The organism is Candidatus Solirubrobacter pratensis (assembly GCF_000425945.1).
Classification (GTDB): Bacteria; Actinomycetota; Thermoleophilia; order Solirubrobacterales; family Solirubrobacteraceae; genus Solirubrobacter; species Solirubrobacter pratensis.
Genome location: NZ_AUEK01000006.1, coordinates 625,248 through 669,056 on the forward strand (window position 1 = coordinate 625,248; position 43,809 = coordinate 669,056).

General features: G+C 74.0%; 40 protein-coding genes (1 of these 40 cut by a window edge). 24 read left to right on the plus strand and 16 right to left on the minus strand.

The window, feature by feature from the left end; translation table 11 throughout:
* The 7 genes from H958_RS44885 to H958_RS0106755 form a co-directional block, all read left to right on the plus strand.
* On the plus strand, positions 1-234 hold the end of the coding sequence (locus H958_RS44885) for a GAF domain-containing protein (RefSeq protein WP_081685664.1). The gene continues 4,134 nt to the left of window position 1, outside the view; the window shows 234 of its 4,368 coding nt (coding positions 4,135-4,368); its start codon lies off the left edge, out of view; its stop codon occupies positions 232-234.
* A gap of 50 nt (positions 235-284) precedes the next feature.
* Positions 285-1,013 carry a hypothetical protein gene (locus H958_RS35540; protein WP_156027749.1) on the plus strand — a complete coding sequence of 243 codons (729 nt, stop codon included), beginning with the start codon at positions 285-287 and terminating at the stop codon, positions 1,011-1,013.
* Positions 1,014-1,241: 228 nt separating this feature from the next.
* Complete coding sequence (locus tag H958_RS0106735; RefSeq protein WP_028058095.1) at positions 1,242-2,018, plus strand: SDR family oxidoreductase; 777 nt, start codon at positions 1,242-1,244, stop codon at positions 2,016-2,018.
* Positions 2,019-2,043: 25 nt separating this feature from the next.
* Entirely contained in the window at positions 2,044-3,864 is a 1,821-nt protein-coding gene (locus tag H958_RS0106740; RefSeq protein ID WP_028058096.1) for a PI-PLC domain-containing protein, read from the plus strand.
* Between the two features lie 171 nt (positions 3,865-4,035).
* Positions 4,036-4,323, plus strand: coding sequence for a hypothetical protein (locus H958_RS0106745; RefSeq protein WP_028058097.1), 288 nt, complete (start codon positions 4,036-4,038; stop codon positions 4,321-4,323).
* 133 nt (positions 4,324-4,456) lie between these two features.
* Positions 4,457-4,978: a TetR/AcrR family transcriptional regulator gene (locus H958_RS0106750; protein WP_028058098.1), complete on the plus strand. Its 522-nt coding sequence runs from the start codon at positions 4,457-4,459 to the stop codon at positions 4,976-4,978.
* On the plus strand, positions 4,975-5,622 hold the full coding sequence (locus H958_RS0106755) for an N-acetylmuramoyl-L-alanine amidase (RefSeq protein WP_028058099.1): 648 nt from the start codon (positions 4,975-4,977) through the stop codon (positions 5,620-5,622). Before H958_RS0106750 ends, H958_RS0106755 begins: the two co-directional genes overlap by 4 nt.
* 309 nt (positions 5,623-5,931) lie before the next feature.
* Here the strand turns inward: H958_RS0106755 and H958_RS0106765 are convergent, their stop codons facing one another.
* The 3 genes from H958_RS0106765 to H958_RS35545 are packed head-to-tail and all read right to left on the minus strand — an operon-like array spanning position 5,932 to position 9,007.
* On the minus strand, positions 5,932-7,077 hold the full coding sequence (locus H958_RS0106765) for a ribonuclease D (protein ID WP_037409336.1): 1,146 nt from the start codon (positions 7,075-7,077) through the stop codon (positions 5,932-5,934).
* Positions 7,078-7,132: 55 nt separating this feature from the next.
* On the minus strand, positions 7,133-8,128 hold the full coding sequence (locus H958_RS42915) for a L,D-transpeptidase family protein (RefSeq protein ID WP_051323921.1): 996 nt from the start codon (positions 8,126-8,128) through the stop codon (positions 7,133-7,135).
* Between the two features lie 60 nt (positions 8,129-8,188).
* Positions 8,189-9,007 carry an alpha/beta fold hydrolase gene (locus tag H958_RS35545; RefSeq protein WP_196807251.1) on the minus strand — a complete coding sequence of 273 codons (819 nt, stop codon included), beginning with the start codon at positions 9,005-9,007 and terminating at the stop codon, positions 8,189-8,191.
* Between the two features lie 73 nt (positions 9,008-9,080).
* Between H958_RS35545 and H958_RS35550 the strand changes: the two genes are divergently transcribed.
* Both H958_RS35550 and H958_RS35555 read left to right on the plus strand, forming a co-directional pair.
* Positions 9,081-9,728 (plus strand): EcsC family protein, encoded by a 648-nt coding sequence (locus H958_RS35550; RefSeq protein WP_051323923.1) that lies wholly within the window; start codon positions 9,081-9,083, stop codon positions 9,726-9,728.
* A 31-nt stretch (positions 9,729-9,759) separates the two neighbouring features.
* Positions 9,760-10,671 (plus strand): 3'-5' exoribonuclease YhaM family protein, encoded by a 912-nt coding sequence (locus tag H958_RS35555; protein ID WP_051323924.1) that lies wholly within the window; start codon positions 9,760-9,762, stop codon positions 10,669-10,671.
* Positions 10,672-10,676: 5 nt separating this feature from the next.
* Here the strand turns inward: H958_RS35555 and H958_RS35560 are convergent, their stop codons facing one another.
* The 3 genes from H958_RS35560 to H958_RS35565 form a co-directional block, all read right to left on the minus strand.
* Positions 10,677-12,791: a sensor histidine kinase gene (locus H958_RS35560; protein WP_051323925.1), complete on the minus strand. Its 2,115-nt coding sequence runs from the start codon at positions 12,789-12,791 to the stop codon at positions 10,677-10,679.
* Between the two features lie 21 nt (positions 12,792-12,812).
* Complete coding sequence (locus tag H958_RS0106795) at positions 12,813-13,889, minus strand: glucose-1-phosphate thymidylyltransferase (protein WP_028058102.1); 1,077 nt, start codon at positions 13,887-13,889, stop codon at positions 12,813-12,815.
* A gap of 70 nt (positions 13,890-13,959) precedes the next feature.
* Positions 13,960-15,123, minus strand: a complete 1,164-nt coding sequence (locus tag H958_RS35565) for an MFS transporter (protein WP_037409337.1) — start codon at positions 15,121-15,123, stop codon at positions 13,960-13,962.
* Positions 15,124-15,238: 115 nt separating this feature from the next.
* On the opposite strand from H958_RS35565, the gene H958_RS0106805 reads away from it, so the two are divergent.
* Positions 15,239-15,871: a GntR family transcriptional regulator gene (locus H958_RS0106805; RefSeq protein WP_028058103.1), complete on the plus strand. Its 633-nt coding sequence runs from the start codon at positions 15,239-15,241 to the stop codon at positions 15,869-15,871.
* Positions 15,872-15,875: 4 nt separating this feature from the next.
* Here H958_RS0106805 and H958_RS0106810 read toward each other — a convergent pair whose 3' ends face one another.
* Both H958_RS0106810 and H958_RS35570 read right to left on the minus strand, forming a co-directional pair.
* Positions 15,876-16,307, minus strand: a complete 432-nt coding sequence (locus tag H958_RS0106810; RefSeq protein WP_028058104.1) for a pyridoxamine 5'-phosphate oxidase family protein — start codon at positions 16,305-16,307, stop codon at positions 15,876-15,878.
* 43 nt (positions 16,308-16,350) lie between these two features.
* On the minus strand, positions 16,351-18,414 hold the full coding sequence (locus H958_RS35570) for a helix-turn-helix transcriptional regulator (RefSeq protein WP_051323926.1): 2,064 nt from the start codon (positions 18,412-18,414) through the stop codon (positions 16,351-16,353).
* 88 nt (positions 18,415-18,502) lie between these two features.
* On the opposite strand from H958_RS35570, the gene H958_RS0106820 reads away from it, so the two are divergent.
* Positions 18,503-19,165, plus strand: coding sequence for a LuxR C-terminal-related transcriptional regulator (locus H958_RS0106820; protein WP_028058105.1), 663 nt, complete (start codon positions 18,503-18,505; stop codon positions 19,163-19,165).
* Entirely contained in the window at positions 19,162-19,368 is a 207-nt protein-coding gene (locus H958_RS0106825) for a histidine kinase dimerization/phospho-acceptor domain-containing protein (protein WP_028058106.1), read from the plus strand. Before H958_RS0106820 ends, H958_RS0106825 begins: the two co-directional genes overlap by 4 nt.
* Positions 19,369-19,393: 25 nt before the next feature.
* Here the strand turns inward: H958_RS0106825 and H958_RS0106830 are convergent, their stop codons facing one another.
* Positions 19,394-20,350, minus strand: a complete 957-nt coding sequence (locus H958_RS0106830; RefSeq protein WP_028058107.1) for a helix-turn-helix transcriptional regulator — start codon at positions 20,348-20,350, stop codon at positions 19,394-19,396.
* 64 nt (positions 20,351-20,414) lie between these two features.
* On the opposite strand from H958_RS0106830, the gene H958_RS35575 reads away from it, so the two are divergent.
* Positions 20,415-21,278 (plus strand): VOC family protein, encoded by an 864-nt coding sequence (locus H958_RS35575; RefSeq protein WP_051323928.1) that lies wholly within the window; start codon positions 20,415-20,417, stop codon positions 21,276-21,278.
* A gap of 45 nt (positions 21,279-21,323) precedes the next feature.
* Here H958_RS35575 and H958_RS35580 read toward each other — a convergent pair whose 3' ends face one another.
* From H958_RS35580 to H958_RS35585, 3 genes are all read right to left on the minus strand, one after another.
* Complete coding sequence (locus H958_RS35580; protein WP_037409338.1) at positions 21,324-22,451, minus strand: MFS transporter; 1,128 nt, start codon at positions 22,449-22,451, stop codon at positions 21,324-21,326.
* 67 nt (positions 22,452-22,518) lie between these two features.
* Positions 22,519-23,268 carry a DeoR/GlpR family DNA-binding transcription regulator gene (locus tag H958_RS0106845; protein WP_028058108.1) on the minus strand — a complete coding sequence of 250 codons (750 nt, stop codon included), beginning with the start codon at positions 23,266-23,268 and terminating at the stop codon, positions 22,519-22,521.
* Between the two features lie 49 nt (positions 23,269-23,317).
* Complete coding sequence (locus H958_RS35585) at positions 23,318-24,196, minus strand: acyl-CoA desaturase (RefSeq protein ID WP_037409339.1); 879 nt, start codon at positions 24,194-24,196, stop codon at positions 23,318-23,320.
* A 90-nt stretch (positions 24,197-24,286) separates the two neighbouring features.
* On the opposite strand from H958_RS35585, the gene H958_RS35590 reads away from it, so the two are divergent.
* Genes H958_RS35590 through rfbB form a run of 3 tightly spaced genes read left to right on the plus strand, consistent with a single transcriptional unit; the run spans position 24,287 to position 27,343 of the window.
* On the plus strand, positions 24,287-25,513 hold the full coding sequence (locus tag H958_RS35590; protein ID WP_156027750.1) for a PucR family transcriptional regulator: 1,227 nt from the start codon (positions 24,287-24,289) through the stop codon (positions 25,511-25,513).
* Positions 25,514-25,517: 4 nt separating this feature from the next.
* Complete coding sequence (gene rfbD, locus H958_RS35595) at positions 25,518-26,360, plus strand: dTDP-4-dehydrorhamnose reductase (RefSeq protein WP_037409341.1); 843 nt, start codon at positions 25,518-25,520, stop codon at positions 26,358-26,360.
* Positions 26,357-27,343 (plus strand): dTDP-glucose 4,6-dehydratase, encoded by a 987-nt coding sequence (gene rfbB / locus H958_RS0106865; protein WP_028058109.1) that lies wholly within the window; start codon positions 26,357-26,359, stop codon positions 27,341-27,343. Before rfbD ends, rfbB begins: the two co-directional genes overlap by 4 nt.
* Before the next feature lie 8 nt (positions 27,344-27,351).
* On the opposite strand, the gene H958_RS0106870 is transcribed toward rfbB, so the two are convergent.
* Entirely contained in the window at positions 27,352-27,762 is a 411-nt protein-coding gene (locus tag H958_RS0106870) for a hypothetical protein (RefSeq protein WP_028058110.1), read from the minus strand.
* Between the two features lie 16 nt (positions 27,763-27,778).
* Positions 27,779-28,720 (minus strand): putative metal-binding motif-containing protein, encoded by a 942-nt coding sequence (locus tag H958_RS0106875; RefSeq protein ID WP_196807252.1) that lies wholly within the window; start codon positions 28,718-28,720, stop codon positions 27,779-27,781.
* Positions 28,721-28,786: 66 nt separating this feature from the next.
* Between H958_RS0106875 and H958_RS0106880 the strand changes: the two genes are divergently transcribed.
* From H958_RS0106880 to H958_RS0106890, 3 genes are read left to right on the plus strand one after another with little or no spacing between them, the layout of a single operon-like run.
* On the plus strand, positions 28,787-29,467 hold the full coding sequence (locus H958_RS0106880; RefSeq protein WP_028058112.1) for a uracil-DNA glycosylase: 681 nt from the start codon (positions 28,787-28,789) through the stop codon (positions 29,465-29,467).
* Positions 29,464-30,666 (plus strand): MFS transporter, encoded by a 1,203-nt coding sequence (locus H958_RS35600; RefSeq protein ID WP_051323929.1) that lies wholly within the window; start codon positions 29,464-29,466, stop codon positions 30,664-30,666. Before H958_RS0106880 ends, H958_RS35600 begins: the two co-directional genes overlap by 4 nt.
* Positions 30,667-30,669: 3 nt before the next feature.
* A complete protein-coding gene (locus H958_RS0106890) occupies positions 30,670-35,010 on the plus strand; it encodes a DEAD/DEAH box helicase (protein ID WP_028058113.1) in 4,341 nt (1,446 codons plus the stop codon).
* 159 nt (positions 35,011-35,169) lie between these two features.
* On the opposite strand, the gene H958_RS42920 is transcribed toward H958_RS0106890, so the two are convergent.
* Positions 35,170-37,494, minus strand: a complete 2,325-nt coding sequence (locus tag H958_RS42920; protein ID WP_051323930.1) for a PAS domain S-box protein — start codon at positions 37,492-37,494, stop codon at positions 35,170-35,172.
* Between the two features lie 75 nt (positions 37,495-37,569).
* Between H958_RS42920 and H958_RS0106900 the strand changes: the two genes are divergently transcribed.
* Together H958_RS0106900 and H958_RS35610 are read left to right on the plus strand one after the other, a co-directional pair.
* Complete coding sequence (locus H958_RS0106900) at positions 37,570-38,562, plus strand: substrate-binding domain-containing protein (protein WP_028058114.1); 993 nt, start codon at positions 37,570-37,572, stop codon at positions 38,560-38,562.
* A 4-nt stretch (positions 38,563-38,566) separates the two neighbouring features.
* Positions 38,567-38,857 carry a response regulator gene (locus H958_RS35610; RefSeq protein WP_051323931.1) on the plus strand — a complete coding sequence of 97 codons (291 nt, stop codon included), beginning with the start codon at positions 38,567-38,569 and terminating at the stop codon, positions 38,855-38,857.
* A gap of 324 nt (positions 38,858-39,181) precedes the next feature.
* On the opposite strand, the gene H958_RS0106915 is transcribed toward H958_RS35610, so the two are convergent.
* Positions 39,182-40,210: a glycoside hydrolase family 26 protein gene (locus H958_RS0106915; RefSeq protein ID WP_028058115.1), complete on the minus strand. Its 1,029-nt coding sequence runs from the start codon at positions 40,208-40,210 to the stop codon at positions 39,182-39,184.
* Positions 40,211-40,322: 112 nt separating this feature from the next.
* Between H958_RS0106915 and H958_RS0106920 the strand changes: the two genes are divergently transcribed.
* The 3 genes from H958_RS0106920 to H958_RS35615 form a co-directional block, all read left to right on the plus strand.
* Positions 40,323-41,561: a CaiB/BaiF CoA transferase family protein gene (locus H958_RS0106920; RefSeq protein WP_051323932.1), complete on the plus strand. Its 1,239-nt coding sequence runs from the start codon at positions 40,323-40,325 to the stop codon at positions 41,559-41,561.
* Positions 41,558-42,436 carry a hydroxymethylglutaryl-CoA lyase gene (locus tag H958_RS0106925; RefSeq protein WP_028058117.1) on the plus strand — a complete coding sequence of 293 codons (879 nt, stop codon included), beginning with the start codon at positions 41,558-41,560 and terminating at the stop codon, positions 42,434-42,436. Before H958_RS0106920 ends, H958_RS0106925 begins: the two co-directional genes overlap by 4 nt.
* The coding region (locus H958_RS35615) for an MFS transporter (RefSeq protein ID WP_196807254.1) at positions 42,433-43,809 on the plus strand (1,377 nt) is incomplete at its 3' end. The genes H958_RS0106925 and H958_RS35615, both read left to right, overlap by 4 nt.

Sequence of the window (43,809 nt, forward strand, 5' to 3'; positions counted from 1 at the left end):
ACCAACGTCGTCAAGCACGCGCACGCGAGCCGCGCCGAGGTCGTCGCATCCGTACACGATGGGATGCTCGAGCTCGAGGTTCGCGACGACGGGACCGGCGGCGCTGATCCCGGCGGTCACGGAGTGGTGGGGATGAGCGACAGAGCGGCCGCGCTCGGGGGCCGGCTGAAGATCGACAGTCCGCCCGGCGCCGGCACGCTCCTGACCGCCACGCTGCCGCTCTCAGGCCGCTAGCGGCCCAACGTTCCGCGGAGCCGTCCCGCGGGTGCGACGATCCAGGGAGCGTGATCGGCGAGATCGTCAGCGTGAACCCGTTCGGCGAGCGATTCGAGCCCGGGTCCGGCACGGCCTTCGTCGTGCTGATCTCGTTCCTGGTCGCCTTCCTCGCGATCCGCACGAGCGCGCGGCTGACGCGCAGCGTCTCGTGGTGGCCGGGCGGCGTCCAGACGGGCGGCGTCCACCTGCATCACCTCGTGTGGGGCATCTGCCTGCTGCTCCTGTGCGGCTTCCTCGGCTTCGCCGCGCCGCTGCAGGCGCCGCTGTGGCACATCGTCGCGATCGGCTTCGGCGTGGGCGCGGGCTTCACGCTGGACGAGTTCGCGCTCTGGGTCCGGCTCCAGGACGTGTACTGGAGCGAGGAAGGCCGGACGTCGTTCGACGCCGTCGTCTGCACGTGCACGTTCGCCGCGCTCGTCGTGATCGGGACGCGCCCCTTCGGGCTCGACGAGGCCTCCTCGATCCTCGGCACCGCCGCCGTGGTGGCCGGCGTCACGGGCCTCGCCGTCGCCTGCTTCGCCAAGGGCCGCCTCATGCTCGGCGTGATCGGCCTGTTCGTGCCGGCCGTCGCGCTCGCCGGCGCGATCCGGCTCGGGCGCCCCGACTCGCTGTGGGCCCGCCGGCGGTACGACCCCGAGCGGCGGCGGCGCTCCGAGGAGCGCTTCGCCTCCACGCGGCCGATGCAGCGCGCGTGGCAGCGCATGGGCGACCTGATCGCCGGCAAGCCGAGCGAGTAGCGCCCACCCGATCGGGTCCGCCGCCGCTCCGTCGCTCGCCACCGCCGAGACCCTCGCCTACGGTCATACGCGCCCATGCCCTTACCTCGCAGGGCATCCCGCGTGCCGGCCGGGGTCAGCGTGGCTGCCGCGCTCGCCCCGGCCGCCGCGGTGGGCGAACAGCCCGTGGGATTCTTCGCTTCCGTAGCCCGCCGATGAGTCGGCGCGCGCCGTGTCGTTACACCGCGCATGACTGCTCTTCTGACGAACAAGACGGCGATCATCTACGGCGGCGGCGGCTCGCTCGGCGGCGCCGTGGCCCGGACCTTCGCCCGCGAGGGCGCGACGGTTCACCTCGCGGGACGCACGCGCGAGCCGATGGAGGCGGTCGCGGCCGAGATCGCCGCGGCCGGCGGACGCGCCGAGGTCGCCGTGCTGGACGCCACCGACGAGGCGGCCGTGGACGCCCACGCCGCCGCCGTCGGCCGCATCGACATCTCGTTCAACCTGATCAGCCGCGGGGACGACCAGGGCACGCCGCTGGTCGACATGTCGCTCGAGCGCGTGCTCGGCGCGATCAACACCGGCGTGACGACCGCGTTCCTCACCGCCCGCGCCGCGGCGCGGCACATGGACGGCTCAGGCGTGATCCTGCACCTCACGAGCGGGTCCTCGCGGGGCACCCAGCCGGGCATGGGCAACACCGGCCCGACCGACGCGGCGACCGAGGCGCTGCACCGCTACCTCGCCGCCGAGCTCGGGCCGCGCGGCGTGCGCGTCGTCGGCATCCACACCGCGGCCGTGCGCGAGACACTCAAGGCGGAGAAGATCGCCGCCGTCAACGGTGCGGACCCCGCCGCGATCGACGTGGACGCGATCCTCGGCGGCATCGCCCAGATGACGATGCTGCGGCGCCCGCCGGCGCTGCAGCAGATCGCGGAGACCGCCGCGTTCCTCGCGTCCGACGGCGCCGGCGCGATCACCTCGGGCATCGTGAACGCGACCTGCGGCCTGGTCCCGGGATAGCCGCCGCGACGGCATCGGTACGGTTGTGCCCGATGCCGCCCGACGTCCGCCGCAGAGCGGCCGCGGCGCTCACGGTGGCCGCGTCGACGGCGGAACGGTCGCCGGCGCGGCGATCGAGAAGCTGCGGCCCGACCTCGCGGCCAAGCTCGAGCAGGGCGGCCGGGTACGGGTCGCCACGGCGCGCATCGGCAGCGCGGCCGGCGACCTCGCCCGGCTGGCGAACCGCGTCCGCGTGCTGTCCTGGCTGCTCGCCGCGCTCACCCTGGCGGCCGGGGCGGCGGCGATCGCGCTCGCGCTCGACCGCCGCCGCGCGATCGCGCGGCTCGGCGTCGGCGCCGCCACGGCGGGCGTGGCGATCGTCGTGGCCTACACGGCGGCGCGCGCGGTCGTGCTCGCGGGCGTGAGCGACCCCGACGAGCGCGCCGCGGCCGCCGGGGTCTGGACCGCGTTCCTCGGCGACCTGCGCACGCTCGGCTGGGCGCTCGGCGGCGGGGGGATCGTCGTCGCGGCGGCCGCGGACTCGCTGATCCGCCCGGTCGCCATCGAGGGAACGCCGGCGCGCGCATGGAGGACGGTCGCCGCGGAGCCGCGCAGCACGCCGCGCCGCCTCGCCCGCGCGGCCGCACTGATCGCGGCGGGCGCGATCGTGATCGCGCAGCCGCTGACCGTCGTGCAGGTCGCCGCGATCGTCGGCGGCGTCTACCTCGTGTACAAGGGGCTCGAGTCGGCGCTGCGCGGCGTCTACCGCCCGCGCCCGGAGCACGAGCCCGCGCGGCGGCGCCGCGCCCCGCTCGCCGCCGTGATCGTGCCGGCCGCCCTGCTCGTCGCCGGCAGCGCCGGCGCGTTCGTCGCCGCCGGCGGCGCCGCCGCCCCGGGGCCCGCGGTGGACGCGTGCAACGGCGCCGTCGCGCTGTGCGATCGCCCGCTCGACCAGGTGGTGCTGCCCGCGACCCACAACGCGATGTCAGCGCCGCTGCCGGGCTGGGCCTCGGCCGAGCAGGACCGCTCGATCGGCGGCCAGCTCGAGGACGGCATCCGAGGCCTGCTGGTCGACACCCACTACGCCGACCGGCTCCCCGACGGCCGCGTGCGCACGTACTTCGGCACCGACGCCCAGCTGCGGCGCACGGCGCAGCAGGACGGCGTCAGCGAGGCGAGCATCCAGGCGGCGCTGCGGCTGCGCGAGCGGCTCGGATTCCGGGGCGAGGGCGAACGCGGGATGTACCTCTGCCACACGTTCTGCGAGCTCGGCGCGACGCCGCTGGCGGACGCGCTGAAGGACATCCACGACTTCCTCGCGACCCATCCGTCCGACGTCGTCGTGGTGATCAACCAGGACTACGTGACGCCGGCGGACTACGTCAAGGCCGTCGGCGACGCCGGGCTGGTCCCCTACGCGTTCTCCGGCGACCCCGCCACGACGACGCTGGGGCAGATGATCGACTCCGGCCGGCGGCTGATGCTGCTCGCCGAGAACCACGCCGGCGCGGCGCCGTGGTACCGGCTCGCCTACGCGAGCCTGACCGAGGAGACGCCGTACACGTTCAAGAGCGCGCGGCTGCTGACCGACCGGGCGGACCTCCCCGCGAGCTGCAAGGCCAACCGGGGCCCGGCGAAGGCGCCGCTGTTCCTGATCAACCACTGGGTCTCGACCGACCCGATCCCGCGCCCGAGCGACGCGGCCAAGGTCAACGCGTACGCCCCGCTGCTGGCGCGCGCCCAGGAGTGCGAGCGCCTCCGCCATCACCTGCCCAATCTGCTGGCCGTCAACTTCTACAAGCGCGGCGACCTCTTCCGGGTCGTCGACACCCTCAACCGCACGGTCCAGGCCGGCGGACTGAAGTAGCGCCGGCGATCCGCCGGTTCGCCATGTCGCCGCGGCCGGCCGCGATGAGCCCGCCGGCGGAAGCACGAGAACGATCCTGCGAGTTCGCGATGTCATGCGCCCAGACTCCCGGTTCAGTGCGAGCGGACTGAGATCCTCGGAAGAAATCGCTGAGAGCGCTAGGCTCCAAGTATGGAGCCTGATCGCTTCGACGACGTCGAGCTCCGCGTGATCGAGGACCCCGTCGCGCGCGGCCCGCGCCGCTCCACCCGGTGGGTGCTCGCGCTCGTCGCGGGCCTGCTCTCGGCCGCCACGCTCGCCGCCGGAGCCTCGGCGCTCACGGCCTCGGCGGGCCGGCCGGCCAGCCCGTCCGGCCAGCAGCTGCTCAACGAGGTCACGAGCGACGCCGCCTGGTCGGGGCTGCGCCCGTGTCCCGAGCAGAACCTGACGGCGCCGCCGTCGAGCTCCGTGCGCGACTGAAGACGACCTTGCCGCCTGCTTCGCGGCGCTTTGGGGGGCGACGCGTGCGATCTCATACGCCCCAGGCGGGCCATCGCCTGAATGGGCCATTCCCGTCATCGAGACCCGGGTAGCGGTACTAGCCTTGCGGGCGGTGCCCGGTGATCGTAGGCAGGCGATCCTCGACGCTGCGATCACCGTGATCGCGCGGCGGGGCGTGCGCGGGCTGCGCGTGGAGCAGGTCGCGAGCGAGGCGGGCGTCGCGGTGTCGCTGATCTACTACTACTTCGTCAATCGCAACGGCCTCGTGCGGGCGACGCTCGAGCACGCCAACGCGCGCGCGGCGCGGCGCGGCGCGGACGGCGACGCCGAGGCGATGCTGCTGGCCGAGCTCGACGACGCGGCGCACGACACTTCTGTGGTGTGGGGCGAGGTGCTCGCCTCGGCGGTGTTCGAGCCGGCGCTGCGGGAGGGGATGGCCGAGGCCAGCAACACGTGGAGCCGGCTCGTCGCCACCGCGATCGACGGCGGCTCGCCGCAGGCGCTGGAGAAGGCCGAGCGCCTGACGGCGCTCCTGGACGGGCTGAGCGCGCGCCGGCTCGCGGGCCTGATCACAGGCGCGCGGGCGAAGGAGCTGATGCGGGGCGCGATCGCCGCGGAGCTCGCAACCGGATGAGGCGCGCCCTCCCCCTGCTCGCCGCGCTCGCGCTGCTGTGCGCGCCGGCCGCCGACGCCGCCGTGCCCAAGCCGGCCATCGTCTCCAAGCCGATCCCCTTCGGCGCCAAGCGCAAGCTCCAGACCGCCGCCTACGCCAAGCGCCATTACGGCGTTGCGACGTACCGGCTGACCGACCCGCACGTGATCGTCGAGCACTACACCGTCACCAGCTCGTTCCAGCAGACCTGGAACACGTTCGCGCCCGACACGCCGGATGCCGAGCTGCATGAGCTGCCCGGCACGTGCTCGCACTTCGTGATCGACCGCGACGGCACGATCTACCAGCTCGTCCCGCTCTCGATCATGTGCCGCCACACGGTCGGGCTCAACTACACGGCGATCGGGATCGAGCACGTCGGCTCCAGCGACGCGCAGATTCTCTCGGACTCCCGCCAGATGGCCGCGTCGCTGCGGCTCACGCGCTGGCTGCGCTGCCGTTACGGGATCGGCGTGCGCAACGTGATCGGGCACGCCGAGAGCCTCTCCTCGCCATACCACCGCGAGAACGTCGCGCGCCTGCGCACGCAGACGCACGGGGACATGACGCACGCCGCGATGACGAAGTACCGGCGTCAGCTCTCCGCGCGCGGGACCTGCTCGTAGACCTCGGCTGCGAGCGTAGAGCGGCGCGCCGCAAGTCTTAAGGCAGCTTGATGAGGCCATTAGCCCCGACTTGAGATTCCGGTGCAGGATGCTCTTCGTGCTCGCCGCCGTGACCGCATCCCTCCCGACCCTCCTGGCCATGGCGGCGGCCGTGCTCTTCGCCTTGATGGCGTGGGCCGGCTCCAGTACGCACTGAAGGCGCGCGATATCAGGCTGCGAGTGTCCCGCTCGCCGCCCCGCCGCCGACTCACGTCGCCGCGGCGCCTGGGACCCCCTCTCCCCTGGGCGCCGCGGCGGCTGTTTGCTCCCTCAGGCCTCGTCGACCTGAACGCGACCGCCGGGGCCGACGCCGAGGCGGCGCCGGCCGGCCAGCAGCTCGATCAGCTCGGCGCCGACGAGCTCGCGCCTCCAGCCGCGCAGCGTGCGCACGTCGGGCTCGGTGTGGCCGCGCCGCGCCGCCACGACGACCGGAGCGAGGTCGGCGCGCGCCGCGATCAGCTCGTAGGCCAGGCCCGCCTCCTGCGCGCGCGTGCGCACGAGCGACTCCGCGAGCGCGATCGTCGGGCCGTCGACGGCCTCGGTCGGCGCGCGGTCGCCCTCCTCGAGCCGGATCGGCTCGCCGCGCTTGCCGCGCTCGATCGCCTGCACGATGTCCTCTCCGCGCCGGCGCACCACGTCCGGCGTGATGCCGCGGATCTGCGACAGCTCCCGCCGCCCCAGCGGCTGGCGCTTGGCCAGCTCCACCACCGTCGGGTCGCGCAGGATCGCGCCGACCGGCCGGTCCTCGCGCGCCGCGGAGCGCTCGCGCCAGGCCGCCAGCTCGCGCGCCACGGCCCGCTCGCGCGGATCCAGGCCGCTCACGCGCGGCAGCCGGCGCCACACCTCGTCGGGATCGCGCTCATCGGTCGCCTCGGCGATCGCGACGCACTCCTCGCGCGCCCATTCGAGCCGGCCGCGCTCCGCCAGGCGGCCCTGGATGTCGTCGGCGAGCGCGAGCAGGTGCTCGACGTCCCCGCGAGCGTAGGCGAGTTGCTCCTCCGTGAGCGGGCGCGCGTCCCAGCGGGTGAAGCTGGCCGTCTTGGGCAGGCGGATCCGCAGCACGTCGTGCAGCAGGCCGTTGTAGCCCGCCTGGGCGGAGAAGCCGGCGAAGCCCGCGGAGACCTGCGTGTCGAAGACGTTCGTGAACGTCGTCCGCCACTCGCGCCGCAGGATCGCCACATCCTGCCGGCCCGCGTGCAGGACGATCTCGACGCCGGGATCCGCGAGCACCTCGGCCAGCGGCGCGGGATCGACTCCGTCCAGCGGATCGAGCACGGCGACCTCGCCGCCGGCCGCGATCTGCACCAGGCAGAGCAGCGGCCGGTAGCGGCCTTCCGGCATGAACTCCGTGTCGAGGCCCAGCCGCCCCTGCTCGCGCGCCGCCTCCGCGAGGCGCGCGACATCCCCCTGGTTCATCACTGTGGCGCGACCCTATCCGGGCCGTTCGGACGGGAACGCGCCAAAGGGGGGCCTAGTTGCCGATCAGGACCGGCGTCCCCACCGGGACACGGGGATAGAGGTCGATCACGTCCGGGACCGTCATGCGGATGCAGCCGTGCGAGGCACGCGTGCCGATCGATCCCGGGATACCGGTGCCGTGGATGCCGACCCCGTTGACGATGCCCATCCAGCGCGCCTTGAGCGGGTTCTCGGCCGAGCCGCCCGGCACCGACTCGTTCGCGTACGCGCCGGCCCACGGGCTGTTCGGCGCCGTCCAGGTCGGGTTGACGGCCTTGTTGGCGATCGCGAAGCGGCCCGTCGGCGTCGGGTACGCGGGCATGCCGACCGCGACGCGGTAGGTCTTGGACAGCTTCAGCCGCTTGAACAGGCGCAGCTTGAAGTTCGCGCGGTCGATCGTGACGATCGTCCCGTAGGCGCTCGCCAGCCCGCCGGTCGTCACCTTCGGCTTGACCACCTTGAGCGCCGGCTGGAGCACACGCTGCTGCGCCGGATCGGTCAGGACCTTGCCGACCGCCGCCGCGAGCGCGGCGGCGTCGACCGAGCGGCCGTCGCGCGAGGCGACCTTGGTGATCCGCGAGATCCCGATCTTCACCGACGCGTCGCGCGGCGCCTTGGCGACCCTGCCCGCGACCTTCTTCGCGTACGCGTCGACGGCCTTGGCGTCGTAGGTGATGTAGAGCGGCACGTTCACGGGGCCGGAATGCGGCGCCTGGCCGGCGTTGTACGCGCGCCGGGCCGACTTCTTGACGTCGAAGGCGAGCTTGACGTCGGCCATCTGGAGCGCGATCTTGCGGCCCGCGACGTGCGTCGAGAGCGGCCTGCCGAGCACCGGGCCGAACGTGCTGTACAGCCGCCCGGCGGCTTCGTCGAGCGTCAGCCCCGAGAGGTCCGTTCCGGCGGCGCTCACGCCGGCCGCGATGCGCGGCTGGGGCGGGGGCGTCTGCGCGCCGGCGGCGGGCGCGAGCAACAGGAGCAGGGCGAAGGTCAGGATCGCGGTCCGGCGCATGGCGAACCAGCCTAGCCGCACCGGACAGCGGTTCCTCCTGCGTGCACGTTCAATTGCGGACTACGCGGGGAACGGGAGCAGCAGCTCGAGCAGGCGCAGCGTGGAGTCGACCTGCGGGCAGTTCCCGGCGCCCTCGATCAGCTCGACGTGCGTGGTCGGGAGCCGATCCAGCACGATTCGCGCGCTCCTGCGCGGGATCGCCCGGTCGCGCGTGCCCCACACGAGCAGGACCGGGCACGCGATGCCGGCGAGGTCGAACGGGGCGCTGCAGAGCTCCGGCAGCAGGCGCCGGCCGGGCTCGAGCAGGCCGGCGACGGCGGCGCGCGTCGCGTCCCCGGGGCCGAACGCGTCGACGGCGGCGCGCTGGCCGTCGCGCGGGTGCGGGAACGCCGTCCGGCCGCGCAGGAGCGCGAGCGGCACCGGGATCGGCGTGGCGAGCAGCTTGCGCACGATCGGGTCGAGCTCGATCGCGTCGAACCAGCCGGGCGGCTCGAGCCCCGCGGGCGCGACCGGGATCACGCCCGCGAGCGGCAGCTCGCCGCGCTCGGCCAGCCGCAGCGCGATGCAGCCGCCGAGCGAGTTGCCGGCAACGACCACCGGCCGCCCGCCCGCCCACGTCTGCACCAGCTCGGCCGCGAACACGTCCAGCTGCGGCAGCAGGGCGCCGGGGTGCAGCCGCGTCGCGGCGCCGAAGCCCGGGAGGTCGACGGCGATCGCGCGGCGGTCGCGGGCGCCGAGCTCGGCCAGCAGCGGCCGCCAGGTGTCGGCGGAGTCGCCCCAGCCGTGAAGCAGCACGATGCCGGGGCCGCCGCCCTCGACCTCGAGCGCGCGTGTCGTGTGCCCGGCGACCGGGAGGCGATGCTCGATCAGCGCCTGCATCTGCCAGTGCATACCCCTTCGAGTGTCGGAGCTGACAGCGTGTCAGACGAGCCGGACTAGATTTGGCGCGCAGATGTCCGACGCCGTGATCGAGGTGGAGGGGCCGCCCGAGGAGCCGCCGCGCGGCCTGTTCGAGCGCCTGCGGGCCGATCCGCTCCGCGCGCCCGAGCTGATCGCGCTCGCGGCGAGCGAGCGCCACGCGCCGGCGGCGGCCGCCTGGGCGCAGGAGCGCCGGCGCGTCTACGGCTCCGATCCGGCGTCCCTCGGGCGGATGGCCAAGCGCAGGCACGCGCAGCTCGCGCGCCTGGAGGGCGCGGCGACCGGCGTCGGCGGGTTCGTGACGTTCGTGCCCGACCTCGTCGGCCTGGCGTGGATCCAGTCGCGGCTCGTGTTCTTCGTCGCCGCCGCATACGGCTTCGACCCGCGCGACCCGATGCGCCCGGCCGAGCTGCTCGTGCTCACGGGCCTGTATCCGGACCCGCAGTCCGCGCGCGCGGCGCTCGACGGCGCCGGCACGACGCTCGCCGCCGCCTACGTCGGCACCAAGCTCGCGCGCGACGAGGCGCTGGCGAGGCGGCTGCTGGCGATGGTCGGCAAGCGGACGGGCAGGCGGATCGCCGGCCGCCTGATCCCGTTCTTCGCCGTCGCGTTCAACGCCGTGGCCAACGAGCGCGACACCCGCGCGCTCGCGGAGCGCGCGATCCGCTACTACGGCGGGTGATGCGTCCGGCGCGGGACCTAGGGTTCCCCGCGTGCTCGTGCGGCAGCTTATCGACGGCGAGGAAGCGGACCTGATCCTGCTGGTCCGCGAGCGCTCCGGCTGTCGCGTGACGTTCGCCGACCGCACCGGGAATCTGAGCGCGACGCTCGCGCCCGAGGTGGCCGAGTGGTGCGAGCCGGGGGCGTGCGTGCGCGTGGCGGGCCGCGTGGAGCGCGGGCGGATCGAGGTCGCGTCGCTGCGGATCGCTCGCGCAGAGGAGTGTGCACCGGAGGATCTGCTGGACGGCCCGCGCGCGAGCGTCGAGCAGCTGGAGGCGGGGCTGCGCGAGCTGATCGCGACGGTCCAGTGCGATCACCTGCGCGCGCTGCTGGCGCTCGTCTTCGGCGAGCGGTCGGAGACCTGGCGGGCGTTCCGGGAAGCGCCGGCCGCGAAGCGCTACCACCAGGCCTACCGCCACGGGCTGCTCGAGCACTCGCTCACGGTCGCGCAGGGCGTGTCGGCGATCTCGGCGACCTTCGGCGGCGTCGACCGCGACGTCGCGGTCACGGGCGCGCTGCTGCATGACATTGGCAAGCTCGACGCCTACACGTCGGACCCGCTCGCGATCGACATGACCGACCTCGGGCGCCTGCAGGGCGAGATCCCGCTCGGCTACTACCGCGTCCGGCGGCTGATCGAGGAGCTGCCGGGCTTCCCGTCCGAGCTCGCCGCCGCGGTGCTGCACATCATCCTCAGCCACCACGGCCAGCTCGAGCACGGCTCGCCGGTCGTGCCCTGCACGCGCGAGGCGACGCTCGTGCACATGATCGACAACCTCGGCGGCCGGCTCGGGTCGTTCGACCGGCTCGAGAAGGCGCTGCCCGACGGCTCGCGCTGGTCGGGCTACGACCGCGTGCTCGGCGCCGGCGCCTGGTTCGCCGCGCGCGACCGCGCGGCCGCCTAGCCGGGTCAGCCGGCACGCGTGACGGGCAGGTCGACGACGATCATCGTGCCGACTCCCGGCGGGCTGGTGACGGCGATCGTGCCACCACTGGCCTCGACCCGGTCGACGAGGCCCACGAGGCCCGAGCCGCTCGCGGGATCGGCGCCGCCGGCGCCGTCGTCGTGCACCTCGAGGTGCACCCGGCCCCCGTCGATGCGCACCCCGACGCGCGCGCCGGTCGCGCCGCTGTGCTTGACGACGTTCGTCAGCGCCTCGGCGACGACGAAGTACGCCGTCGTCTCCAGCGCCGCCGGCAGGCGCGCGTCCGGGACGTCGACCTCGACGTCGATCGCGAGGCGGTCGGCGAGCGAGCGCAGGGCCGCGCGCAGGCCGCCGTTGGCCAGCGTCGACGGCATGATGCCGTGCACGAGGTCGCGCAGCGAGTCGATCGCCCCCTCGGCATGGCGCAGCGACTCGTCCATCAGCTCCGACGCCGTGCCGCCGTCGGGCAGCGCGCCCCTGGCGAGCTTGAGCGTGATCACCGTGTTGACGAGGCCCTGCTGCGCGCCGTCGTGGAGGTCGCGCTGGATCCGGCGCCGCGTCTCGTCCGCGGTCGCCACGATGCGGGCGCGCGACGCGGTCAGCGTGGCGCGGCTGACGGCGTTGCCGATCGCGGTGGCGACGAGCTCGGAGAACTGCGCGAGCCGCTCCTCCGTGCGGGGCGGAAGCGGCTCGCCACCGGTCATGACGGCGAGCAGGCCCCATAACCGGCCGCCGACCTCGATCGGCGCGCCGACGGCGGCGCCGAGCCCGGCCTCGCGCGCGCCCGGCACGTCCCGGTAGTCGTCCAGGCGCGCCGGGGCGCGGGTGCGCATGACGCGCTCGGAGAGGCTGGGCGCCACGACCGGTATGCGGCGGCCGACCCAGCCGATCGTCCCGCGCAGGGCGAGGATGACGGCGTAGCCCTCGGGCTCGTAGCGCAGCAGCGCCGTCGGCTGGTCGCCGTGCAGCCGCGACGCCTCCAGCGCCACGGCCTCGAACACGTGCGGCTGCGACGCACCATGCGCCACCAGCGTCGCCACGCGCCGCAGGGCTCCTTGCTCGTCGGCCAGCCGCTGCAGCTCCGAGCGCGCCTGCGCGTTCGCGATCGCGGTGCTCACGAGCGCGGCGAAGCGCGCGACCCGCAGCTCGGTGCCGGCCGGCGGCGGCTCCGGCTGCGAGAAGACGACGGCGAGCTGCCCCCACGGGCGGCCCTGGACCATGATCGGGCCGCCCGCGGCGGAGCGAATGCCGAGCCGCCTGGCGAGCTCCCCGAACGGGCCCGGCACCAGCGGGTAGTCGTCGATCAGCGCCGGCCGCAGCGTGCTCCGGATCAGCGACAGCAGGCTGCCCTCGGGCGCGACCTCGCTCACGCCGACGAACTCGGTCGCCCCGCTCTCGCGCCACGCCGCCACGCACGTGCTCAGCTCACCGTCGTAGCGGTGCATGAGCGCGGTCCCGCCGACGAGCCGCCAGAGCTCCTCCGCGACGGCGGCGAACACGCCGTCGGCGTCCGCCCCGCGCGCCACGAGCTCGGCCACGCGCCGCAGCGCCGCCTGCTCCTGAGCCAGCAGTGTCAGCTCCGCGCGCGCCTGCGCGGTCGCGATCCCGGCGGAGACCATCGCGGTGAACCCCTCGATGCGCTCCGCGACGTGCGGCGCGAGGCGCCGGGATCCGGACGAGACCGCGAACACGACGCCCCACACCCGCCCCGCGACCTCGATCGGTACGCCGACCGACGAGTGCACGCGCAGCCGCTGCGCCTCCTCGGCGAACGCCTGGTACGAGCCGCGCTGCTCGACCCCGAGCGACACGGGCCGGGCACCCTCGCGAACGGCACGAAGGAGTGGGTCCAGGGGCCGCCGGGCGCCGAGCGGCAGCTCGAGCCCGGTCGCGCTCCACTCGGCGACGACCGTCGCCCGGTCGCCCACGTCGAAGCGCAGCGTGACGACGGCGTCGGCGCCCACGAGCCGGCCGATCTCCTCGTTCACGACGGCCAGCAGCCGTTCCTGCGACACCTCCCGGGCGACCATCGTGGCGACCCGCCGCAATGCGGCCTGCTCTTCAACTCCGTTGGCGGCCACGTCGGCCGGAACCGACATACAGCCACAGTACCGCCGCCGCTAGAGGATCTCGATCTCCGAGGAGTCGCCGACCATGAACCGGTAGGCGCGCGGCTGGCGCGTGCTGCGACCGATATGGACGTTGCGGCCGAGCAGCGAGGACTCCATCCGCCCGTCCAGCCCGCGCACCGAGGAGCCCTCGAGCAGGATCGAGTGCTCGACCTCGGCCGACTCCACCACGCAGTGGCGCCCGACCGCGGTGTAAGGGCCGATGTAGGCGTCGGTCAGCCGCGCGCCGGCGCCGACGATCGCGGGCCCGCGGACCGTGCTGCGCTCGAGCACCGCGCCGGCCTCGACGATCACGCGGCCGTCGATCTGCGAGTGCTCGAGCTCGCCGTCGATGCGCCGCTCGACGCGCTCGAGGATCAGCCGGTTGGCCTCGAGCATGTCGTCGAGCCGGCCAGTGTCCTTCCACCAGCCGCGCACGACGTGCGACTCGACCGTCGCCTCGGCGTCCACCAGCCACTGGATCGCGTCGGTGATCTCCAGCTCGCCGCGGCCCGACGGCTTGATCGCCTTCGCGGCGTCGTGGATGCGGGCGGTGAACATGTAGACGCCGACGAGCGCGAGATCGGACGCCGGTTGGGCCGGCTTCTCGACCAGCCGCGCGATGCGGCCGTCGCCGTCGAGCTCCGCGACCCCGTAGTTCTGCGGATCCGGCACCGGCGTCAGCAGGATCAGGGCCTCGGGCGCGTTGGCCCGGAACGCGGACACGAGGTCGTCGATGCCGCCCTGGAGCAGGTTGTCGCCGAGGTACATCACGAACGGGTCGCCGCCGAGGAACGCCTCCGCGGTGAGGACCGCATGCGCGAGCCCGAGCGGCGCGTCCTGCTCGATGTAGGTGATCTCGACGCCGAAGCGCTCCCCGTCGCCGGCCGCCTCGCGGATCTCCCCGCCGGTCTCGGGCGCGATGATGATGCCCACCTCGCGGATCCCGGCCGCCGCCATCGACTCGATGGCGTAGAACAGCACCGGCTTGTTGGCCACCGGAACCAGCTGCTTGGCCGACGTGTATGTGATGGGGCGCAGGCGCGTGCCCTTGCCGCCCGAGAGGATCAGGCCCTTGAGCTGCTCCATAGCGCGGGAAGGGTATCGGCGCGCCGGGGCGCCCGACGGGACATCGCTCCCCACGGAATGGGCGGGTGTCTCAAGTGGGCCCGGCGGTCGGGTGGCGCAGCGTCTGCAGCGCGCCCACCGCCACCAGCGCGAGCAGCGGCAGCAGCGCGACGCGGTAGCCGAGGTCGGCGGAGACCAGCAGCCCGATCGCCGCCTGGGCGAGGATCGTCGCGCCGAAGCCGCCGATGTTGACCATGCCCGACGCGCTGCCGCCGGCGTTCGGCGCGCCGTCGCGCGCGAGGTCGAACGCCAGCATCGACGCCGCCCCGGCCACGCCGCTGAGCACGAGCATCAGCGCGACGAGCGCCAGTGGCGGGTGGCCCGGCCAGCCGAGCACGAGGCCGAGCGCCGCCGCGTTGGCGAAGGCGACCGCGCTCGCGATCCGCCCGCGGCGGTGCGGGATGCGGCCGGCCAGCGCCCCGAGCACCGGCGCGGCGACGCCGAACGCCACCACCGCGGCGGTCAGGATCGCGGCCGCCGTCGCCCGCGGCAGCCCCTGGCCCTGCACGAGGTACGGGTACGCCCACAGGCCGGTGAGCGTGACGAACGGGCAGTTGAGCGCGAAGTGCACCCACAGGCCGTGGCGGATCGACGGCGCGCGCCACGCCCGCCGCAGGGTCGGGACGATCGGCGCGTGGTGGGCCGCCGCGGCGCCGGACGGGCGGTCCTGCAGCCGGTTGACCGCGAGGATGGCGAGCACCGCGGTCAGCACGCCCGTGGCCGCGAACGTCGGCGTCCAGCCCAGGCCGCCGAGCGCGGCGCTCAGCGGCGCCGTCGTCAGCAGCTGGCCGAGCGAGCCGCAGACGCCGGTCAGCGCCGTCGCGAGCGCGTAGCGGTGCGGGGGAAGCCAATGCGCCGCGACGCGTAGGACGTTGAGGAACATGCAGGCGTCGCCGGCGCCGACCAGCGCGCGGCCGGCGATCGCCAGGCCGAAGCTGGGGCTGAACGCGAACAACAGCTCGCCGGCCCCGATCGTCACCAGCCCGAGCGCGAGCGAGCGGCGCGGGCCGAGCCGGTCGGCGAGCAGCCCGGCCGGGACCTGCATCGTCAGATACAGCCCGAGCTGGACGATCGAGAGGACCGCGATCGTGCTGGTGGAGACGCCGAAGCGGTGGCTCGCGTCGAGCGACGCGACGCCGAGGCTCATCCGGTGGAAGATCGCCACGACGTAGAACCCGGCTGCCAGCGCCCACATCCGCCATGCCCGAGAGCCCGCCGCGCGAACGGGAGCGGAACGGCTGAGGGCGAGGGCCGACACGCATTCCAATAGTACACATCATGTATACAAGATGTATCGATACGATACGCACATGCCTGAGGAGAGGCCGCCGTCCGCCAGCGAGCGGGCGTACAAGCACGTCAAGGACCGTGTGCTGACGGGCAAGCTGCCGGGCGGCGAGCTGATCAGCGAGGGCGAGATCGCCGAGGCGCTCGGCGTCAGCCGCACGCCCGTGCGCGCCGCGTTCACGCAGCTCGAGTCCGAGGGCCTGCTGCGGCTGTACCCCAAGAAGGGCGCGCTCGTGGTGCCGGTGTCGGCCCAGGAGCTCGAGGACGTGATCGAGACGCGCTGGGTGCTCGAGCGCTATGCGATCGAGCGCGCGATCCAGTCCCCCGGCGACCTGCCGACGCGGCTCGCGAAGTCCGCCGACCGGCAGGCGCGCCTGAGCGGCGGCGAGTTCGTCGAGGCCGACCGCGCGTTCCACCGCTCGCTCGTGGAGGCCACCGGCAACGCGATCCTGCTCGGGCTCTACGACTCGCTCCGCGACCGCCAGCGCCGGATGGCGCGCGCCACGATGCGCGACGCCGACCGCCAGGGCCGCACGTCCAAGGAGCACCGCGCGATCGCCGACGCGATCGGCGCGCAGGACCGCGACCGCGCGCTCGCCGCGCTGCGCACGCACCTCGAAGGCGCCCTCGCGACGCTGCGCGGCGGACCGGTCTAGGCGACTACAGCTTGCGGTGGTCGAAGGAGGCGACCTCCTTGACCACGAACTGCAGCGCGACGCGCTTGCGCGCCTGCGCCGGCGTGACGTGCCCGCCGCCGCCGTAGCGCGCGGCCAGCTCGGTCCCGACGCCGGCGATGACCTCGAGGTCGCGGTGGATCGCCGCCGCGCACTTGATCATCAGGCCGCGCAGCTCGCCGTAGGTCGATCCCGCCTCGAGCTGCAGCGTGCAGCGCGCGTCGCGCTCGAGGTTGCGGACCTTCTGCGACTTCGCGTACGTCCACGCCCAGCACTCGCCTTCGCGCACGACGTACCAGAGCGGCATCACGTGGGGCCAGCCGTCGCGGCCGATCGTGGCGACGATCAGCGTGCGCTGCCGCTCGAGGAAGGCGGTGACCTCCGCCCCGCTCATGGCGATGGCGGCGCGGCGGTTCACGTGCGGGCTCCGTCCCGGCGTGACCCGGCCCCCTGGGCCGGCGTCAAAGCGAGCCGGCCCCCTGAGCCGGCTTCGCCGCGAACAAGCGCTCGGCGGCGGCGAGCACGGCCTCGCGCGCGTCAGCCGGCTCGAGGACGACCGCGTCGCCGGCCTCCTTGAGCACCTCGCGGACGAGGAAGTCGGTGCCCTTGAAGGAGATCTCCACCACGATCCCGCCGTCCTCGAGGTCGGCCAGCACCGTCCGCTGCTCGCGCGCCCAGCGCGCCTGCGCCTTCGAGACCCGCACGCGGGCGACGCGCGAGCCGCCGACCGTCCCGGTCCGCGGCCAGCCGCCGATGTCCGCGATCGGGTTCAGCCCCTCGCGCGGCTCGAAGCGCTCGAGCAGCACCTCGGCCTGCTTGATGCGGTCCAGCCGGAAGTGCTGCAGGCGCCCGCGCTCGACGTCCCACGCGGCCACGTACCAGGCCTCGGTGCCGTTGAAGAGCGCGTAGGGCTCGACCACGCGGTCGCTGTAGCGGTCCTCGTTCTGGGTCCAGTACTCCATCCGCAGCAGCCGGCTCTCGTGCACCGCGACCTCGACGGCGTGCGTGATGTCGTTCTCGACGATCGGGGAGACGATCTGCAGGCCCTCCTCGACGGGATCGCGGCCGAGCGCCGCGACGACCTTCTCGCGCGCCGAGCGCAGCTCCGGGCTCGCGAGCTTGAGCAGGTCGATCGCCGCCACCAGCGCCTGGCCCTCGATCGGCAGCAGCCGCGCCGGGCGGTCGAACGTGTCCGAGTACGGCTCGGGATCGACCTCGATCTCGCCGCTGGGCAGCACCTCGGCGTAGATCACGTACGCCCCGCCGCCGAAGTTGACGACGTTGAGCACCGAGATGTCCTCGCGCAGCTCCTGCGGCGTGATGTTCAGCTGCGCGCAGACGTCGACCACGGAGAGCCGGCTGTCAGCCCGCGCGGCCGAGATCAGCACGGTGGCCAGCGTGACCAGGCGGGCGAAGCGCTCGGGGCGGATCGCGGCCTCGGTGCCGCGCGAGCGGCCGTTGGGCTCGACCTCGAGGACCGTGCGCGGCGGGACGCTGCGCACGGCCTCCGGCTCGCCGCGGTGCGCCTCGATCAGGTGGTCGACGCGCCGCCGCGCCTCGTCCACCAGCGCGGCGGGCCCGACGATGCGCGCGTGCTCGCCGAAGCTCAGCGCCCACGAGATCAGCAGCCGGTCGATCGAGTACGCGGTCGTGAACACGTGCCCGCCGTCCTCGGCAGCGACGAGCCTGCCGTAGGCGCCGTACTGGCGCTCGACGTACCAGGCGATCTCGTCGGAGATCCAGATCGACGCCTCGCCGACCGGCTCGCCGAGCTGCCACGGGATGCGGTTGGCGTACAGGCGCGGGTCGAAGTCCGCCGGGCGCTGGAAGTCGTGCTCGGCCTTGGTCGCGTAGGCGACCTTGCCGCGGATGCGCGAGAGCCGGAACACGCGCACCGCGCCGCGCTCCTTCGAGTACCCGACGAGGTAGAACTGGCCGCCCTCGAAGAGCAGGTGGTACGGGTCCACGACGCGCGTCGCGGTCTCGTCGCTCTGCATCGTGTAGTACTCGAACTCGATCCGCTTGCGGCGGTAGATCGCCGTGTCGATCTTCGCCAGGCGCGCCGACAGCTCCGCGCCGCCGGCCGAGGCGGTGATGCCGAGGCCGATCGTCTGCCGCGAATCGGAGCCGAGCGGGCTCGGCCGGCCCCAGGTGATCTGCTGCAGCGCGAGCCGCAGCGGCTCGGCGTAGGCGAACTCGCCGTCGAGCAGCGTCAGCGCCGTCTGCAGGGCGGCGCGCTCGGCGTCCGTGAACGCGATCGGCGGCAGATGGAAGGCCTCAGGCGCGAGCGAGTAGTTCTCCTGCTCGGAGAAGCCGTCGGCGGGCTTGTCGACCGACAGGTGGATGCCCAGCGCGTCCAGCTCGGCGCGGTCCGCATAGAAACGTCGCGCGAACGCGTCCTCGGTCATATCCGAGTAGCCCTCGACGTCGCGCCGGATCTCCGTTGCCGTTACCGGGCGGCGTTCGGCCATGAGGTAGGAGATCAACGACAGCTGCCGGATCAGCTTTTCGGTGTCCTTCGCCAAACTCCGCGACACCTTAGAGTGCGCGCTGCGGCCTACCTTCGCCAGGTACGGAAATTCCGCACACTTGAGCAGCACTCGCGTAACGACGATGGCCCCCTCTGAAACGCCCCTTCGCCTCGTGCTCATCGAGGACCACCTGGCCCTCCGGGAGGGCCTCGAGCTGCTGCTCGACCGGGAGGGCTTAGCCGTGGTCGGCACGGCGGGCACCGCCGGCGCGGGGCGCGAGCTCGTCGAAAGGCTCGATCCCGATGTCGCGCTCGTCGACATCCGGCTCGGCGAGGACTCCGGCATCCGCCTCACCGCGGAGCTGATCGACGCCGATCCGGAGCGCCGCATCGTCCTCTACACCGGGTCCGCCGACGTCGACCTGCTGATCAGCGGCCTGGACTCCGGCGCGCGCGGCTACGCGCTCAAGGACGGCACGCCGACCGAGCTCAAGACGGCGCTGCGCACGGTCGCCGAGGGCGGCACCTACGTCGATCCCCGGCTGCACCCGGCGCTGCTGTCGCGCAAGGCGACGCAGACGCAGCGCATGCTCTCCAAGCGCGAGCGCGAGATCATGGACCTGCTCGCGCAGGGCCTGACCGGGGAGCAGGTCGCCGAGCGGCTGTTCCTCTCGCCCGAGACGATCAAGACGCACATCCGCAACGCGATGTCCAAGCTCGAGGCCAACACGCGCGTCCACGCCATCGCGATCGCGCTGCGGGACGGGTTCATCTCGCCGCCCGACGGGACGACCGGGCGCTCATGAGCGACGACCTCGTGCTCGACGGCGAGTCCCGGCGCCGTCTGCGCCACGACCTGCGCACGCCGCTGACGATCGTCGCCGGGTTCGCCGAGGTGCTGGCGGCCGACCGGCCGATCAGCGACCAGGACCGGCGCGACTTCGCCAAGCGCATCCAGGACGCGGCGTCCGAGATCCGCGAGCTGATCGACTCGGTGCTCGAAGGGTGACCTCGCCCGGAGGGCGAACCCGGTGTCACGCGCGGGCCGCGCGGTCGAGGCGCCGCGCCAGCGTCCGCAGCTGGTCGAGGAGCTCGGGCGGCTCGTGGACGTCGACGTCGGCGCCGAGCAGGACGACGCGGAGGGCGAGCCATTCGAGGTCGTCGTCCGATGTCCGGTACTCGCAGCGGTGGGCGTCGATCGGCGTCAGCGTTCCGCCGAGGAAGGGAAGCCGTCGCTCGAGGTCGGCGGCCGAGGTGTGCACGGTGACGCGGGCCTCGAAGCGGCTGAACGCGCCCGCGAGGCTCTGCTCGACGTAGGCGGCGGCGTCCTCGGCCGGCAGCGGGCGGGCGGCGAACCGCGGTCCGGTCGCCGTCGCCCGGTCGATGCGATCGACGCGGAACGTGCGCCAGTCCTCGCGCCGGCGGTCCCAGGCGACCAGGTACCAGCGCCGACCGCGGTTGACGAGCGCATGCGGCTCGACCTCGCGGCGGGACGCCGTACCGTCGCGGCCCGCGTAGCCGAAGCGAAGGCACTCTGCGTCGCGGCAGGCGGCGCCGATCGTGGTCAGCTGCTGGGGATCGACGGTCGGACCGCCCGCGGGCGGCGCGACCGTCGCCGACCCGAGCGCGGCGACGCGACGCCGGAGGTGCGCGGGCAGCACCTGCTCGAGCTTGACCAGCGCGCGGATCGCGGTCTCCTCGATGCCGGTCACCGACGCCCGCGCCGCGGTTCGCAGCCCGACCGCGATGGCGATCGCCTCGTCCTCGTCGAGCAGCAGCGGCGGCATCGCGGTCCCGGCGCGAAGCCGGTAGCCGCCGGCCGGGCCGGTCAGCGACTCGACCGGGTAGCCGAGCCCCCGCAGGCGCTCGACGTCGCGGCGGATCGTGCGCCCCGAGACCTCGAGCCGCTCGGCGAGTTCCGTGCCTGGCCAGTCGCGGCGGGCCTGCAGCAGCGACAGCAGCTCCAGGAGGCGGCTCGACGTCCCGCTCATGACGAATACAGGGTGCCCACGGTTGAGGACAGATACTGACCTAAACCGCCCGTACGGTGGGCTCATGAGCAACCAGGACCGCTACATCCCCGGAGTCCCGTGCTGGATCGACACCACGCAGCCCGACCCCGAGGCCGCCGTCGCGTTCTACGGCGACCTGTTCGGCTGGGAGTTCGAGGACGTCATGCCGCCCGGCTCGCCCGCCAGGTACTTCGTCGCCCGCATCCGCGGCGGCGACGTCGCCGCCGTCGGAGCCCAGCCTGAGGGCGCGCCGCCGGCGGCCGTGTGGAGCACCTACGTGTGGGTCGCCGACGCCGACGAGACCGCCGCCAAGGTGCGCGCCGCGGGCGGCAGCGTGCTCAGCGAGCCGATGGACGTCATGGACGCGGGACGGATGGCCGTCTTCGCCGACCCGGCCGGCGCCGCGTTCCGGGCGTGGCAGCCGAACCGGCACCGAGGCGCGACCGTGGTCAACGAGCCAGGCTCGCTGAACTTCAACGACCTCCACACGAGCGAAGTCGACGGCGCGCGCGAGTTCTACGGCGCGGTGTTCGGCTGGGACCTGCTCGACGGGGGCATGTGGGCGCTCCCCGCCTACGGCGACTTCCTCGAGCAGCGCGCGCCCGGCTTCCGCGACCGGATCGCCGAGATGGGCGCCCCCAAGCGCTTCGAGGAGGTCGTCGCGACCCTCGTCCCGGTCGCCGACGAGCCCGCCCATTGGGGCGTGACGTTCGCGGTCGACGACGCCGACGCCGTCGCGAGCCGGGCGGCGGAGCTCGGCGGCCGGGTCGTCGTCCCGCCGTGCGACGCCCCCTGGGTCCGGATGACCGTGATCGCCGACCCGCAGGGCGCCACGTTCACGGCCACCAAGTTCGTGCCGGAGAACAAGGACCTGGCGCCGGCCGACAGCTCCGCGACCGGCGCCTGAGCGGCGCCCAGGTGCGGCGCGGGCGGCGCCCGGCGCGCGCCCGCGTCACGCCCGGGCCGGGACGTGCGTGGCCCGCCCGCCGAGTGCGGCGACGGCGAGCGCGGCCAGCACGAGCAGGGCGAGCGTCTCCGGCAGGCCGGCCTGGTCGGCGAGGAACCCGATCACGGGCGGGCCGACGATGAAGCCGGTGTAGCCGACGGTGAACGTCGCGGCGAGCGACGGACCCGGCGGATCGAGCCGGCCGGCGGCGCTGAAGAGCAGCGGCACGGCGTTGGCGATGCCCAGGCCGCAGAGCGCGAAGCCGATCACCGCGGGCACCGCGGACCCGATCAGCAGCACGCCGCCGAGCGCGACGGCGACAAGCCCCATCCCGCCGCGCAGCAGCGGCCCGGCGCCGAGGCGCTGATTGAGCAGGTCGCCACCGAGCCGCGCGATCGCCATGCCGAGCGAGAACCCGGTGAAGCCGGTCGCGGCCGCCGCCGCGGTCGCGCCGAGGTCCTGCTTGAGGTAGATGCCGCTCCAGTCGCCGATCGCGCCCTCAGTCATCATCGCGAGGAAGCACAGCGCGCCGATCAGCAGCACGGCGCGCGACGGCAGCGCGAAGCCGGTGCCGCCCTCGGAGTGCGTGGACGCGCTCCCGAGCCGGCCGCCGATCCACGACGCCATCGCCAGCCACAGCGCGACGCCGACGATCAGGCTCTCGACCCGCGGGTCCAGCCCGGCGGCGCCGGCGGCCGCGGCGATGCCGGAGGATGCGAAGCCGCCGAGGCTCCAGCCGCCGTGCAGCGAGGACATGATCGGCGTGGGCAGCTCGCGCTCGACGGCGACCCCGTGCGCGTTCATCGACACGTCCATCGCGCCGTTGGAGGCGCCGAAGACGAACAGGATCGCGCCGAGCATGTAGGGGCTCGTCGCCAGCAGCGGCAGCGGCAGCATGAGGCAGAAGATCAGCGCGGCGGTGCGGGTGACGGCGCCGCTGGAGCGGCGGTCGAGGATCTGGCCCGTGAGCGGCATCGAGACGAGCGCGCCCGCGGCCATGCACAGCAGGCACAGCCCGATCGTCCCCTTGGTGACGCCGAGCTTGTCCTGCAGCCACGGGATGTGGGCGACCCAGGTGCCGATCATCGCGCCGTTGACGAAGAACGTCGCGAACGTGGCGGCGCGCGGCCTCATACGGGGCCACCGTTCGTCGCGGCGCGGGCGCGAGCCTCCGCCGAAGCATGCGAGCGCACGGCGCGGGTCATGCGGCGACCACGTCGATCCCCGCGGTCGCGAACGGGCGCGTCAGCTCGTCGTCGCCGTCGGTCACGAGGTGGGCGACGTCGGCCAGGCGGGCCACGACCCAGGGACTCGCGGTGCGCAGCTTGTCGGCCGTGGCCATCGCGATCACCTCGCCCGCGCAGGCGACCATCGCACGCTTGACGTGCGACTCGTCGTGATCGAGCGTGGTCACGCCGACCTCGGGGTGCAGCGAGCAGACGCCGAGCACGCAGACGTCGGCGCGGATCGCGTGCAGCGCCTCGACGGTGGCGGCGCCGACGGCGACCTGCGCCTGCTTGATCAGCCGCCCGCCCAGCAGCACGACCTCGGCGCGCGGGTGCGCGGCCAGCGCGGCGGCGATCGGCGGCGAGTTGGTGACGACGGTCCCGTCGTAGGCGGGCGGCAGCCGGCGCGCCAGCTCCAGCGGCGTCGTCCCGCCGTCGAGCACGATCACGCGCGCGCCCTCGAGCAGCGGCAGCGCCGCCTCGGCGAGCGCGACCTTGGCGTCGTGCGCCAGCTCCAGCCGGCGCGCGAAGGAGCCGGTCGGCGGCGGCGCCGGGAGCGCCCCGCCGTGGACACGCTGCAGCAGCCCCTGGTCGGCGAGGTCGCGCAGGTCGCGCCGCACCGTGTCCTCGGACACGCCGAGGCTGGCCACCAGCTCGGAGGCGACGACCTTCCCGTCGCGCTCGAGCCGGCCGAGGATCGCCTGTCTGCGCTCGGCGGTCAGCACCGTGCGGGTTATAGCACGGAGTTGCGGGTTTGTGCCGGTTTGCCTGGACCTATGCGAGCTTCTCGCGCTGGCGCTCAGGCGTGATCTCGACGACGTTCCACGCGAGCCGGGTCGCGCGCATCGCGCGGATCACCCAGCCGGTCGGGTCGATCTCCCACGCCTTGAGCCCGTGGAAGGCCGAGCGCGGGAACGTGTGGTGGTTGTGGTGCCACGCCTCGCCCATCGACAGCGGGGCGAGCCAGAAGACGTTGGTCGAGTGGTCGTCGACGTCGAAGCGCCGGGTGCCGAAGAAGTGGCACACCGAGTTGATCGACCAGGTCACGTGGTGCAGCAGGAAGATGCGCACCGGGCCGCCCCACAGCGCCGCCTCCAGCGCACCGCCGAGCGTGCCGGCGACGGCGTAGCCGACGGCGAACGGGATCGCGATCCCGGCCACCACCCAGAGGCCGAAGGTGCGGTGGATGAGCCGCATGCCACGGTCCTCGTAGAGGTCGCGCGCGTAGCGCGAGTGCTCGGCCTGGCCGGACTTGTCGAACAGCCAGCCCATGTGCGCGTACCAGAGGCCCACGATCGCGCCCTTGACGCCCTCGCCGTGCCCGTGCGGCGTGTGCGGATCGCCTTCTTGGTCGGTGTGCGCATGGTGCTTGCGGTGGTCGGCGACCCACGACATGACCGGGCCCTGGACCGCCATCGAGCCGACGGCGGCGATGACGTACTGCAGCCACTTGAACGTCTGGAAGGAGCGATGCGTCAGCAGGCGGTGGAACCCCAGCGTGACGCCGAGGATCGTGACGACGTACATCACGAGCAGCACCGCCAGCGACGACCAGCGCACGACGGTGCCCCAGAGCAGGGCGCCGGCGACGATCACGCCGACGAAGGGCAGCATGACGCCGGTGAGGTTGGAGAGCTGGTGCACCCTTGACATGTCGTGGAGTCCTACCCGCTAGCGCGCCGATCGGCCTGACGCGGATCGACACTCGTTGACAAGGATTCTTGTAGCCTCGGCACAATGGTCATGCAGGCCACCCTTCCGCCTGAGGCGGCCGACGCCCTGCGTCCTGAGCTCCCCCGGCTCGCCGACGACATCATCGCGGCGATCTCGGTCGAGGTGCCGGATTATGCCCGGCCGATGGAGGGACGCTTCGGCGACGTCACCCGCTTCGGCGTCGAGGTGGCCCTCAGCCGCTTCGTCGACCTGCTCGTCGGCGAGCTGCACGACGACGCCAGCACGCGCGAGACCTACGTCAAGCTCGGCCGCGGCGAGTTCCGCGCGGGCCGCTCGCTCGACGCGCTGCTGGCCGCCTACCGCGTCGGGGCGCGCGTGGCCTGGCGGCGCTTCGTCGACGCCGGGACGCGCGGCGGCCTGCCTCCGCAGGCCCTGTACGACCTCGGCGAGGCGATCTTCGCCTACATCGACGAGATCTCCGCCGAGTCCGTCGAGGGCTTCGCGGAGGCGCAGTCGGCGGCGGCCGGCGAGACGCAGCGGCGGCGGCGCCGGCTGCTGCGCCTGCTCGCCCAGGACCCGCCGGCCGAGGCGGAGGCGGTCCGCACGGCGGCGCAGGCGGCGGGCTGGCCGCTCCCGCGCTCGGTCGCCGCGATCGTCGTGGGCGAGGACGAGAACGAGGACGCGGTCGACGCGGTCGCCGCCCGGCTGGCGCGCCGGCTCGGCGAGGGCGCGGTGGGCGCCGCCGTCGGCGGGCTCGCGGTGGTGATGCTGCCCGACCCCGCCGGACCGGGACGCCGGCGCGCGATCGAGACCGCGCTCGCGGGCCACCCCGCGGCGCTGGGCCCCGCCGTCACGTGGCCGGACGCGGCGGTGAGCCTGCGCCGCGCGGCGGCCGCCTACCGCCTCCCCGGCCGGCAGGCCGGCGCCTCCCCGGCCGGCCAGTCCGCGGCCCCCTCCTTCGGAGAGTCTGGCCTGGTCGTCGCCGACGACCATCTCCCGGCCCTGCTGCTGGCCGCCGAGCCGGCGCTCGCGTCCGATCTCGCGCGCACCCGCCTGGCCCCGCTCGACGGGCTGGCGGCCGGGCCGCGCGAACGCCTGGAAACCACGCTGCGCGCGTGGCTGGACCGCCCCGGGCAGGTCCAGGCGGTGGCCGAGCAGCTCGGCGTGCATCCGCAGACCGTGCGCTACCGGCTCAAGCAGCTGCGAGAGCTCTTCGGCGCCCGTCTGGAGGACCCGGACGCGCGCTTCGAGCTCTCATTGGCCCTTCGCGCGGCGGCCGGCGTTCGCTATTCATAGCGCCATGCGCCTTCTCGTCACCGGGGCCGCGGGCATGCTGGGTACCGACGTCGTCGCGGCCGCCGAGGCCCACGACGTCGTCGCGCTCGCCCGGGCGGACCTGGACATCACCGACGCGGACGCCGTGCGCGCCGCCGTGCGCGACGCGCGGCCCGAGGCGGTGATCAACTGCGCCGCGTGGACGAACGTCGACGGCGCCGAGACGGCCGAGGGCGAGGCGACGGCGATCAACGGCGCCGGCGCCGGGCACGTCGCCGCCGCCGCCGCGGAGGCCGGCGCCTTCACCGTGCACGTGTCGACCGACTACGTCTTCGCCGGCGACGCGAGCGAGCCCTACGTGGAGTCCGCCCCGACCGGTCCGCGCACGGCATACGGGCGCTCCAAGTTCGCCGGCGAGCGCGCCGTCGCCGCCGCCGCGCCCGGCGCGCATGCGATCGTCCGCACGGCGTGGGTGTTCGGCCCGCATGGGCGCAACTTCGTCGACACGATGCTGCGGCTCGGCGCCGAGCGCGACGCGCTGTCGGTCGTGGACGACCAGGTCGGCTGCCCGACGTACACCGGCCACCTCGCGCAGGCGCTGCTGGAGATCGCCGCCACGCGCCCGAACGGCATCCTGCACGTCGCCGGGGGCGGCCGCTGCTCCTGGTTCGACCTCGCGCGCGCGACCTTCGAGGCCGCCGGCATGACCGTCGCCGTCAAGCCCTGCACCACGGCCGACTACCCGCTTCCCGCGCCGCGTCCCGCCTTCTCCGTGCTCGGCTCCACGCGCGCCGGCGCCCCCACGCTCCCGTCCTGGCAGGCGGGCCTCGCCGCCCACCTGTCGGCCAGAAAGGTCGTCCACGCATGAAGCTGCTCGTCTGCGGCGGAGCCGGCTTCATCGGCTCCAACTTCGTCCGCATCCGGACCCGCGACCACGGCGACGAGGTCGTCGTGCTCGACAAGCTGACGTACGCGGGCCGGCGCGAGAACCTCGAGGATCTCGACGTGCGCCTGATCGTCGGCGGGATCGAGGATCCGGACGCCGTCGCGGAGGCCGCCGAGGGCGCCGGCGCGATCGTCAACTTCGCCGCCGAGACGCATGTCGACCGCTCGATCTCCGAGCCGGAGGCGTTCATCACCACGCACGGCATGGGCACCTACGTGCTGCTGGAGGAGGCGCGGCGCCGCGGGCTGCGCTACGTGCAGGTCTCGACCGACGAGGTCTACGGGTCGATCGAGGAGGGCTCGTTCACCGAGCAGTCGCCGCTGAACCCGTCCTCGCCGTACTCGGCGTCCAAGGCCGGCGCCGACCTGCTGGTCGCGTCCTACCGCCACACGTACGGGCTCGAGGCGCTGATCTGCCGCGGCTCGAACAACTACGGCCCCTATCAGTACCCCGAGAAGCTGATCCCGCTGATGGTGCTCAACGCGCTGCACGACGACAAGCTGCCCGTATACGGCGACGGCCGGCAGGTCCGCAACTGGATCTACGTGGAGGACTTCGCGCGCGGCATCGGCACCGTGCTCGAGCGCGGCGAGCCGGGCGAGGTCTACAACGTCGGCGGCCCCGACGAGGCGCCGAACCTCGACGTCGTGCGCAAGATCATCGAGTACACCGGCAAGGACGAGTCGCTGATCGAGTACGTGACCGACCGGCCGGGCCACGACCGCCGCTACTCGCTGGCGTCCGACAAGGTCTGCGGCCTCGGCTGGGAGGCGCAGGTGCGCTTCGCCGAGGGGCTCGAGCGGACGGTCGACTGGTACCGCGAGAACACCGCCTGGTGGGAGCCGATCCGCTCGGGCGAGTACCGCGCGTACTACGAGCGCCAGTACGGGCGCGCGCTCGGCTGAGCGAACCGCTAGGAGCCGCCGAGGGCGCTGGCCCGCCAGCTCGCGCCCTCCTTGACGAACGAGAAGGTGGCGGTCGGGCCGTCCTTGCCCTGGCGGACCTGCGCGGTCGCGTTGGCGCCCGTCACCTTCACGCTGCGCACCTGGAGGTCGTAGTCGCTGGCGTCGCGGATCGCGTTCTTCATCTCGGTCTGGCAGTCGCCGCCGGCCGTCTTGAGCTGGTCCAGCAGCTGCTTGGCGAGGATGTCGTCGCAGATCGTCTTCGCGTCGCCGCGCCGGCCGGCCGTGGCGAGCTTGTCCACGACGTCGGCGACGTCCTTCTGCGCGCCCTTGAACTGGACGTCGGAGGAGGAGCTCTGGGTCGAGCCGCAGGCGCTCAACGCGAGCGCGGCGGCCACCGGGACGACCAGGAGGCGGCGCATCGTGTGAGAGCGTAGCTCAGCACTTGGCGGGTTTGGCCGCTCCCGGCGGCAGGCACAGCCTGCGCGCCTGCGGGACGCGCTTGCGCCTGATCTCGAAGCGCAGCACCTTGCCGACCGAGTCGGGCGCCGTGATGCGCACCTCGATCGTCGTCCCGGCCCGCAGCGAATGGCGGAAGAGCTTCGTCAGGCTCGCACTCCCGTTCGCCTTCAGCGCCGGCGTCCGGCGCTTGAACGGGCAGCGGCGGCCGCTGCAGCGGACCTCCACCGCCGCCCCCGGAGGAGCGTCGCCCACGCGCATGCGCAACACACGCGCGCCCGTGCGCGTCGCGCGCCACTCGTAGGAGACGGCCGCGGCGACGCGACCCGGCGTGTCGCCGCCCGCGCAGTCGTCGTCGATGCCGTTGCCGGGGACCTCCCGCGCCCCCGGGTGGACGGTCGAGTTCGTGTCGTCGCAGTCGGCGGGCGGGGAGACGCCGTCGCCGTCGCGGTCCGGCGGCGGGGCGGGGACCGGCGCGGGCGACGGCGCCGGCGCCGGCGCGGGCCGCCGGATCCGGTACGCCGGAAGGCACGTGCCGTCGGCGCGGCAGAAGTCGTAGCGCAGGTACGCGATCTGGTTCGGGTCCAGCGCGAACCGGTGATCGATCGGCGTGTAGACCGCCTTGCTCTCGGTCACCGAGTAGGAGGCCAAGGTCGCCCCGGCCGCCGTGAACGCGGACACCGTGAGCTTGACCGCGTAGCCGTCCGGCGTCCCGGCGTCCTTGATGCGTCCGCGCGGGAACGCCTGACCGTCCGGGAGCGCGGAGCCGGAGGGCTCGTTGAACGGGTTGTCGTCGATCGCCGCGTAGCCCCACGCGGGCTTGAACTCCACCGCGAGCGCCTGCGGAGCGGCGGCCGCGGCCGCCACCGTCACGAGCGCAAGGATCCCCAGCCGCCGCATCATCGGCGTCAGCCTACTCATGGCGAGATCGTCGCTGCCGCAGCCCGGTGCGAGGGCGCGGAATCGACCATCTAGCATCGCTCGCCTGTGTCCGCTCTGACCGCCCTCAACGCGGAGGTCGTCGCCTGCCGCCGCTGCCCGCGGCTGGTCGAGTGGCGCGAGCGGGTCGCGCGCGAGAAGCGCGCGGCGTTCCGCGACCAGGACTACTGGGGCAAGCCGATGCAGGGCTTCGGCGATCCGGGGGCGCGCATCCTCGTGCTCGGTCTCGCGCCGGCCGCGCACGGCGGCAATCGCACCGGGCGCATCTTCACGGGCGACCGCTCGGGCGACTTCCTGTTCGCCTCGATGCACCGGCTCGGGCTGGCCAACCAGGCCGAGAGCGTCTCCCGCGACGACGGCCTGGCGCTGCGCGGCGCCTACGTCGTGGCGGCCGTCCGCTGCGCGCCGCCGGCCAACAAGCCCACGCCCGAGGAGCGCGAGAACTGCGCGCCGTGGCTCGAGCAGGAGGTCTCGCTGCTGCGCGACCTGCACGTCGTCGTCTGCCTCGGCGGCTTCGCGTGGGAGAGCGCGCTGCGCCTGCGGGCGATGCTCGACGGGGATGCGATTCCGCGTCCGCGCCCGCGGTTCGGCCACGCGGCCGAGCTCGAAGGCGTGCCGTGGACGCTGCTGGGCTGCTTTCACCCGAGCCAGCAGAACACGTTCACCGGGCGACTGACGCCGGGGATGATGGACGCGGTGTTCGCGCGCGCCGTCGAGCTCGCGAGGTGAGCCGCTACGGCGAGATCCTGCGCTCGCCGCAGGTCGGCCCGCTCGTGGCCTCGGCGCTGCTCTCGCGGCTGCCGATCGGCATCAACGCGCTGGCGATCGTCCTCTACCTGAGCCAGCGCACCGGCTCGTTCGCGATCGCCGGCGCGGTCGCCGGGTCGGTCGCGGCCGGCTCGGGCGTCGGCGCGCCGGTGACCGGGCGGCTCGTCGACCGGCTCGGCCCGCGGCGCGTGCTCGTCCCGCTCGCGCTCATGCACGGCGCGGCGCTGGGCGCGATCGTCGCCTGCGCCGAGGCCGGCCTGCCGGCCGTGGTCCTGATCGCCTGCGGCCTGCTCGCCGGCGCCGCGATGCCGCCGACCATGTCGGTGCTGCGCTCCATGTGGGGCGATCTGGTGGACCCGCGGCTGCGGCAGGCCGCGTACGCGCTCGACAGCACGCTGGTGGAGCTGATCTTCATCACCGGCCCGCTGCTGACGGCGGCGATCACCGCGCTCGCGTCGCCGGCCGCGGCGCTGATCGTCTCGCCCGCCGCCGCGCTCGCCGGCAACGCCATCTTCTCCGCGCTGCCCGCGACCCGGGCGATCCAGCCGGAGCCCGCGCGCGAGGGCGCGAGCCGGCTCGGCGCGCTCGCCTCGCCCGGCGTGCGGACGATCGTCCTGATCTCGCTGCCCGCGGGCATCGCCATCGGCATCTGCGAGGTCGGCATCCCGGGCTTCAGCCGCCACGAAGGGGCGCCGGCGGCGGCCGGCGTGCTGCTCGCCATGTGGTCGCTGGGCAGCGGCGCGGGCGGCCTCGTCTACGGACTGCTGCCGCGCCGCACCGGCCTGCGCCGCATGCACCTGCTCGTGGCCGGGCTGCTGCCGCTGTCGATCGCGCCGCTCGCCGCCGCCACGTCGGTCGCGGTCATGGCGCTGCTCGTGATCCCCGCCGGCTGCACGATCGCCCCGCTGCTCGCGACGCGCAACGAGCTCGTCGCGAGCGTCGCGCCGGAGGGCTCGCGCACGGAGGCCTACAGCTGGCCGATGACGGCGTTCGTCGGCGGCATCGCGATCGGCTCCGCGGTCGCCGGCGCGCTGATCGAGGGCCCGGGCTGGCGCACGGCGTTCCTGACCGCGACCGCGATCGGCGTCGCCGGCTTCCTGCTCGCCGTCGCACGCCGCGCCACGCTCGTGCGAACACGCGTTCGCGTGCGTACCCTATGAGGGATGTCCGATCCATTCGCGAGCTTCACTCCGCAGGTCCGTGAGTGGTTCGGACGCGCATTCGCCGAGCCGACCGCCGCCCAGGCGCAGGCGTGGCCGGCGATCTCCACCGGCGAGCATGTCCTGATCAGCGCCCCGACGGGCTCGGGCAAGACGCTCGCCGCCTTCCTCTGGGGGCTGGACCGCTACGTCGCCGAGCCGAGCCATGAGCGCACGCGGCTCGTCTACGTATCGCCGCTGAAGGCGCTCTCCTACGACGTCGAGAAGAACCTGCGCGCACCGCTGCGCGGGATCGGGGCCGAGCTCAACGTCGCGATCCGCACCGGCGACACGCCGCAGAAGGAGCGGCGCGACATGGTCAAGCACCCGCCAGACGTGCTGATCACGACGCCCGAGTCGCTGTACCTCATGCTCACGTCGGGCGCACGCGAGATCTTCGAGGGCACCGAGACCGTGATCCTTGACGAGATCCACGCGGTCGCGCAGACCAAGCGCGGCGCGCACCTCGCGCTGACGCTCGAGCGGCTGGTCGAGCAGGCCGGGCGCGACGTCCAGCGCGTCGGCCTGTCGGCGACGCAGAACCCGCTCGAGGAGGTCGGGCGCTTCATGGTCGGTCCCGGCCGCCGCGTCCGCGTCGTCGACACCGGCGTCCGCAAGCCGCTGGACCTCAAGATCCACGTGCCCGTCGAGTCGATGGTCGAGCCCGAGCAGGCGGACACCGACCTGGACCCGTTCGCCGGCCAGGAGGCGACGCGCAAGTCGATCTGGCCGGCGATCTATCCGGAGCTGCTCGGACTCGTGCGCGAGCACCGCTCGACGCTGATCTTCGTCAACAACCGGCGCGCCGCCGAGCGCCTGGCGCTGCGGCTGAACGAGCTCGCGGAGGAGGACATCGCGCGCGCGCACCACGGGTCGCTGGCGCGCGAGGAGCGGCTGATCGTCGAGGAGCAGCTGAAGGCCGGCCGGCTGCCGTGCCTGGTCGCGACCTCGTCGCTCGAGCTCGGCATCGACATGGGCGCCGTCGACCTGGTGCTGCAGGTCGAGTCGCCGAAGTCCGTCACCGCCGGCCTGCAGCGCATCGGCCGCGCCGGCCACAACGTCGGCGACACCTCCAAGGGCCGCATCTTCCCGAAGTTCCGCGCCGACCTACTCGAGTGCGCGGTCGTCGCGCAGCGCATGCGCGAGGGCCTGATCGAGACGACGGTCGTCCCGCGCAACCCGCTCGACGTGCTCGCCCAGCAGATCGTCGCGATGGCGGCGAGCAGCGAGGAGCCGCTGGCCGTCGACGCGCTGCTCGCGCTCGTCAACCGCACCTACACGTATGCGGAGCTCTCGCGCGCGCAGCTCGAGAACGTGCTCGACATGCTCGACGGGCGCTACCCGAGCGAGGAGTTCGGCGAGCTGCGCCCGCGCATCGTCTGGGACCGCGTCGCGGGAACGATCCGCGCCCGCAAGGGCTCGCGCGCGCTGGCGATCACCAACGCCGGGACCATCCCCGACCGCGGCCTCTACTCGGTCAACCTGCCGGACGGCCGCCGCGTCGGCGAGCTCGACGAGGAGATGGTCTACGAGGCGCGCCCCGGCCAGGTCTTCCTGCTCGGCGCCTCGTCGTGGCGGATCGAGGAGATCACGCGCGACCGCGTGATCGTCACGCCCGCGCCCGGCGTCCCCGGCGCGGTCCCGTTCTGGAAGGGCGACGGCCTCGGCCGCCCGCGCGAGCTCGGCGAGGCGATCGGCGCCTTCGCCCGCTGGGCGGTCGACCAGGACCCGGCCGTGCTCGAGCGCGACTACGACCTCGACCACAAGGCCGCGGTCAACCTCGTCGAGTTCCTGCGCGAGCAGGAGGCCGCCACGCGCGTGCTGCCGTCGGACCGCACGATCGTGATCGAGCGCTTCCGCGACGAGATCGGCGACTGGCGGGTGTGCATCCTGTCGCCGTTCGGCGGCCGCGTGCACGCGGCCTGGGGACTCGCGCTGAGCGCGCGGATCCGCGAGGTCTACGGGCTCGAGTCCGACGCGATCTGGTCCGACGACGGCATCATCGTCCACCTCCCCGACGCCGACGAGGCGCCCGACGAGCAGCTGATGCTGATCGACCCGGACGAGCTCGAGGACCTCGTCGTCGGGGAGCTCGGCGGCAGCGCGCTGTTCGGCGCCCGCTTCCGCGAGAACGCGGGCCGCGCGCTGCTGATCCCGCGCGCGTACCCGGGCCGGCGCACGCCGCTGTGGCAGCAGCGGCTGAAGTCGCAGACGCTGCTGGAGGTCGCGCGCCGCTACGCGCAGTTCCCGATCGTGCTGGAGACCTACCGCGAGTGCCTGCGCGACGTGCTGGACCTTCCCGGCCTGTACGAGATCCTCTCCAAGCTGCACCGGCGCGAGCTGTCGCTCGTGGTGGCCGAGACCGAGACCGCGTCGCCCTACGCGTCCTCGCTGCTGTTCGACTACGTCGCGACCTACATGTACGAGGGCGACCAGCCCAACGCCGAGCGCCGCGCCGCGGCGCTCGCGCTCGACCGCGAGCTGCTGCGCGAGCTGCTCGGCCAGGAGGAGCTGCGCGACCTGATCGACCCGGGCGCGCTGGACAGCGTGGAGGCCGACCTCCAGCGGCTGTCGGAGCGCACGCGCGCGGACTCCGTCGACGCGCTGCACGACGTGCTGCGCCGCGTGGGCGACCTCACGCTCGACGAGGCGCTGCTGCGCGGCGGGACCACGGCATGGCTCGAGCAGCTGCGCGGCGAGCGCCGCGCCGCCGAGCTGCGCATCGGCGGCGAGAGGCGCTGGATCGCCGCCGAAGACGCGGGCCTGTACCGGGACGCGCTCGGCGCCGTCCCGCCGTCCGGGCTGCCGGAGAGCTTCGTCGCCGACGTGCCGGACGCGATGCAGCGGCTCGTGCGCCGCTACGCGCGCACGCACGGGCCGTTCGAGACGAGCGCGCTGCGGGCCCGCTACGGGCTCGACCTCACGCCCGTGCTGGAGGCGCTCGAGCAGGGCGGCGCGCTCGTGCGCGGCGAGCTGCGGCCCGGCGGCACGCAGCGCGAGTGGTGCGACCCGGAGGTGCTCCGGCGCCTACGGCGCGCGTCGCTGGCCGCGCTGCGGGCCGAGATCGAGCCCGCCGACCAGCGCGCGTTCGCCCGCTTCCTCGCCAGCTGGCAGGGCGTCGACCGCCACCCGCCGGCCGGCGCGGGGGTAGACCGCCTGCGCGAAGCGCTCGTCCCGCTGCAAGGTTTGCCGCTGCCCGTCGCGGTCTGGGAGCACGACGTGCTGCCGCGGCGCATCGGCGCCTACTCGCCGTCCTGGATGGACCAGCTGTGCGCCGGCGGCGAGGTCGTGTGGGTCGGCGCGGGTGCGCTCGGGCGCCGCTCGGGCCGCGTCGCGCTGTACTTCCGCGAGGACGCGCCGCTGCTCGGCCCGCCGCCGCGCTCCGGCGAGCCGCCGGAGGAGCCCGTCCACGAGGCGCTGCGCGAGCGCCTGCGCGCGGGCGCCTGCTTCTTCACCGACCTCCTGACCGACGTCGGCGGCTTCACGACGGAGGAGCTGCAGAACGCGCTGTGGGATCTCGTGTGGGCCGGCGAGGCGACCAACGACGCGTTCGCGCCGCTGCGCTCGCCGAAGCTGACGTCGTGGTCTCAGCGCGCCCGCGCCGAGCGCCGGCGGACGTTCGCCGCGCGCCGCCGCAGCGGCGCCCAGCCCGCGATGCAAGGCCGCTGGTCGCTCTCGAGCGCCCTCTTCGGCCGCGACGAGGATCCGGTGGGCCGGCGCCGCGCGCAGGCCGAGGTGCTGCTCGAGCGCTACGGCATCGTCACGCGCGAGCAGGTGCTGGCCGAGGGGATCCCCGGCGGGTTCTCGTCGCTGTACGACTCGCTCGCCGCGCTGGAGACGATCGGCATCGCCCGGCGCGGGTACTTCGTCGAGGGCCTGGGCGGCGCCCAGTTCGCCCTCCCCGGCGCGGTCGAGCGCCTGCGCGCGCAGCGCGACGACGACGCCGCGCCGCCGGTCGTGCTCGCCGCGACCGACCCCGCGCAGCCCTACGGCGCGGCGCTGAAGTGGCCGGACGGCCCGCGCCGGCCCGCCCGCCAGGCCGGCGCCTACGTCGTGCTGGCCGGCGCCGAGCCGGTGCTGTTCGTCGAGCGCGGCGGCAAGGGCCTGCAGGTGCTCGTCGACGCCGACGACCCACGCATCGAGCCGGCGGTCGAGGCGCTCGCCGAGTTCGTCGCCAAGGGCCGCATCAAGCGGCTCGCGCTCGAGAAGGTCGACGGCGAGGCGGTCGTCGGCTCGCAGTGGGAAGAGCGCCTGCTCGCGCTCGGGTTCCGCGCCGGCCCGCGCAAGCTCACGCTCACGTCCTAGTGCCTTGAGTCGTAAATTCGGCTGCTCTGCGGCGTCCGACGGGTCGTGCCTGCGGGCACACGGCAGGCGCTCGCATACTGGTGGTACGTGTGCGCCTGCCGGGGGCCCGCAGGCGCGGGCCGGCGCCGCCGGCTGCCGTCGAATTTCCGACTCACGGCACTAACCCAGTGGGATCTCCGCGACGACCAGCGTGCCGCCGCCGGCCGGGCTCTCGACGAAGAGCTGGCCGTCGAGCACGGCGAGCCGGTCCGCCAGCCCGACGAACCCGCTGCCGCCGGGGTGGGCGCCGCCGGCCCCGTCGTCGCGGACCTCGACCCGCAGCGTCGCGTCCCCGACGCACACGCGCACGTGTGCGCGGCCCGCGAGCGAGTGCTTGGCGACGTTGGTCAGCGCCTCCGCCACGACGAAGTAGGCGCTCGCCTCGACGGCCGGCGGGAAGCGGTCGGCGGACACGTCGAGCTCGACGGGCACCGGCGTCCGCGACGCCAGTCCCTCGATCGCCGCCTGCAGCCCTCCGCGCGTCAGCACGGGAGGCAGGATCCCCTGCGCCAGCTCGCGCAGCTCGACGGTCGCCTGCTCGGCGTGATCGAGCGCCTCGGAGACGAGCGCGGACGCGGACGCGTCGTCGGATCCGAGCGCGCGGCTCGCCAGCTTGAGCGTGATCACGGTGTGGACCAGGCGCTGCTGCGCGCCGTCGTGCAGATCGCGCTCGATCTGACGCCGGGTCGCATCCGAGGCCGCGACGACGCGGGCGCGCGACGCGGTCAGCGCGGAGCGGCTCTCGGCGTTGGCGATCGCGGTGCCGGCGAGCTCGGTGAACTCGGCCATGCGCTGCTCGGCGTCCTCCGGGAAGCGCTCCCGCTCGGTCCCCGCGGCGATCGAGCCCCACAGTGACCCCTCGACCACGATGGGCACCGCCACGGTGCAGCGGATGCCCATCCGGCCGATCCCCCGTTCGACGGCCGGAGGAGCGTCGTCGTAGTCGTCGACGCGAGCCGAGCGGCCGGTCCGCGCGACCTCGCAGAGCGCCATGCCGGGGCGCAGCGCCAACCGGGAGCCCACCGGCAGCTCGCGGCTCGCGGTCCCGCTGCTGGCGACGATCTCCATCGTCCCGTCGGGCTCGAGGCGGCCGATCGTCGTGGCCTGGGCATCGAGCAGCCGCCCCACCTCGCCGGCGACCGCCGAGAAGACCTCCGCGGCCGGCACGCCCCTCGCGACCAGCGTCGCGACGCGCCGCAGCGCCGCCTGCTCGCCCGCGAGCCGCCCGAGCTCGGTCTCGGCCCTCCGGCGCTCGGTCACGTCGCGCGCCATCCCGTAGATCACCCCGTCCTCGGCGGCCGGGGTCGACGTCCACTCCAGCAGGCGGAAGGAGCCGTCCTTGCAGGCGAACCGGTTCTCGAACGACAGCGTCGTCTTGCCCGCTCCGATCGCGGCCGCCTCCGCGGCCGTCCGCTCGCGGTCGTCCGGATGCACGAGGTCGAGGTAGGCCCGCCTCAGCAGGTCCTCCTCGGAGTAGCCGAGGACCTGCGTGACGGCCGGGTTGACGCGCCTGAAGTGGCCCCTGAGGTCGGCGACCACGATCAGGTCGGGCGACAGGGTGAAGATCCGGTCGAGCTCCTCCTGCGCTCTCGCGCGCCGCGCGGCGTTGACGCCGAGCGCGGCCGTGGAGCCGGCGAGGATGAGGCCCGCGGCGAGGATGATCCAGGGCAGCACCACCGCCGCACCGTGCACCGGCCGGCGCGGCACCGCGACGTCGAACCGCTGTCCGGCCTCCGTGAAGGCGTGGTGCACGGCGTTGCGCATCGGCGCCCCGGCCGAGCCGCCGCCGACCGTGAGCCGCAGCGTCGCCGTGTCGGTCGCCGCGGCGCGCAGCCACAGCTCCGACAGGAACACGACCACGTACCCCGGCCGCACCACGCCGCCGGCGAGCCGCGGCGCGAGCTTGACCAGGAAGAGCCCGCGCGCACCGTCGCGCAGCTCCAGCAGCGGCGTCGCGCCCGCGTCGTAGAGCGTGCTCGCGCGCGCCCGGGCCGCGCTCATGCCCGGCTCGCCGCCGAGGTCGATCCCGGGCACCGTCATGGGCGGGATTCCCGAGACCAGCGTCGCCGGCAGGTACGACGAGCGCGATCCGACGCGCACGACCCTGCCGTCCGCGCTGCGCGTCACGACCGGCCGGCCGATCCGCCGCTCGTAGGCGCCGCGACCGGAGGCCGGGACCTGCTCGGCCCACGCCGAGGCGGGGAAGCCGGCCGGGCTGAGCCAGCGCGACGCGTTGCTCTGGAACTCGCCGCTCGTGACGCCCTTGCCGCCGACGCTCACCATGAACCGGCGCAGGCTCTCGGCGAGCGACGCGCCCTGCTCGACCCGCCCGCGGATCTGCGCCGCCGCGACCTCGGCGCGGTGCTCTGAGTCGCGTCGGGCGTCGCGCTCGCCGAGCAGCAGGGCGCTGAGGAAGCCTGCGGCGGTCAGCCCGAGGATCAGCACTATCGGTGCGATCTGCCTCGGCCGCACTCCGTAAGCTCTCCCGGAAACCAGGACATCGGTTTGACAGGACCCTAGGTGAAGATCTGGCCGATCGCGACCGTGGCCGTCTCGGCGGTCCTCTTCCCGGGCGACGCCGTCGCGGCCGCGCCTGCGCCCGTCCGGATGGGTGTCGTCCTCAACGCGCTCGACAACCCGTTTTTCCTGGCGATGTACGAGGGGACGCGCTCCGAGGCGCGGCACCTCCGGGTGAGCGCGGCGGTCCGATCGGTGACGAGCAACGCCGACCTCGCCGGCCAGGCCGCGCAGGTCCGGGCGCTCGGACGCAGGGACTGCTACGTGGTGAACCCGATCACCGCGACCAACCTCGTCGGCGCCCTGCGGAGGATCAAGCGCCCGATCGTCAACGTCGACAGCCCGATCGACCCTGCGGCCGCGAAGCGCGCAGGGGTGCGGGTGCGCACGTACATCGGCACCGACGACCTCGAGGCGGGAAGGACCGGCGGCGCGAAGATGGCGGCGCTGCTCCACGGCCGTGGCGACGTGGCGCTCGTCGGCGGCCTTGCCGGCAACGTCAACAGCGGCGTGCGCCTGCGCGGCTTCGAGCGCGGGATGCGCGGTTCACGGCTCCGCGTCGTCGCGCGGGTCAACGCCGACTACGACCGCACCAAGGCCGAGATCGCCGCCGAGCGGATCCTGCGGGACCACCCGCGCATCTCCGGCTTTCTCGCCGCCAGCGACCTGATGGCGCTCGGGATCGCCGACGCGCTGCGGGCGGCCGGGCGGGCCGGTCAGGTCAGGGTTGTCGGATTGGATGGCATCGCCGAAGCACTCGACGCGATCAGGACGGGCGGGATCGACGCGACGGTGTCCCAGTACCCGTACGTGATGGGGCGGATGGCGGTCGAGGCGTGCGCGGCGGGCGCCCGCGGTGCGGACCTGCCCCGGCGGGTCGACGCTCCGATCGCGCTGCTGACCAAGGACAACGTCGCCCGGGCGATCGCGGCGTTCCCGAAGCCGTTCCAGCCGTACCGCGACCCGTTCGCCGCCCTCATCCGCAGGCGCGGGTGAGGTCTTGCACGCGGCCGCCACGGCACTCGTGGCGGCCCGAGACCTGCACCCGCATGGCGTCCTCGTCGACATCCGGCTTGGCGACGAGGACGGCATGGCGCTCGCCGAGCAGCTGACTGCGCTGCCCTGGCGGCCGCGCGTCGTCCTGACGTCGGCTCACGCCGACGCGGCGACCGCGGACGAGGTCAGGCGCTGTGGCACAGGCGCCTTCCTTTCGAAGGACGAGCTTCCGAACGCGCCGCTGAAGCGGCTGCTCGGCGGGTCGCCCGAGCCCGGACCTGACCATCGGTGGTGACCGGCCGGGAAGCCCCAGTGACCAAACCGGGCCTCCCTCGTTGTGCGTCAGCTGTTGGTTGAGCTGCGCTTCGGTGGGTGGATGAGCAACGAGGCCCGGACGAGGTCGCGCTGCGCCTGGTGGGCGACGGGCGACGACGACGGCGGGTTCTCCCTGACCACGGGCATGACAAAGATACGGGGTTGATTGGATCGCATTCGCTTGGTTCCTCCTGACTCCACACCGGACGCTAGGCGTCAGGAGGCGGCTTCGGAATGCCGCACAACGCGAACTTGTCGATGGCCCCTTGTGCACATCCGACAAAGGCGCCCGCCCGCGACCCCCTTACGTCCGCCCGGCGCGCGCCGTATAGCGCTTTTCGCGCAACGCCCTGCGCATCACTCGGGCGGCGCGCGGATAGCGATAGAGGCGGAACTCGGAGCCCAGCGCGTTGCCCTGGTTGTACGAGAGCATCCTGACCCGCGGATGGGCGGCGACCCAGGTGAAGAAGCGGCGCATGAACGACGGATCGTCGCTTCCCCACATCGCCCACTCGCCGAACACGAACGGCTTGCCCGCGTAGCGCCTGGAGTGGTAGAAGCGCGACAGGCCGCCGAAGTTCGGGAAGCGCGAGTAGAAGTCGGTGCCGACCCAGTCGACGTAGTGCGACCCCGGCCAGTACGCCGCCGGCCGGTTGCCGGGGATGTCCGGCGAGCCCGCCGTCATCGGCACCCACTGCAGCGCGACGTCCGGGCGGGCCAGGCGCGTCACGCGGACCGGGCCCTTGACGCGCGGGGCCCGCAGCCGCGGCAGCCCGACGCCGCGCAACCGGCGGTCGATGCGGGCCACGCGGCCGCCCTTGACGATCAGGTAGACGCGCCGCCACGCCTGCCGGAACCAGTAGCGCGAGTGCGACTCGCCGCGTGAGCCGCCGTCGCCGTCGTAGGCGCTGTACGGGTTGGCGGCGTTGTTCATCTCGCTGAAGAGCCGCAGGTACACGGGCCTGCGGTGCACGGCGAAGTCCTGACCGAGCCGGTACAGGTAGCCGTCCTCGCGGCCGAGGGCGATCCGGCGCGGGGTCGCGCGCTCGTCCGTGCCCGGCCCGTTGTAGGTCGAGAGGTGCACCATCAGCCCGGCCCTGGCCGCGCCCGCACGGCGGTAGGCGTAGCGGAAGCGGTCGCCCCAGGCGACGAAGAACTGGTAGACGGCCGGCTTCTTGCCGGTCGCGCGTATGTAGCCCTGGCAGGTGCGCCCGCCGGCGACACCGACCATCACCTTGCGCGACGGCGCGAGGTAGGGCTTGGCGGCGGCGGGGGACGCAGGGACGAGGCAGGCCAAGGCCAGCAGGCCCACCCGCAGCAGACGGCGCGGCATGGGGCATGATCCGGACGTCGTGGGTGCCTTGAAACCCGCCTCTCGGAGCAGCGCTGACTGTCCGCGGGGTCAGCTGTCGCGCCTGTTCCCCCGGCCAGCATGACCGGCCGAGATGACAGCTGCCGACAAGTTCGCGCCTCACGTCGAGGCGCCTCCACGCCAGGCGCTTGCGGGCGTACGCGTGCTCGAGGCCGGCACGCTGATCGCCGGCCCGTTCGCCGGCCGCCTGCTGGCCGAGTTCGGCGCGGAGGTGATCAAGGTCGAGGCGCCGGGGCATCCCGATCCGCTGCGGGAGTGGGGCCTGCAGCGCCACAACGGCCACACGCTCTGGTGGGCCGTCCAGTCGCGCAACAAGAAGTGCATCACGCTCGACCTGCGGCGCGACCGCGGGCAGGCGCTGTTCCGCGAGCTCGCGCGCCGCAGCGACGTGGTGCTGGAGAACTTCCGTCCCGGCACGATGGAGCGCTGGGGCCTCGGCTGGGAGCAGCTGCACGCCGTCAACCCCGGCCTGATCATGGCGCGCGTCTCGGGCTACGGGCAGACCGGGCCGCTCGCCCATCGCGGCGGCTTCGCGGCCGTCGCCGAGGCGGTCGGCGGCCTGCGCTACATCAACGGCTACCCGGACGAGCCGCCGCCGCGCGCCGGCATCTCGCTCGGCGACTCGCTGGCGGCGATGTTCGCGCTGCAGGGCATCCTCAGCGCGCTCTACTGGCGCGACGCGCGCGGCGGAGAAGGGCAGATGGTCGACGTCGCGCTGACCGAGGCCTCCTTCTCCCTGCTCGAGAGCGCCGTTCCGGAGTACGACCTCACCGGCGCCGACCGCGAGCCCCAGGGCTCGACGATCGGCGCCAACGTCCCGTCGAACATCTTCTGCACGCGCGACCGCCGCTGGGTCGTGATCGCGGCCAACATGGAGGGCGTCTTCCGCCGCCTGATGACCGTCATCGGCCGGCCCGAGCTGGCCGACGACGAGCGCTTCTCGACGCACACCGGGCGCACCGCCGGCAAGGACGAGCTCGAGGGCGCGATCGGCGAGTGGGCGCGCACGCTCGACGCCGACGAGATCGACCGCCGGCTCGCCGACGCCGGCGTCCCCTGCGGACCGGTCAACCGGATCTCCGACATCTTCCGCGACCGCCAGTTCCGCGCCCGCGACATGCTCGTGGAGATGCACGACGAGGATCTCGGCGACTACGTCGCGCCGGGCGTCGTGCCGAAGCTCTCGGCCACGCCGGGGCGCCTGCGCTGGTCGGGGCCCCCGCCCGGCTCCCACAACCGCGAGGTCTACGGCGACCTGCTGGGGCTCGACGACGGGGAGCTGTCGGTCCTCGCGCGCGAGGGGATCGTGTGAGCCTCGCGATCTGCGACGTCGGCCCCCGCGACGGACTCCAGAACGACGCCGTCCTGCTCGCGCCCGCCGAGCGCGCGCGACTCAGCGCCGAGCTGGCCGCCACCGGGCTGCCGGGCGTCGAGGCCGCGAGCTTCGTGCGCGACGACCTGGTGCCCGCGATGGCCGGAGCCGAGCAGGTCATCGAGGAGCTGCCGCACGCCGATGGCACGACGTTCTCCGCGCTGGTGCTCAACGAGCGCGGCCTGCGCCGTGCGCTCGCCGCCGGCGTCGAGGAGGTCCACATCGCCGTGATGGCCACCGAGGCGTTCGCGCAGGCCAACACGCGCATGTCGCTCGAGCGCGCGCTCGAGGCCGGGCGGACCGTCGTCGCGGGTGCCAAGGCGGCCGGGGTGCGCGTCGTCGGGACCGTCAGCGTCGCGTTCGGATGCCCGTTCGAGGGCCGCGTCCCGCCGGCCGCCGCGCTCGCAGCCGCCGAGGCGCTCGCGGCCGCCGACGCGATCGTCCTCGCGGACACGATCGGCGTCGCGACCCCGCGCGCGGTCGGCTCGCTGGTCGCGCAGGCGCTCGAGCTGGGACGGCCCGTCGGCGTCCACCTGCATGACACGCGCAACACGGCGATCGCCGGCTCGCTCGCGGCGCTCGCCGCGGGCGCGACGAGCTTCGAGACCTCGGTCGGCGGGCTCGGCGGCTGCCCGTTCGCGCCCGGCGCGACCGGCAACCTCGGCACCGAGGACCTGGTCTACGTCTTCGAGGGCGAGGGCGTGGCGACCGGTGTCGACCTCGACGCCGTCATCGGCGTCAGCCGGCGGCTCGAGCAGCGGCTCGGGCACCCGGTGCCCGCGGCGCTGACGCGCGACGGCCGGTGGCCGGCGTGAGCGCGAGCGTCGCGGCGCGGCTGGACCGGCTGCCGGTCGCGCCGCTGCACCGGCGGATCGCGATCGTGGTCGGCCTCGGTGCGTTCTTCGACCTCTTCGACATCTTCCTCGGCGGCGTCCTCGCGGCCGTGCTCGCGAACCCGTGGCACCTGAGCACCAACGGCAAGGCGCTCGTGATCGCCTCCGGCTTCGCCGGCATGTTCGTCGGCGCCGCGGTGTTCGGCGCGTGCGCGGACCGCTTCGGCCGGCGGCGGATGTTCCTCATCAACCTGCTCGTGTACTCGGGCTTCTCGCTGCTCGCCGCGGCGGCCCCGGACCTCGGCTGGCTCGCCGTGCTGCGCTTCCTCGGCGGCCTCGGCCTGGGAGCGGAGCTGACGCTCGCCGACACCTACCTGAGCGAGATCCTGCCCGCCCACGTGCGCGGGCGCTACATCGCCCGCGCGTACACGTTCGGGTTCGTCGGCGTGCCGCTGGCGGCGTTCGTCGGCGGCCGCTTCGTCGCCGGGCACGACCTCCTGATCGCCGGCTGGCGCTGGCTGCTGATCGCCGGCGGGATCGGCGGCGCGATCGTCTGGATCCTGCGCCGCAGCCTGCCGGAGTCGCCGCGCTGGCAGGCGATCCACGGCGACGCGGCCCAGGCGGAGCGCACCGTGGCCGCGATCGAGGCGCAGGTCAAGCGCGAGCTGAAGCTCGCCGCGCTGCCCGAGCCGGCCGCGACCGGCGCGCTCGCGGCGGCGCCCGCGAAGGCGTCGCTCAAGGAGGCGTTCAGCGGCGAGTACGCGCGCCGCTCGGCGATGCTGTGGATCTTCCACATCCTGCAGTCGGTCGGCTACTACGGCTTCGGCTCGCTCGCGCCGCTCGTGCTCGCGAGCAAGGGCTTCGACATCGTCGCGACGCTCGGCTACAGCGCCCTGATCTTCCTCGGCTACCCGCTGGGCTCGGCCGCCTCGATCGGGATCGTCGAGCGCTGCGAGCGGCGCACGCTGATCATCGCCTCGGCGCTGGCGATGGCCGCCCTCGGCGTCGTCTTCGGGTTCGCGCAGGCGCCGTGGCTGATCCTGGTCAGCGGCTTCCTGCTGACCGCGGCGAGCAACGTCTTCTCGAACGCGTACCACATCTACCAGGCCGAGATCTTCCCCACGCGCATGCGCGCGACGGCGATCGGCTCGGCCTACTCGCTGAGCCGGCTGAGCGCCGCGATCCTGCCGTTCGTGAGCGTCTCGATCCTCGACAGCGTCGGCGCCACGGCGGTCTTCCTCGGCTGCGCCGGCATCCTCGTGGTGCTGTGCCTCGACGTCCGCCTGCTCGGCCCGCGCAGCACGGGCCGCACGCTCGAAGCAGCGTCGACCGGCCCGCAGGACGCGGCGCCGGCG

Excerpts from the sequence above, each read along its gene's own strand:
- H958_RS0106735 (WP_028058095.1), top strand. The coding sequence starts at position 1,242 with ATGACTGCTCTTCTGACGAACAAGACGGCGATCATCTACGGCGGCGGC.
- H958_RS0106745 (WP_028058097.1), top strand. The coding sequence starts at position 4,036 with ATGGAGCCTGATCGCTTCGACGACGTCGAGCTCCGCGTGATCGAGGAC.
- H958_RS0106755 (WP_028058099.1), top strand. The coding sequence starts at position 4,975 with ATGAGGCGCGCCCTCCCCCTGCTCGCCGCGCTCGCGCTGCTGTGCGCG.
- H958_RS0106765 (WP_037409336.1), bottom strand. The coding sequence starts at position 7,077 with ATGAACCAGGGGGATGTCGCGCGCCTCGCGGAGGCGGCGCGCGAGCAG.
- H958_RS42915 (WP_051323921.1), bottom strand. The coding sequence starts at position 8,128 with ATGCGCCGGACCGCGATCCTGACCTTCGCCCTGCTCCTGTTGCTCGCG.
- H958_RS35545 (WP_196807251.1), bottom strand. The coding sequence starts at position 9,007 with ATGCAGGCGCTGATCGAGCATCGCCTCCCGGTCGCCGGGCACACGACA.
- H958_RS35550 (WP_051323923.1), top strand. The coding sequence starts at position 9,081 with ATGTCCGACGCCGTGATCGAGGTGGAGGGGCCGCCCGAGGAGCCGCCG.
- H958_RS35560 (WP_051323925.1), bottom strand. The coding sequence starts at position 12,791 with ATGTCGGTTCCGGCCGACGTGGCCGCCAACGGAGTTGAAGAGCAGGCC.
- H958_RS0106795 (WP_028058102.1), bottom strand. The coding sequence starts at position 13,889 with ATGGAGCAGCTCAAGGGCCTGATCCTCTCGGGCGGCAAGGGCACGCGC.
- H958_RS35565 (WP_037409337.1), bottom strand. The coding sequence starts at position 15,123 with ATGTGGGCGCTGGCAGCCGGGTTCTACGTCGTGGCGATCTTCCACCGG.
- H958_RS0106805 (WP_028058103.1), top strand. The coding sequence starts at position 15,239 with ATGCCTGAGGAGAGGCCGCCGTCCGCCAGCGAGCGGGCGTACAAGCAC.
- H958_RS0106820 (WP_028058105.1), top strand. The coding sequence starts at position 18,503 with ATGGCCCCCTCTGAAACGCCCCTTCGCCTCGTGCTCATCGAGGACCAC.
- H958_RS0106825 (WP_028058106.1), top strand. The coding sequence starts at position 19,162 with ATGAGCGACGACCTCGTGCTCGACGGCGAGTCCCGGCGCCGTCTGCGC.
- H958_RS0106830 (WP_028058107.1), bottom strand. The coding sequence starts at position 20,350 with ATGAGCGGGACGTCGAGCCGCCTCCTGGAGCTGCTGTCGCTGCTGCAG.
- H958_RS35575 (WP_051323928.1), top strand. The coding sequence starts at position 20,415 with ATGAGCAACCAGGACCGCTACATCCCCGGAGTCCCGTGCTGGATCGAC.
- H958_RS35580 (WP_037409338.1), bottom strand. The coding sequence starts at position 22,451 with ATGAGGCCGCGCGCCGCCACGTTCGCGACGTTCTTCGTCAACGGCGCG.
- H958_RS35585 (WP_037409339.1), bottom strand. The coding sequence starts at position 24,196 with ATGTCAAGGGTGCACCAGCTCTCCAACCTCACCGGCGTCATGCTGCCC.
- H958_RS35590 (WP_156027750.1), top strand. The coding sequence starts at position 24,287 with ATGCAGGCCACCCTTCCGCCTGAGGCGGCCGACGCCCTGCGTCCTGAG.
- rfbD (WP_037409341.1), top strand. The coding sequence starts at position 25,518 with ATGCGCCTTCTCGTCACCGGGGCCGCGGGCATGCTGGGTACCGACGTC.
- rfbB (WP_028058109.1), top strand. The coding sequence starts at position 26,357 with ATGAAGCTGCTCGTCTGCGGCGGAGCCGGCTTCATCGGCTCCAACTTC.
- H958_RS0106870 (WP_028058110.1), bottom strand. The coding sequence starts at position 27,762 with ATGCGCCGCCTCCTGGTCGTCCCGGTGGCCGCCGCGCTCGCGTTGAGC.
- H958_RS0106875 (WP_196807252.1), bottom strand. The coding sequence starts at position 28,720 with ATGAGTAGGCTGACGCCGATGATGCGGCGGCTGGGGATCCTTGCGCTC.
- H958_RS0106890 (WP_028058113.1), top strand. The coding sequence starts at position 30,670 with ATGTCCGATCCATTCGCGAGCTTCACTCCGCAGGTCCGTGAGTGGTTC.
- H958_RS0106915 (WP_028058115.1), bottom strand. The coding sequence starts at position 40,210 with ATGCCGCGCCGTCTGCTGCGGGTGGGCCTGCTGGCCTTGGCCTGCCTC.
- H958_RS0106920 (WP_051323932.1), top strand. The coding sequence starts at position 40,323 with ATGACAGCTGCCGACAAGTTCGCGCCTCACGTCGAGGCGCCTCCACGC.